The 54,205-nt window shown below is 68.9% G+C and carries 59 protein-coding genes, 3 tRNA genes and 1 pseudogene (2 of these 63 only partly in view); 34 read left to right on the forward strand and 29 right to left on the reverse strand.

Features of this window, described 5'->3' with window-relative positions; all coding sequences use genetic code 11:
* From ACFOSH_RS09310 to ACFOSH_RS09330, 5 genes are all read right to left on the reverse strand, one after another.
* Nucleotides 1-1,365: the 5' portion of an MFS transporter gene (locus ACFOSH_RS09310; RefSeq protein WP_378238327.1), read on the reverse strand. Its footprint begins 51 nt before the window's first position; only the first 1,365 of its 1,416 coding nucleotides appear in the window; the start codon lies at nucleotides 1,363-1,365; the stop codon falls past the left edge of the window.
* Between the two features lie 214 nt (nucleotides 1,366-1,579).
* Nucleotides 1,580-2,041 carry a hypothetical protein gene (locus tag ACFOSH_RS09315; protein WP_378238328.1) on the reverse strand — a complete coding sequence of 154 codons (462 nt, stop codon included), beginning with the start codon at nucleotides 2,039-2,041 and terminating at the stop codon, nucleotides 1,580-1,582.
* 4 nt (nucleotides 2,042-2,045) lie between these two features.
* Nucleotides 2,046-2,603 (reverse strand): SigE family RNA polymerase sigma factor, encoded by a 558-nt coding sequence (locus tag ACFOSH_RS09320; RefSeq protein ID WP_378238330.1) that lies wholly within the window; start codon nucleotides 2,601-2,603, stop codon nucleotides 2,046-2,048.
* Nucleotides 2,604-2,954 (reverse strand): hypothetical protein, encoded by a 351-nt coding sequence (locus ACFOSH_RS09325; protein ID WP_378238331.1) that lies wholly within the window; start codon nucleotides 2,952-2,954, stop codon nucleotides 2,604-2,606. It abuts the gene before it with no gap.
* Nucleotides 2,955-3,251: 297 nt separating this feature from the next.
* A complete protein-coding gene (locus ACFOSH_RS09330) occupies nucleotides 3,252-4,493 on the reverse strand; it encodes a L,D-transpeptidase (protein ID WP_378238332.1) in 1,242 nt (413 codons plus the stop codon).
* Between the two features lie 421 nt (nucleotides 4,494-4,914).
* Between ACFOSH_RS09330 and ACFOSH_RS09335 the strand changes: the two genes are divergently transcribed.
* Nucleotides 4,915-5,118 (forward strand): cold-shock protein, encoded by a 204-nt coding sequence (locus ACFOSH_RS09335; protein WP_003097368.1) that lies wholly within the window; start codon nucleotides 4,915-4,917, stop codon nucleotides 5,116-5,118.
* A 117-nt stretch (nucleotides 5,119-5,235) separates the two neighbouring features.
* Here ACFOSH_RS09335 and ACFOSH_RS09340 read toward each other — a convergent pair whose 3' ends face one another.
* Nucleotides 5,236-5,658: a hypothetical protein gene (locus ACFOSH_RS09340; RefSeq protein ID WP_378238333.1), complete on the reverse strand. Its 423-nt coding sequence runs from the start codon at nucleotides 5,656-5,658 to the stop codon at nucleotides 5,236-5,238.
* A gap of 537 nt (nucleotides 5,659-6,195) precedes the next feature.
* On the opposite strand from ACFOSH_RS09340, the gene ACFOSH_RS09345 reads away from it, so the two are divergent.
* The 11 genes from ACFOSH_RS09345 to ACFOSH_RS09395 all read left to right on the forward strand — a co-directional run bounded on the left by ACFOSH_RS09345 (nucleotide 6,196) and on the right by ACFOSH_RS09395 (nucleotide 13,027).
* Nucleotides 6,196-6,456 (forward strand): hypothetical protein, encoded by a 261-nt coding sequence (locus ACFOSH_RS09345; protein ID WP_378238334.1) that lies wholly within the window; start codon nucleotides 6,196-6,198, stop codon nucleotides 6,454-6,456.
* A gap of 125 nt (nucleotides 6,457-6,581) precedes the next feature.
* Nucleotides 6,582-7,361, forward strand: coding sequence for an SCO6745 family protein (locus ACFOSH_RS09350; protein ID WP_378238335.1), 780 nt, complete (start codon nucleotides 6,582-6,584; stop codon nucleotides 7,359-7,361).
* A 145-nt stretch (nucleotides 7,362-7,506) separates the two neighbouring features.
* Nucleotides 7,507-7,579: transfer RNA gene (locus tag ACFOSH_RS09355), tRNA-Glu, on the forward strand.
* 28 nt (nucleotides 7,580-7,607) lie between these two features.
* Nucleotides 7,608-7,681: transfer RNA gene (locus ACFOSH_RS09360), tRNA-Asp, on the forward strand.
* A 31-nt stretch (nucleotides 7,682-7,712) separates the two neighbouring features.
* Nucleotides 7,713-7,786: transfer RNA gene (locus tag ACFOSH_RS09365), tRNA-Phe, on the forward strand.
* 80 nt (nucleotides 7,787-7,866) lie between these two features.
* A complete protein-coding gene (locus ACFOSH_RS09370) occupies nucleotides 7,867-8,385 on the forward strand; it encodes a hypothetical protein (protein WP_378238336.1) in 519 nt (172 codons plus the stop codon).
* Nucleotides 8,386-8,521: 136 nt separating this feature from the next.
* On the forward strand, nucleotides 8,522-9,751 hold the full coding sequence (locus ACFOSH_RS09375) for an efflux RND transporter periplasmic adaptor subunit (RefSeq protein WP_378238337.1): 1,230 nt from the start codon (nucleotides 8,522-8,524) through the stop codon (nucleotides 9,749-9,751).
* A complete protein-coding gene (locus ACFOSH_RS09380) occupies nucleotides 9,748-10,452 on the forward strand; it encodes an ABC transporter ATP-binding protein (protein WP_378238338.1) in 705 nt (234 codons plus the stop codon). The genes ACFOSH_RS09375 and ACFOSH_RS09380 overlap by 4 nt, the downstream gene beginning before the upstream one ends.
* Complete coding sequence (locus ACFOSH_RS09385; protein WP_378238339.1) at nucleotides 10,449-11,651, forward strand: ABC transporter permease; 1,203 nt, start codon at nucleotides 10,449-10,451, stop codon at nucleotides 11,649-11,651. Before ACFOSH_RS09380 ends, ACFOSH_RS09385 begins: the two co-directional genes overlap by 4 nt.
* An 8-nt stretch (nucleotides 11,652-11,659) precedes the next feature.
* Nucleotides 11,660-12,166: a hypothetical protein gene (locus ACFOSH_RS09390; RefSeq protein ID WP_378238341.1), complete on the forward strand. Its 507-nt coding sequence runs from the start codon at nucleotides 11,660-11,662 to the stop codon at nucleotides 12,164-12,166.
* A 39-nt stretch (nucleotides 12,167-12,205) separates the two neighbouring features.
* Entirely contained in the window at nucleotides 12,206-13,027 is an 822-nt protein-coding gene (locus ACFOSH_RS09395) for an arylamine N-acetyltransferase family protein (RefSeq protein ID WP_378238342.1), read from the forward strand.
* Nucleotides 13,028-13,031: 4 nt separating this feature from the next.
* Here the strand turns inward: ACFOSH_RS09395 and ACFOSH_RS09400 are convergent, their stop codons facing one another.
* Nucleotides 13,032-13,331 (reverse strand): GNAT family N-acetyltransferase, encoded by a 300-nt coding sequence (locus ACFOSH_RS09400; protein WP_378238343.1) that lies wholly within the window; start codon nucleotides 13,329-13,331, stop codon nucleotides 13,032-13,034.
* Entirely contained in the window at nucleotides 13,328-16,105 is a 2,778-nt protein-coding gene (locus ACFOSH_RS09405) for a sensor domain-containing protein (RefSeq protein WP_378238344.1), read from the reverse strand. The genes ACFOSH_RS09400 and ACFOSH_RS09405 overlap by 4 nt, the downstream gene beginning before the upstream one ends.
* Before the next feature lie 246 nt (nucleotides 16,106-16,351).
* Between ACFOSH_RS09405 and ACFOSH_RS09410 the strand changes: the two genes are divergently transcribed.
* Nucleotides 16,352-16,876, forward strand: a complete 525-nt coding sequence (locus ACFOSH_RS09410; protein WP_378238345.1) for a serine/threonine protein kinase — start codon at nucleotides 16,352-16,354, stop codon at nucleotides 16,874-16,876.
* On the opposite strand, the gene ACFOSH_RS09415 is transcribed toward ACFOSH_RS09410, so the two are convergent.
* The gene (locus ACFOSH_RS09415; protein ID WP_378238346.1) at nucleotides 16,873-18,222 is read right to left on the reverse strand and encodes a nucleobase:cation symporter-2 family protein; all 1,350 of its coding nucleotides are present in this window, start codon (nucleotides 18,220-18,222) and stop codon (nucleotides 16,873-16,875) included. The two genes, ACFOSH_RS09410 and ACFOSH_RS09415, sit on opposite strands and share 4 nt — an antisense overlap.
* A 136-nt stretch (nucleotides 18,223-18,358) precedes the next feature.
* On the opposite strand from ACFOSH_RS09415, the gene ACFOSH_RS09420 reads away from it, so the two are divergent.
* Together ACFOSH_RS09420 and ACFOSH_RS09425 are read left to right on the forward strand one after the other, a co-directional pair.
* On the forward strand, nucleotides 18,359-19,573 hold the full coding sequence (locus ACFOSH_RS09420; RefSeq protein ID WP_378238347.1) for an NAD(P)/FAD-dependent oxidoreductase: 1,215 nt from the start codon (nucleotides 18,359-18,361) through the stop codon (nucleotides 19,571-19,573).
* Between the two features lie 32 nt (nucleotides 19,574-19,605).
* The gene (locus ACFOSH_RS09425; RefSeq protein ID WP_378238348.1) at nucleotides 19,606-20,325 is read left to right on the forward strand and encodes a Clp protease N-terminal domain-containing protein; all 720 of its coding nucleotides are present in this window, start codon (nucleotides 19,606-19,608) and stop codon (nucleotides 20,323-20,325) included.
* Nucleotides 20,326-20,431: 106 nt separating this feature from the next.
* On the opposite strand, the gene gndA is transcribed toward ACFOSH_RS09425, so the two are convergent.
* Both gndA and ACFOSH_RS09435 read right to left on the reverse strand, forming a co-directional pair.
* Nucleotides 20,432-21,871: an NADP-dependent phosphogluconate dehydrogenase gene (gene gndA / locus ACFOSH_RS09430; protein WP_378238349.1), complete on the reverse strand. Its 1,440-nt coding sequence runs from the start codon at nucleotides 21,869-21,871 to the stop codon at nucleotides 20,432-20,434.
* Between the two features lie 344 nt (nucleotides 21,872-22,215).
* Nucleotides 22,216-23,124, reverse strand: a complete 909-nt coding sequence (locus tag ACFOSH_RS09435; RefSeq protein WP_378238350.1) for an MBL fold metallo-hydrolase — start codon at nucleotides 23,122-23,124, stop codon at nucleotides 22,216-22,218.
* A gap of 220 nt (nucleotides 23,125-23,344) precedes the next feature.
* On the opposite strand from ACFOSH_RS09435, the gene ACFOSH_RS09440 reads away from it, so the two are divergent.
* The 3 genes from ACFOSH_RS09440 to ACFOSH_RS09450 all read left to right on the forward strand — a co-directional run bounded on the left by ACFOSH_RS09440 (nucleotide 23,345) and on the right by ACFOSH_RS09450 (nucleotide 25,955).
* Nucleotides 23,345-24,202, forward strand: coding sequence for a helix-turn-helix domain-containing protein (locus ACFOSH_RS09440; protein WP_005163455.1), 858 nt, complete (start codon nucleotides 23,345-23,347; stop codon nucleotides 24,200-24,202).
* Nucleotides 24,203-24,267: 65 nt separating this feature from the next.
* A complete protein-coding gene (locus tag ACFOSH_RS09445) occupies nucleotides 24,268-25,083 on the forward strand; it encodes an SAM-dependent methyltransferase (RefSeq protein WP_378238351.1) in 816 nt (271 codons plus the stop codon).
* Between the two features lie 14 nt (nucleotides 25,084-25,097).
* On the forward strand, nucleotides 25,098-25,955 hold the full coding sequence (locus tag ACFOSH_RS09450) for an SAM-dependent methyltransferase (protein WP_378238352.1): 858 nt from the start codon (nucleotides 25,098-25,100) through the stop codon (nucleotides 25,953-25,955).
* A gap of 4 nt (nucleotides 25,956-25,959) precedes the next feature.
* On the opposite strand, the gene ACFOSH_RS09455 is transcribed toward ACFOSH_RS09450, so the two are convergent.
* Nucleotides 25,960-26,226: a hypothetical protein gene (locus tag ACFOSH_RS09455; RefSeq protein ID WP_378238353.1), complete on the reverse strand. Its 267-nt coding sequence runs from the start codon at nucleotides 26,224-26,226 to the stop codon at nucleotides 25,960-25,962.
* A gap of 5 nt (nucleotides 26,227-26,231) precedes the next feature.
* Nucleotides 26,232-26,504 (reverse strand): hypothetical protein, encoded by a 273-nt coding sequence (locus tag ACFOSH_RS09460; protein ID WP_101611959.1) that lies wholly within the window; start codon nucleotides 26,502-26,504, stop codon nucleotides 26,232-26,234.
* Nucleotides 26,505-26,854: 350 nt separating this feature from the next.
* Here ACFOSH_RS09460 and ACFOSH_RS09465 point away from each other — a divergent pair, with 350 nt between their 5' ends.
* Entirely contained in the window at nucleotides 26,855-27,109 is a 255-nt protein-coding gene (locus ACFOSH_RS09465) for a DUF397 domain-containing protein (RefSeq protein WP_378238354.1), read from the forward strand.
* A gap of 59 nt (nucleotides 27,110-27,168) precedes the next feature.
* Here the strand turns inward: ACFOSH_RS09465 and ACFOSH_RS09470 are convergent, their stop codons facing one another.
* The 7 genes from ACFOSH_RS09470 to ACFOSH_RS09500 form a co-directional block, all read right to left on the reverse strand.
* Complete coding sequence (locus ACFOSH_RS09470; protein WP_378238355.1) at nucleotides 27,169-27,717, reverse strand: hypothetical protein; 549 nt, start codon at nucleotides 27,715-27,717, stop codon at nucleotides 27,169-27,171.
* Nucleotides 27,710-28,843, reverse strand: coding sequence for a hypothetical protein (locus ACFOSH_RS09475; protein ID WP_378238356.1), 1,134 nt, complete (start codon nucleotides 28,841-28,843; stop codon nucleotides 27,710-27,712). Before ACFOSH_RS09475 ends, ACFOSH_RS09470 begins: the two co-directional genes overlap by 8 nt.
* Nucleotides 28,844-28,863: 20 nt before the next feature.
* A complete protein-coding gene (locus ACFOSH_RS09480) occupies nucleotides 28,864-29,286 on the reverse strand; it encodes a FixH family protein (protein WP_378238357.1) in 423 nt (140 codons plus the stop codon).
* Complete coding sequence (locus tag ACFOSH_RS09485; protein ID WP_378238358.1) at nucleotides 29,283-30,731, reverse strand: hypothetical protein; 1,449 nt, start codon at nucleotides 30,729-30,731, stop codon at nucleotides 29,283-29,285. The genes ACFOSH_RS09480 and ACFOSH_RS09485 overlap by 4 nt, the downstream gene beginning before the upstream one ends.
* Before the next feature lie 328 nt (nucleotides 30,732-31,059).
* Nucleotides 31,060-31,902, reverse strand: a complete 843-nt coding sequence (locus tag ACFOSH_RS09490) for an oxygenase MpaB family protein (protein ID WP_378238359.1) — start codon at nucleotides 31,900-31,902, stop codon at nucleotides 31,060-31,062.
* On the reverse strand, nucleotides 31,899-32,447 hold the full coding sequence (locus tag ACFOSH_RS09495; RefSeq protein ID WP_378238815.1) for a TetR/AcrR family transcriptional regulator: 549 nt from the start codon (nucleotides 32,445-32,447) through the stop codon (nucleotides 31,899-31,901). The genes ACFOSH_RS09490 and ACFOSH_RS09495 overlap by 4 nt, the downstream gene beginning before the upstream one ends.
* Entirely contained in the window at nucleotides 32,444-33,826 is a 1,383-nt protein-coding gene (locus ACFOSH_RS09500) for an amidase (RefSeq protein ID WP_378238360.1), read from the reverse strand. The genes ACFOSH_RS09495 and ACFOSH_RS09500 overlap by 4 nt, the downstream gene beginning before the upstream one ends.
* A gap of 88 nt (nucleotides 33,827-33,914) precedes the next feature.
* Between ACFOSH_RS09500 and ACFOSH_RS09505 the strand changes: the two genes are divergently transcribed.
* Complete coding sequence (locus tag ACFOSH_RS09505; RefSeq protein ID WP_378238361.1) at nucleotides 33,915-34,919, forward strand: D-cysteine desulfhydrase family protein; 1,005 nt, start codon at nucleotides 33,915-33,917, stop codon at nucleotides 34,917-34,919.
* A gap of 78 nt (nucleotides 34,920-34,997) precedes the next feature.
* On the opposite strand, the pseudogene ACFOSH_RS09510 reads toward ACFOSH_RS09505, so the two are convergent.
* Nucleotides 34,998-35,549, reverse strand: a pseudogene (locus tag ACFOSH_RS09510) (DUF998 domain-containing protein); the annotation flags it as partial.
* Nucleotides 35,550-35,602: 53 nt separating this feature from the next.
* Nucleotides 35,603-36,376, reverse strand: coding sequence for a protein phosphatase 2C domain-containing protein (locus ACFOSH_RS09515; protein WP_378238362.1), 774 nt, complete (start codon nucleotides 36,374-36,376; stop codon nucleotides 35,603-35,605).
* 61 nt (nucleotides 36,377-36,437) lie between these two features.
* Here ACFOSH_RS09515 and ACFOSH_RS09520 point away from each other — a divergent pair, with 61 nt between their 5' ends.
* Entirely contained in the window at nucleotides 36,438-36,647 is a 210-nt protein-coding gene (locus ACFOSH_RS09520; protein ID WP_378238363.1) for a sigma factor-like helix-turn-helix DNA-binding protein, read from the forward strand.
* A complete protein-coding gene (locus ACFOSH_RS09525; protein WP_378238365.1) occupies nucleotides 36,647-37,171 on the forward strand; it encodes a Clp protease N-terminal domain-containing protein in 525 nt (174 codons plus the stop codon). Before ACFOSH_RS09520 ends, ACFOSH_RS09525 begins: the two co-directional genes overlap by 1 nt.
* Nucleotides 37,172-37,436: 265 nt before the next feature.
* Here the strand turns inward: ACFOSH_RS09525 and yczE are convergent, their stop codons facing one another.
* Entirely contained in the window at nucleotides 37,437-38,060 is a 624-nt protein-coding gene (yczE, locus tag ACFOSH_RS09530; RefSeq protein WP_378238366.1) for a membrane protein YczE, read from the reverse strand.
* A 61-nt stretch (nucleotides 38,061-38,121) separates the two neighbouring features.
* Between yczE and yczR the strand changes: the two genes are divergently transcribed.
* Nucleotides 38,122-39,576, forward strand: a complete 1,455-nt coding sequence (gene yczR / locus ACFOSH_RS09535; RefSeq protein WP_378238367.1) for a MocR-like transcription factor YczR — start codon at nucleotides 38,122-38,124, stop codon at nucleotides 39,574-39,576.
* A 441-nt stretch (nucleotides 39,577-40,017) separates the two neighbouring features.
* On the opposite strand, the gene ACFOSH_RS09540 is transcribed toward yczR, so the two are convergent.
* Nucleotides 40,018-41,154 carry a hypothetical protein gene (locus tag ACFOSH_RS09540; protein ID WP_378238368.1) on the reverse strand — a complete coding sequence of 379 codons (1,137 nt, stop codon included), beginning with the start codon at nucleotides 41,152-41,154 and terminating at the stop codon, nucleotides 40,018-40,020.
* A 365-nt stretch (nucleotides 41,155-41,519) separates the two neighbouring features.
* Here ACFOSH_RS09540 and ACFOSH_RS09545 point away from each other — a divergent pair, with 365 nt between their 5' ends.
* Nucleotides 41,520-42,011, forward strand: a complete 492-nt coding sequence (locus ACFOSH_RS09545) for an RNA polymerase sigma factor (RefSeq protein WP_378238369.1) — start codon at nucleotides 41,520-41,522, stop codon at nucleotides 42,009-42,011.
* 15 nt (nucleotides 42,012-42,026) lie between these two features.
* Here the strand turns inward: ACFOSH_RS09545 and ACFOSH_RS09550 are convergent, their stop codons facing one another.
* Nucleotides 42,027-43,190 (reverse strand): pyridoxal phosphate-dependent aminotransferase, encoded by a 1,164-nt coding sequence (locus tag ACFOSH_RS09550; RefSeq protein ID WP_378238370.1) that lies wholly within the window; start codon nucleotides 43,188-43,190, stop codon nucleotides 42,027-42,029.
* Nucleotides 43,191-43,219: 29 nt separating this feature from the next.
* Here ACFOSH_RS09550 and ACFOSH_RS09555 point away from each other — a divergent pair, with 29 nt between their 5' ends.
* Nucleotides 43,220-44,518, forward strand: a complete 1,299-nt coding sequence (locus tag ACFOSH_RS09555; RefSeq protein WP_378238371.1) for a DUF445 domain-containing protein — start codon at nucleotides 43,220-43,222, stop codon at nucleotides 44,516-44,518.
* 284 nt (nucleotides 44,519-44,802) lie between these two features.
* On the opposite strand, the gene ACFOSH_RS09560 is transcribed toward ACFOSH_RS09555, so the two are convergent.
* On the reverse strand, nucleotides 44,803-45,303 hold the full coding sequence (locus ACFOSH_RS09560) for a CGNR zinc finger domain-containing protein (RefSeq protein ID WP_378238372.1): 501 nt from the start codon (nucleotides 45,301-45,303) through the stop codon (nucleotides 44,803-44,805).
* Between the two features lie 60 nt (nucleotides 45,304-45,363).
* Here ACFOSH_RS09560 and ACFOSH_RS09565 point away from each other — a divergent pair, with 60 nt between their 5' ends.
* The 3 genes from ACFOSH_RS09565 to ACFOSH_RS09575 are packed head-to-tail and all read left to right on the forward strand — an operon-like array spanning nucleotide 45,364 to nucleotide 46,808.
* A complete protein-coding gene (locus ACFOSH_RS09565; protein WP_378238373.1) occupies nucleotides 45,364-45,732 on the forward strand; it encodes a VOC family protein in 369 nt (122 codons plus the stop codon).
* 33 nt (nucleotides 45,733-45,765) lie between these two features.
* Nucleotides 45,766-46,149 carry a TFIIB-type zinc ribbon-containing protein gene (locus ACFOSH_RS09570; protein WP_378238374.1) on the forward strand — a complete coding sequence of 128 codons (384 nt, stop codon included), beginning with the start codon at nucleotides 45,766-45,768 and terminating at the stop codon, nucleotides 46,147-46,149.
* A 2-nt stretch (nucleotides 46,150-46,151) separates the two neighbouring features.
* A complete protein-coding gene (locus tag ACFOSH_RS09575) occupies nucleotides 46,152-46,808 on the forward strand; it encodes an AAA family ATPase (protein WP_378238375.1) in 657 nt (218 codons plus the stop codon).
* Here ACFOSH_RS09575 and ACFOSH_RS09580 read toward each other — a convergent pair.
* Nucleotides 46,773-47,903: a methyltransferase domain-containing protein gene (locus tag ACFOSH_RS09580; protein ID WP_378238376.1), complete on the reverse strand. Its 1,131-nt coding sequence runs from the start codon at nucleotides 47,901-47,903 to the stop codon at nucleotides 46,773-46,775. The two genes, ACFOSH_RS09575 and ACFOSH_RS09580, sit on opposite strands and share 36 nt — an antisense overlap.
* Nucleotides 47,904-48,054: 151 nt before the next feature.
* Between ACFOSH_RS09580 and ACFOSH_RS09585 the strand changes: the two genes are divergently transcribed.
* From ACFOSH_RS09585 to ACFOSH_RS09610, 6 genes are all read left to right on the forward strand, one after another.
* Nucleotides 48,055-48,486, forward strand: coding sequence for a helix-turn-helix domain-containing protein (locus ACFOSH_RS09585; RefSeq protein WP_378238816.1), 432 nt, complete (start codon nucleotides 48,055-48,057; stop codon nucleotides 48,484-48,486).
* On the forward strand, nucleotides 48,483-49,169 hold the full coding sequence (locus tag ACFOSH_RS09590; RefSeq protein ID WP_378238377.1) for a hypothetical protein: 687 nt from the start codon (nucleotides 48,483-48,485) through the stop codon (nucleotides 49,167-49,169). The genes ACFOSH_RS09585 and ACFOSH_RS09590 overlap by 4 nt, the downstream gene beginning before the upstream one ends.
* Before the next feature lie 83 nt (nucleotides 49,170-49,252).
* The gene (locus ACFOSH_RS09595) at nucleotides 49,253-49,546 is read left to right on the forward strand and encodes a DUF2516 family protein (RefSeq protein WP_378238378.1); all 294 of its coding nucleotides are present in this window, start codon (nucleotides 49,253-49,255) and stop codon (nucleotides 49,544-49,546) included.
* Nucleotides 49,547-49,562: 16 nt separating this feature from the next.
* Nucleotides 49,563-50,117, forward strand: coding sequence for a YbaK/EbsC family protein (locus ACFOSH_RS09600; RefSeq protein ID WP_378238379.1), 555 nt, complete (start codon nucleotides 49,563-49,565; stop codon nucleotides 50,115-50,117).
* Nucleotides 50,114-51,535 carry an aromatic amino acid lyase gene (locus ACFOSH_RS09605; RefSeq protein WP_378238380.1) on the forward strand — a complete coding sequence of 474 codons (1,422 nt, stop codon included), beginning with the start codon at nucleotides 50,114-50,116 and terminating at the stop codon, nucleotides 51,533-51,535. Before ACFOSH_RS09600 ends, ACFOSH_RS09605 begins: the two co-directional genes overlap by 4 nt.
* A 373-nt stretch (nucleotides 51,536-51,908) precedes the next feature.
* Entirely contained in the window at nucleotides 51,909-52,835 is a 927-nt protein-coding gene (locus ACFOSH_RS09610; protein ID WP_378238381.1) for a transporter, read from the forward strand.
* Nucleotides 52,836-52,843: 8 nt separating this feature from the next.
* Here the strand turns inward: ACFOSH_RS09610 and ACFOSH_RS09615 are convergent, their stop codons facing one another.
* Nucleotides 52,844-53,560, reverse strand: a complete 717-nt coding sequence (locus ACFOSH_RS09615; RefSeq protein WP_378238382.1) for an ABC transporter permease — start codon at nucleotides 53,558-53,560, stop codon at nucleotides 52,844-52,846.
* Nucleotides 53,557-54,205, reverse strand: the 3' portion of a protein-coding gene (locus ACFOSH_RS09620) for an ABC transporter permease (protein WP_378238817.1). The gene runs 38 nt beyond the window's last position; 649 of the gene's 687 nt are visible here — the last part of the coding sequence; its start codon lies off the right edge, out of view; it ends in the stop codon at nucleotides 53,557-53,559. Before ACFOSH_RS09620 ends, ACFOSH_RS09615 begins: the two co-directional genes overlap by 4 nt.

The following is a 54,205-nucleotide window of genomic DNA, read 5'->3' on the forward strand; positions in this document are numbered from 1 at the left end:
CCGGCGCCGCGCGATCCGCGAGTTCACGATGCCCCGCAGCGAAACCCCGGCCGTCTCCGGCAGCAGCAGGATCGGGATGGCCGCGATCGCCGCCGCGCCCATCAGGTAGTACGCGGGCCACAGGTTGTCGCCGGTCGAAGTCACCAGGCTGCCGATGACGTACGACGCCGTCCCGCCGAAGAGCGCGGTGGAAACGCTGTACCCGATGGAGAAGCCGCCGTAGCGCTCCTGCGTCGGGAACATCGCCGGCAGCGTCGCCGCGAGCACGGCGAGGATCAGCACCAGCGGGACCGCGATCATCACCAGGCCGAGCATGAGCTGCAAGGCGTTCTGGTCGTCCGCGGCCGCGCCCATCAGCGAGAACGCCGGGATCGGCAACACCAGGAAGCTCGCGCAACTCGCGATCAGGATGGGTTTTCGCCCGATGCGGTCGGACAGGATGCCGACCGGGACGATCAAGATCAGCATCAGCGCGATGGTCGCCAGGATGATCAGCAACGGTGTGTGCCCGCCGAAACCGACCACGTCCTTGAGATAGGTCTCCAGGTACGTGATCACGATGTAGTCGGCGACGTTCAGCATCACCACGATGCCGATCAGGTGCAGGATCGACGTCCAGTGCTTCTTGAGCAGCGCCTTCAGCGGCGACTTCTCGACCTGGTCCTTCTTCTCGATCTCCTGGAACAGCGGAGTGTCCTCCAGCTTGTTCCGCAGGTAGAGACCGACGATGCCGAGCGGACCGGCGATCAGGAACGGCAGGCGCCAGCCCCATTCGCGCATGGCGTCGTCGCCGAGGACGACGGTGAAGATCGTGACGAACCCGGCGCCCATCGCGAAGCCGACGAGCGTGCCGAACTCCAGCCAGCTGCCCCAGAAACCCCGGCGCCGGGCGGGCGCGTACTCGGCGATGAACGTCGCCGCGCCGCCGTACTCACCGCCCGCCGAGAAGCCTTGGATGGTCCGCAACAAGATCAAGAGGACCGCCGCGGCCGGACCGATCGTCGCGTAGGACGGCAGCAGGCCGATGATGAACGTCGATCCCGACATCAGGATGATCGTCAGCGCGAGAACCTTCTGGCGCCCGATCTTGTCGCCCAGCGGACCGAACACGAAGCTGCCGAACGGCCGCACGATGAAGGTGATCGCCAAGACCGCGAAGGTCGCCAGCGCGCCTTCGGAAGTGCTGGAAGCGTTGAAGAAAACCTGCCCCAGGATGGCGGGCATGAAGCCGAAAACACCGAAGTCGTACCACTCGATGCAGTTACCCATCGCCGCTCCGGCGACGGCCTTTCTGATCTGTTCAGGTGGGGCCTCCGCGGGTTCCCCTTTTTCCTGATCCGACGCACTCAGCGCCTCTTCGGCCATGGGTTTGACCTCCCGACCCACCCGTTTACTTACCCATCGACGAGGGTTTGTTCCCTCGACCGTAGGTGTTCAAACGTCCGGGCTCAGCGTTTTGGCCCGATCTCCCAGGCGTCGTTCCCCCAAAACGGTGATGAACCACCAGGTGAAGTCGATGTCGGGGAATTTCTGATTACTTTGGGTGACATCTTGAGAATCGGACGTTCCGGACGGCGGATCACCGCGTCGTGGTCGCGACCGGCGGTTCGCTCGGCTCCTTGGTCGGAGTGGGCGCGCTGCGGGGAGGGACGATCGTCGCCGTGCGCCCTGGCTGAGAGGTCTTGGGCACCGCGCGCGTCTGACCGGGCTTCGCGGAAGTCTCCGGATCGGGCGGCTTCCCGGGAGTGACTTCCGGCTGCGGGGTCGACTCGGCAGGTGACGACGGGGCCGGTATCGGGGCGATGGTCGACAGGCCAGGGCCCGCGGGTCGCACCGGCGCGGGTCCCTCACCGCCGCGTCCGCCGACCGCGATCGCGCCGAGCACGATCACCGCGACCGTCGCCAGCGAACTCCCCGCCACGGCCAGCCGCTTGCGTCGTCGCCGGATCCGGCCACCCCGCTCGATGATGTCCGCCGCCCGGATGCCCAGCGGGGGACCACTCGCACCGTGCGAAAGCACGCCTTTGATGTCCTCGTCCATCTCCTCACCTCCCATCGTCGTGCGCTCCGCTCAAGGCCAGTTCGCTGAAATGCGGTCCGAGCCGCTTGCGCAGGGTCGCCAGGCCCCGCGCGCCCTGACTCTTCACGTTCCCCGTGCTGCAGCCCAGCGCCGCGGCCGTCTCGTCGACGCTGAGGTCTTCGAAGTAGCGCAGCACCAGTACGGCCCGCTGCTTCGGGGCGATGCCGGACAGGGCGTGCCTGACCAGCATCGCCTGTTCCGTACCGGCCGTTTCGCTCGGGAGTTCGGGAAGGGAGTCGGCGAGCTTCTCCCGTTTGCGCCAGACGCGCCGGTGCTCGGAGAGGAACGTCCGCAGCACGATCTTGCGCGCGTAGCCGTCGAGCGCGTCGTGCCGGGAGAGCCTCGGCCAAGCCAGATACAGCTTCAGCAGCGCGGCCTGGGTGATGTCCTCGGCCTGGTGCCAGTCCCCGCACAGGAGGTACGCGGTGGCGCGCAGGCTGTGAGCGCGCTCGTCGAAGTACCGGGCGAACTCGCCGTCCCACGGCGAGCCCGTCCCGGTCTTCGACGAGCGGCTCAACGACACCTAGTTACCGGCTCCTTCGACGATGGCGGGGAGGTTCAGGTCCCCGGTCGGCCCGGCCGGGACGGCCTTGGGCACGCGGTGCTCGCCCGGGGCGGCGACCGCCGGGGTCTTCTGGACGGGCCGCGGGTCGCGCGCCGGCGCGGTGGTGGCGCGGGGCGGCTCGACAGGCTTCGCGGTGGTGGGAGCCTGGGTCGGCTGGGGCGCCGGGGTGACCGTCGACGACGGAGCGCTCTGGTCGGCCGACGCCAGCGACGTGGTCGCGAAGGCTGCGCCGCCCGCCAGCAGCAGCGCGCCGAGGGAAAGAGCGATACGAGTACGCAAGGGAGTCTCCTCGATCCGGGCGCCGCTCATTGGCCGCGGCGCCTCACGTCGTTAGACATGCGCCTTGCCCCGCATCGGGTTGCATCGAGTTTTGAAGTCTCACAACGCGGTCTCCCCAAGGGCGCTCCGCGCCCGACGGAGACTTCACCCCGTGCGCCCTCTTTGGGCCGGAGGCCCACTGGAACCTTTTGCGGGGTGCCCTATAGGGACAGCTGAGCTCGATCGCGGTGCCGCGCCCCGCGGAAGGTTCCAGTCAGCGCACGGCAACCAAGCACGAACGGCCGGAGACCACAGGGGTCTCCGGCCGCCCGGTTCCATGGAAGTACTTCAGCTCGCGAGAGCGGAAAGCTTGGACCACTCGGCCCAGTCGTAGGTCCAGTCGCTGTAGTCGCGCGCCCGGTTGATCTTCTGGGTGCTGCCCTCGATCTCGACGGGGTCCCCGACCAAGGCGCCGTCCATGTACGCCTTGGCGTTCGCCGGCGCCAGGTTCACGCAGCCGTGCGAGATGTTCTTCTTGCCCTGCGCCCAGATCGACGGCCCGTACCCGTGGATGAACTCGCCGTTGGTGGAGAACCGCACCGCGGACGGGACGACGATGTTCTCGTAGTTGTAGCGCTCGTTGGTCATCGAGTACGTGTCGTGCTTGGACATCACCACGTGCGTGCCGCTCGGCGTGACACGGCCCGGGTCGGCGTCGAGGCCGTAGCTGGCCGGGTAGTCCGCGATCTGCTGACCGTCACGGACCACCAGGAGCCGGTGGGTCTGGGTGTTGCCCTTGACGATCTGCGAACGGCCGATCGTGAAGCTCGCCGAGCGGTCTTCCTTGCCGTACACGCCTTCGCCGATCTTGACGCCGTAGATCTTGGCGTTGAACTTCACCGTGGTGCCGGGCTGCCAGTAGGCCTTCGGCCGCCAGTGCACCGAAGTGTCGTCGTGGACCCAGGCCCAGGACCCCTCGGTCTTCGGCGTGGTCTCGACCGACAGCGCCTTCTCGACCGAGGCCTTGTCGGTGACCTTGCTCGGGAACGTCAGCGTGATCGGCATGGCGATCCCGTAGGTCTGCCCGTCGAAGACGTTGATGTTCGCGCCGACCTGCTTGCGCGGCTTGACCGTGGTGAAGGCCCCGCCGATCTCGACGGGCTTGCCGTCGGTGCCGGTGGCCTTGCCGGACCACGTGTAGCCCTTGCCGTAGCCGAGCTGTTCGGTGGTGGCCCAGCTCTTCTTGTCTTCGGACGGCTGGCCCGCGACCTGCTTGCCGTCCGGATTGGTCAGTACGACCTGGTCGAGCGTGCCGTCGGCGACGCTGACCTTGATGGGCTGGCCCGGCGCGACGTCCTGCGCGCCAGCGGCGGGCTCGTAGGACAGTTTGGCGGGCGCGGCCGCCTTGTCGCCGGTCTCGCCGCTCATCTGGCCGCCGCCGTCCGGCCCGCTGGCCGACACCGTCGGCTCGCTGCTGCACGCCCCCAGCGTCAGAACGGCCACCAGCCCCAGTGCCGCGAGTGCCGTCCGGCGGCGCGCGGTTTCCGTGAACCTCAAAGCTTCCCCTTTGCTCCCCTGTACACCGACCATGACGTCCGGACCGCCCGGTAAGTTGATCCGTCCGGGAGTGATGCGAGTCACAATCGGGTGGATCATAGTTCACGATCGGGGCATGACCGACTTCGGTCCGTGTCCGACGATGAGCTGAGGTCGGCGTGCGGCGACAGGGTAGCGAGCGGGTCCGACAGAAGACGGATCGGTATACGACGTTCCGGTGACCTTGGTACTTGGGGGTGCCCAGAGTCCGATCACGGGCTTCAAATATGGCCAGATCCCGGTACGCTGCCATCAGGCCGTCGTTTTGCGTGTTCGTGGCTTCACACTCGCGGAACTTCTGACGCGAGCCATGAGCCGGTGACGCGCTCTTTGCTCGACTCGTTGGAACCGCCCGGGACGGTCTGGGTGTCGCTTCGGAGGCACTCGAAGCGGATGTGCAACGAGGAGTAAAGCGGTGGCGCAAGGCACTGTGAAGTGGTTCAACGCGGAGAAGGGCTTCGGCTTCATCGCGCAGGATGGCGGCGAGGGCGACGTCTTCGTTCACTACTCGGAGATCGAGGGACGCGGTTTCCGCACTCTCGAGGAGAATCAGCGAGTGGAGTTCGAAGTCGGTCAGGGCCAGAAGGGCCCGCAGGCCCAAAAGGTCCGCGCGATCTGAGTCCGCCCTTCGGCGTTGCTCAGACTGAACAGAAAAGCCCCCGGCGTTCTCGTCGGGGGCTTTTCTCTGCTTCGAAAACTTCTTTTGGTGTGCTGTTCCGTTCCGGGCGCGACGGGGTCAGCGGGGGACGGGCTGCTGCTCCCACGCGCCCGCGTCGAAGCGGAATTCGTCGGTGTGGGCTTCTTCGTGGCGGCGCTGCTGGGCCGAGTTGGCCTGCGACTCCCACGAGAGGCGCTCGAGGATCCATTCCTGCGCCAGCGCCTGCGGCGACAGGTTGCGCTCGGCGGCGGCGTCCTTGAGCTGTTCGCAGGCGATGAGGTTCATTCGCAGCTGGAACACCTGGGCTTCGCCGAAGCGCTTGCCGGTGCCGGTGCTTTCCGGGTCGTTGTCCGGGGCCAGGGCGCGAAGGTAGCTGGTGAGCTCCGTGTCTTCGACGACCGCTTCGGCCTCCTTGGAGGAGGAGTTGCGGTGACGACCCGGGTTGACCGGCTTCAAGTTCGTGCGGCTGCCGTTACGACGGCTCAGGGAAGGAAGGGGCACCGGGCCACGATAACGGTTCGGTCTCGGCAAACCAACCACAGTGAGCCACGACACACCCACTTTTCTGTCCCATTTGGCCCAACCCCGACAAGAAACCGATTTCCCATGATCACAAACCGCGACAACCGCAACCATTCGCGCCAGCGTCGCTAACTCCCCGACCGCACCGGCCCGGGCTCGCCAACCGCCGCCGACCGGACCCTGGGGGTTTGGGGGGTGGCCTCCCAAAACACGGAGCGACCCCCGCGCCAGGGGGAGGAACGCGGGGGTCGGAGGGGATCTCCACAGGCGCTGACCGGGGGTGTGTCAGCAAATCGATTGTTGCACGGTTTGCTGAGAAGGGCGAGTGGGCGCGGGCAGAATTCCGGTCCTCGCGCCACCTGTGGTTCGCCTGTGGTTCATGTGGTGCCGGAGTGCGCGTGATTGCTCTGCGTTGTGCGGAGCGTGTCGACAGTTTCACTCTCCGGGGGGCTGTGTGTCGCGGCCGGCTCTGGCTAGCCTCGCGGCCAAGCTGTTCGTTGGCCGTCTGGAGGAACCATGGGTGGGTCTGTGGAAGTGCGACAGTTCCTCCTTCGGTACGAAGGTGCCGATGGGGGAAGCTCGACGACGTTGGCGGGTGGTCTGCCGGCGCAGCGCACGGGTCAGGGGGATGCCCAGCAGCGGGTGTCCGACGACCAGGTGCGGCGTGCCCGGCTGGCGGTGGCCAATGGGGCGCTGGGTGTCGATGACTGTGTCCAGTTGCTGGACATGCTGGGGTTGACGCTGGATGAGGACGGGCAGGCGCCCGTTCAGCGCTGAGTTCGTTCACGAAAGCCCGGTCGTGCGGTGTTCGCCGCTCGGCCGGGCTTTCGTTTGCCCTTGACGAGGGGGCCGCCAGTTGTGTAACACTGTTATTATTCAACTGGCGGGAAGGTGCGGACGACATGGGTGACGAAGCGGCTGTCGAGGTGGCGCGGGAGATCCGAGGCGCGGTGCAGGTGCTGGGCGGGAAGTTCATGACCTCCCCGGAGCTCGCCGAGGTCGAGGCGGAGGTCGGTCTGCCGCCGCGGACGCTGTACCTGCGAGGGCGTTCTGCGGTGCTCGGCGACCCGCCGCCGAAGGTGGTCGCGGAGCTGTTCGGGATCTTCCCGTCGTGGCTCTTCGAGTTCGCCTTGCCACCCGCGATGGCGGCCCTCGACGCGGCCTCCGCGGTCCGTGCCTACGCGCGGTCATCGGCGAAGTGGGCGCACGTCAGCCTTTCGGGTGCCGACGATCCCGGCCGTCTGGCGGATCTGCTCTTCCGTCTCGTGGACGCCGCGGACGCGAGTGGTCTCGCGTTGTTCGCCGGATGGCAACTCGCCGATCGCCCGGAAGACGATGTCGAGCGGCTGGCTTTCGCGCTCATGGTCTTCCGCGAGTTCCGCGGCGGCGTTCACTTCGCGGCCCTTCGCGCCGTGGGCCTGACGGTGTCCGAGGCCGTCGTCGCGGACCCGGAAGGCGGACCAGGGCGCCTCCTGCGCACCGCGTGGTCCGAGGAGGCGGCCGGCGAGCTGATCGCGACGGCGGAGGCGAAGGGTGACCTGCGGGAGCGGTGGCGGTACGCCGAGCACCTGACCGATCAGCGCGTGGCCGAGCTCCTCGCCGTCACTCTTACGGACGACGAGCAAGGAGAGCTTCAGTGGCGTCTCGCCGCCCTGCGGGACGTGTCGGCCCTGATATCCTGAACTCGCCGCGTTCTCGCAGGTCCCAGCCCTGTGAACAACTAGAGGACCCCCTGTGCGGGAGCTGAAAAGGGCGTGTCCTATAGTTATGTTCGCTCCCGGGGACACCGGAGAGCGCGGGTCGATCGGTTCGCCGAAACCGAACCGGGCTCCCATCGTCCAGCGGCCTAGGACTCCGCCCTTTCAAGGCGGCAACGCGGGTTCGAATCCCGTTGGGAGTACGCAGTACAGTTACAAAGCAGTATGCAAGGCCCTGTGGCGCAGTTGGTTAGCGCGTCGCCCTGTCACGGCGAAGGTCGCGGGTTCGAGTCCCGTCAGGGTCGCAAGATCGTTCGGCTCCTGGCCGGCGTTCCCGGCCAGGTAGCTCAGTTGGTACGAGCGTCCGCCTGAAAAGCGGAAGGTCGCCGGTTCGACCCCGGCCCTGGCCACCGCTTCCTGAACCGTCTTGACCCAGGTCAAGGCGGTTTTTTCATGCCCACGGCCGGGAACCAGTGGAAGACTCGTGCCCGTGAACGTCGCAGTGAGCGTGATCACACCGGTAGTCGCCCTGATCGGCGTCTTCCTCGGCGGCTGGCTGTCGTACCGCAATCAGGATCGGCTGTGGTGGCGCGACCACGAGCGGCAGTGGCGCGATCAGCGCCTGTCGATCTATCAAGAGTTCCTGGCCGCTTCGCGGGAGTACATCGCCTTCGCCCTCGAACCGACCGCCAAGATCGTGGCTCGGCCGCATCCGAGACTGCGGGGGCACCTGATGCCCTACTTCGACGAGGCGGGCCGTCCGTACAAGGAACACCTCGAGGCAGGCATGGTCGCGGTCTGTCTCGTCGCCGACACCGCGAAAGCGGTCGAGACGTCCCCCGAGCTCGTCCGGTCCGTCCGGCAGATCGCCGCCTGGCGTGCCGACCACGAGGCGGGGGATCGCGGGGACGAACTCTTCGACGCGTTCTGGGCGGCGGAGGCGGCTTTCGTCGCCGCGGCACGCGACGAACTGGGCCTCACTCCGGGGCCCCGGGCGGCTTCCCCGTGAAAGGACCGCCTCGACCGAAGCCGAGGCGGTCCTCGTGGCGGTGGCCAGGCTGGGATCACAGGGGCGCCCCTGGATACACAGCGGGCTCACAGGCAATCAACAGGTCATTGCCAAGCAACGGCAGCAGGGTCACCGCATGACGCGAGCTCGCCCCTTCAAGGCTTGGGTGCTCAACGGTGTCCTGGTCGTGCTCCTGGCCGGAGCAGGTTTCGGGATATATCAGGCATTCAGTCCCGAACAGAACACCGCGCAGGCCCAGACCCGCAGTACGCCGGTCCGCCGGGCCACGGTCACCGAGACCGTCTCCGCCGCCGGGACGCTCGCCAGCGGCTACACCGGCACCGCGAACTTCGCCACGGCCGGCAAGGTCGCGTCGATCGACGTGAAGGTCGGCGACGTCGTGTCGGTGGGCCAGAAACTCGCGACCATTGACAGTGCTCAGGCCGCGAAGGAGCTTCAGGTCGCGAAGGCGAACCTCGTGGTCGCGGGGGACAACCTCGACACCGCCGAGACGGCGGAGGCCACCCCCGCCACCGGCCAGAACTCCCCAAGCGCCCAGAACAGCGTCGCTTCGGCTCAGGCCAAGGTGGACCAGGCCGAGCTCGACGTCCAGAACGCGCGGACCGCGCTCGACAACACCACGCTCCACGCACCCGGCGCGGGGACGGTCACGGCGATCAGCGGCACCGTCGGACAGCAGTCCTCCAGCGGCTCTTCCGGCAGTTCCCAGCCGTCCACATCGAGCGGGAACCAGGGGAACTCCAACGCCGCGACGTCGTCTTCGTCCAGTGGCGGCAGCGGGTTCGTCACCATCACGAACATGGCCGACCTGGTCGTCGACACCTCGATCGCCGAAATTGACGTCAGCAAGGTCAAAGCGGGCCAGAAGGCGACGGTGACGCTGAACTCGTCGCCGGACAAGCCGGTCCAGGCGACCGTCTCCAGCGTCGACCTGACGCCGACCACGAGCGGCAGCGTCGTCTCCTACCGCACGAAGCTGGCGTTGACCGGCGCGCCGGAAGGCCTGCGGCCCGGCCAATCCGCGAGCGTCGTGGTCACCGTCGCCGAGGCGCGGAACGCGCTGAGCGTCCCCGCCGCCGCGGTGCGGACCACCGGCGGCACGAACACCGTCACCGTGCAGGAGAACGGCCAGAGCGTCCAGCGCCAGGTGCAGGTCGGGATCCGCGGCGAGTCGACGGTGCAGATCACCTCGGGGCTGACCGAGGGGGAGAACGTCGTGCTGACCGCGGCAGCGGCCACCGGCACCGGGCGGACGGGGGGAACGGGAGGCTTCCCCGGCGATGGGACCGGCGGTTTCCCCGGCGGTGGCCAGCGCGGCACCGGCACCGGAGGCGGTCGGGGATGAACCCGGTGATCGCGGTCTCCGGGCTGCGCAAGACTTATGGGGAAGGGGAGACCGCCGTGCACGCGTTGCGCGGGGTCGATCTCGCCATCCTGCCCGGCGAGTACGTCGCGATCATGGGCGCGTCCGGTTCGGGCAAGTCGACGCTGCTGAACATGCTGGGCTGCCTGGACGTGCCGACCTCGGGGGAGTACCTGCTCGACGGATTCGGCGTCGGCGAGCTCAACGAGCGTCAGCTGGCGTTGCTGCGCAACCGCAAGATCGGTTTCGTGTTCCAGTCCTTCAACCTGGTTCCCCGAACCTCTGCAGTGTCCAATGTGGAGCTTCCACTTGTCTACGGTGGACTTCGGCGGTCGGTGCGGCGCGAACGCGCGCTCGCCGCGCTGGAGATGGTCGGCCTTTCCGACCGGGCCAAGCATCTGCCGAGCGAGCTGTCCGGCGGGCAGATCCAGCGCGTGGCCGTGGCGCGGGCGCTGGTCACCGGGCCCGCGATGCTGCTGGCCGACGAGCCCACCGGGAACCTCGACAGGCGCAGCACCGCGGACGTCCTCGGCGTCTTCGACAGGCTGAACCGGCTCGGTCGCACCATCGTGGTGATCACGCACGAGGACGAGGTCGCCGCGCATGCCCGCCGGGTGGTCCGCGTCGAGGACGGGCTGATCGTCTCCGACGAGCCTGCCCGCGCAGTGGGAGTGGCGTCGTGAACTTCCTGGAGATCCTGCGGTTCGCGATCCGCGGGCTCACCGCGAACAAGCTGCGGTCGGCGCTCACCACGCTCGGCATCACCATCGGCGTCGCGGCGGTGATCTTGCTCGTGGCGGTGGGGAACGGCGCCTCCGCCGCCATCGCGGCGAGCATCCAGGGGCTCGGCACCAACGTCGTCAACGTCTCCCCGGCGCGCGGCGGCGGCCAGAGCGCGACGGCGCGCCCGCTGACGGTGCAGGACGCGCACGCGCTCGTCGACCCGATCGGCGCGCCGGACGTCAAGGCGGCGTCCCCCGTGGTGACCACGACGGCCACCGCGACCCGCGGCCAGACGTCGTACGACATCCCGAGCGTCGTGGGCACCGAACCCGCCTACTTCACCACGACCAACAAGGAGATCGCCGACGGCGCGCTGTTCACCGCCGAGGACGTCACAGCCGCGCGGAAGGTCGTCGTCCTCGGCGCGACGACGGCCCAGTCGATCTTCGGCACGGCCGAGCCGGTCGGCGGGAACGTACTGCTCAACGGCATCCAGTTCACCGTCGCGGGAGTGCTGAAGGCCCAGGGGAGCACCGGGCCGCAGAACGCCGACGACGTCGCGATCGCGCCGATCTCGGCGGTGCAGAACTCCTTGGCGGGCTACGGAAGCCTGAGCCAGATCGCCGTTCAGGCGACAGGCGCGGATTCGGTTTCCCTCGCCCAGGCCGAAATCACCGCGATCCTCGACGCGCGGCACGGCATCCGCGCCGGCGGCACCGCCGACTACCAGATCCAGAACTCCGAACAACTGCTCGCGACCCGCACTTCGGCCACCGAGACGTTCACCGTGCTGCTCGCCGCCGTCGCGGCGATCTCGCTGCTGGTCGGCGGGATCGGCGTCACCAACATCATGCTGGTGACGGTGACCGAGCGGATCCGCGAGATCGGCATCCGCAAGGCCGTCGGGGCACCGCGTTCGGCCATCCTGGGCCAGTTCCTCGCCGAAGCGACCATGCTCAGCCTGTTCGGCGGGCTGCTCGGCGTCGCGATCGGGCTGATCGGCAGCCGGTTCACGATCTCCGGGATTCAGCCGGTCGTGGTGCCGTCCTCGATCTTCCTCGCCTTCGCGGTTTCCGCCCTGATCGGGCTGTTCTTCGGGGTCTTCCCAGCGAACCGGGCCGCGAAGCTGCGGCCGATCGACGCCTTGCGTCACGAATAGGAGTCTCGATGCCGTCTACTGAACCGACCGCGGAGGAGATCGTCGCCGGTCCGGCGGTGACCGGTGATCTCCACGGCGAGATGCGCCGCGCCGCGCGGTCGTTCTCCCGGACCACGCGGGTGCTGGCCGGTCTGGTCGCGCTGGCGGCCGTGTTCGCCCTCGGTGCCTGGACGCATGCCGCGTTCGGCTCGGCCTCGACCCCGGCGCCCGCCCGCCAGGCCGCGGCGCCGGGCGGCCAAGGACAGCCGGGCGCCCAGGGACAGGGCGGCACCCGCGGCGCGGCCGGGCGCGGCACCACGGGCACGATCGACCGCGTCGACGGGACCAAGGTGTACGTCAAGAACGCGCAGGGCGGCGAGATCACGGTGTCCACAACGGACGACACGACCGTCGGTGTGACACAGGCGGGCAAGCTCACCGACCTCAAACCGGGCTCGACGGTCGTCGTCCAGGGACAGACCGGTGACGACGGGACGGTGGCCGCGCGGTCCATCACCCAGGAAACAGGCCGCTGATCTTGACCTCCAGTCAGGTGGAGGTGTCAGGCTCGGGGCATGACACTCGCACCTGAGCAGGTCGACGAATGGACTGTCGACACCCTCGACCTCGACGCGTACCTCGGCCGGATCGGCCAGGACCGGGCGAAGCCGTCCGCCGCCGCGCTGCGTGAGCTGGCGAAGGCCCACATCCTGGCCGTTCCGTTCGAGAACGTCGACGTCGTGTTGGGACAGCACAAGGGGATCTCCCTCGACGACGTGATCGGCAAGCTCGTCCACCGCCATCGCGGCGGCTACTGCTACGAGCACGGAAGCCTCTTCGCCGCGGCCGCCGAGCAGCTCGGCTACCCCGTCAGCCGCCTCGTCGCGCGGGTGCAGCCGCAGAAGAACGGCCCGTACACGCATATGACGCTCACCATCGAGGCCGACGGAGTCCAGCACCTGGTGGACGTCGGGTTCGGCGCCGGGATGCTGGTGCCGATGCCGCTGGTCGACGGCGCCGTGGTGGACCAGGCGGGCTGGCCGCACCGGCTCGTCGCGGACGGCGACTGGTGGCGTTTGCAGAAGCTGGAGGGCGACGACTGGACCGACCTGCACGCCTTCACGCTCACGCCGATGCACCGGATCGACTACGAGGTCTACCACCACTACACGTCGACGCATCCGCGCTCGCCGTTCACCGGGCAGCTGGTGATCATGCGGCTGGAGGAAGGGCTCAGCCGCAAGCTGGTCGGCACCGAGTTCATCGTCGAACGTCCGGACGGGACGAAGGAGACCACCACGATCCCGCCCGAGCGGCTCGACGCGACCCTGCGCGAGCTGGACGTCGTCCTCACCGAGGACGAACTCACGAAGCTACTGAAGATCTACCCGGGCTGAGGGCTCAGAGTTCGAACTCGGCGCGCTTGTCCTCGGGGACGAGGTCCTCGTACTCGCGGTGCTTCGCGATGTACGAGCGCACGTACGGGCAGTAGGGCAGGACGGACCTGCCCTGCGACCGGACGTCGTCGAGCGCGGCGGACACGAGCTTGCCCGCCAGGCCCTGGCCCGCGAAGTCGTCGGAGATCTCGGTGTGCAGGAACAGGATCGCGTCCGGACGCGTGCGGGTTTCCAGGAACCCGGCGGGTTTCCCGTCCACGGCGATGTCGTAGCGGTCTGTCCCGGAAGTGATCTCGACACTCATTCAGCGGCTCCGAAAAGTTCGTCAGGGGGCACGGGGCGGCCCAGGTGGAAGCCCTGTGCCTGGTCACAGTTCAGCTCACGCAGGACGGTGAGCTGCTCTTCGTCTTCGACACCTTCGGCGACGACGATCAGGTCGACGGCGTGCGCCATCGCGATGATGCTCTTGACGATCGCGGCCGCGTCGCGTGATTCCGCGATGCCGGTGACGAAGGTGCGGTCGATCTTGAGCGTGTCCAGCGGGAGCCGTTGCAGCTGCGCGAGCGACGAATAACCGGTGCCGAAGTCGTCGATCGCCAGCGAGACACCGAGATCGCGCAACGACGTCAGGACTTCGGCGGCCGCGGCCTGGTCCCGCATCAGCGCGCTCTCGGTGACCTCCAGGGTCAGCGCGTGCGGCGGCAGCCCGGTCGTCTTCATCGCGTCCTGCACGGTGGGTACCAGATGCGGGTCGTCCAGCTGCCGGGCCGACAGGTTGACCTTGAGGTTCAGGTCGATGCCGAGCTGTTCGCGCCGTTTGGCGATCTCGCGCGTGGTCGTGCGGAGGACGTACTTGCCGATCAGGTTGATCAGGTCGCTTTCCTCGGCCAGCGGGATGAACTCGGCGGGCGAGATCGTGCCGTGCGCCGGATGTTTCCAGCGCAGCAACGCCTCCACCGCGACCATCTCGCCGGATTCGATGTCCACGACAGGCTGGTACGCCGTCCAGAGTTCCTCGTTCTGCAGTGCGTCGCGCAGGTCCTGCTCCATGCGGAGCCGCCGCTGCATCCGCTCGCGCAGCTCGACGTCGAAGAACTCGTAACGCGCGCGGCCGAGCGTTTTCGCCTGGTACATCGCGACATCCGCGTCCCGCAGCAGGTCTTCGGCGGTCCGGGTGTCGTCGTTGGCCGCGGTGACGATGCCGATGCTGGCGTCGATGTGCAGCTGTCTGCCGTTGACCGTGATCGGTTCGGTCAGCGCCTCGCGCAGCTGCCCGGCCAGCGCCTTGATCTCGTCCGGTTCGGTGATCTCCGCGGTGACGACGACGAATTCGTCGCCGCCGAGCCTGCCGACGAGGTCGTTCTCGCCGATCCCCCGGCGCAGCCGTTCGCCCGCGATGCGGAGCACCTTGTCGCCGACGGAATGCCCGAGGGAATCGTTGATCACCTTGAACTTGTCGAGGTCGATGAACAGCAGCGTGGTCAGCTCGGCGCGGCCGGAGCCGGACAGCGCCTCGGCGAGGCTGTCGAGCACCAGCGTCCGGTTCGCGAGTTCGGTGAGCGGGTCGTGCGTCGCCTCGTGGGCGAGCCGCTCGCCGATGGCGCGGCGTTCGGTGATGTCGGTGAACGAGGTGACCACCGCCATGGCCGACGGGTCTTCCGGGGTCAGCAGCCGCGAGGTCAGCGAGATCCAGACGTCGCCGCCGTCGGGCCGCCGCAGCCGCAGCACGAGCCCGGTCTGTGTGACCCGGGTGCGCCGGGTCACCACCGACGGCATCCGCGCGGGCGGGAGGCGGCCCTGGTCGTCGTACAGCTCCAGCGTCACGCACGGGATGCCGATGAGGTCGTCGTGGTCGACGCCGAAGATCCGGCACGCCGCGGGGTTCGCCGATTCGATGAGGCCGCCGGGGCCGATCACGACCACGCCTTCGTCGAGCGAGGCGACCACGGTGCTGTAGCGCCGCTCGGCGCGCCGCCGGGCCGTTTCGTCGGCGCAGACCAGCACGAAACCGTCGTTCATCTCCGCGGCCGAGATGCGGATGGCCAGGGTCGAGCCGTTGCGGTGGCGGTGGGTCGTCTGCAGGACACCGCCCTTGCGCAGGACCGCTTCCGGGTCGAGCGGCGCGCCGACGAGGTCGCTCACCGTGCCGCCGATCGCCTCGCCCGCCGTCCAGCCGTAGACGTTCTCCGCGGCGGGGTTCCAGCTGGTCACCATGCCGGTGCCGCTGGTCGCGATGATCGCGTCGCTGACATGGCTGATCAGCGCGGCCTGGTAGCGCAGCGTCGCTTCGGCGGCCTTCTGCGCGCTGATGTCGCGCATGATGACCTGGAACGCGGGCCTGCCCTCCCAGGTCGTCCGCACCGAAATGCTCTGGACCAGGTACTTCGTGCCGTCGAGACGGAGCATGACGGCGTCGGTGGGGTCGGTCGACGCGCCCTGGCGGTGCAGCGACGCGATCCTGTCCAGCAGGGCCGGGAGCGATTCGTCGGCGACGAGGTCCATGATCGGCCGTCCGATCAGTTCGGCGGTCGAGGACGCTCCGAGCGCGGTGACGGCGGCCCGGTTCACGTAGGTGACGACGCCGGCTTCGTGGACGCAGACCGCGTCGGGGCTCAGCTCCACCAAGAGCCGGTAACGGTCGGTGAGATCTTCGAGGGCTTGCCGATTCTCGCGGACGTCGGTCACGTCGGTGGCGATCCCGAGCAGTCCCGAGGAGAGGGTGCCGTCACCGATGGTGCGGGCACGCAGGCGGATCCAGCGGATCTCGCCCGCCGGATTCCGGATCGACTGTTCGAGTTCGAACTCGCGCCAAGGCGGGGAAGTGCGGGTGCCCGACGTCAGCGGGGCGACCAGATCGGCGAGCCGTGCTTCGATCACGGCCTCGGTGAGACCGGCTCCACCCAGCAGGTTCTCCAGTCCGGGCAGCCAGGACAGCGTCTCGGCTTCGAAGTCGTACGACCAGATGGCGGCGTGGTCGCCCGCGAGGCCGAGATCGCCGACCGGCTCGTTTCCGAGCGGTGCGCCTGTCGGATGACCGGAATTTCCGGCCCCCGGCACGGCGAGGGCGTCAGCCTCCATGATCCGTCCGAACCCCCTTTTCCGGTGCTGGCACCGTCGATTACACCACCCGCGGAGGGCGCTGTATACGCGAACCGAAGGTCGGCCACCGCAGATATGCGCGAAAGCATATGAATACACGCTGTGTGACTGGCATACGCTAACGTGTTCCATCGGGTGAATAATTTTTGGTTAACTTCACCCATTCAGCGGTGAGTTGCGGTAAAACTACTGTTCGCTCGATCCCGGTGCGGAAGGTCTCAACTAGTGGATGACGACGACGTTTCGGTCGCCGACCTGCTCATTCGCGAGGGCTGGGATGACCACGAGGAGTCACGGGCAAAGTCACGCTGGAGAGTGATCGCGGTGGTGATAGCCGTGGTCGTCGCCTGTGGCGCGGCCGGTGTTCTCGTCGGGTTCGATTCGGATCCCGAGCAGAATGCGCAGCCGAACAACATCAGCGTCATCGAGATGCCGAAGCGGCCTTCGGAGAACAGGGGAGCCGACGCGACGTCGGCGGTCCCGTCCACCGAGACGGTCGAGACCGGCGATGGTGAGACTTCGTCGAAGCCCAGCAAGACGACGTCGAGCCGTCGCACGTCGAGTTCGGCCGCCTCGTCGTCCGACTCCCCGGACACTCCGACGACTCCGACCTCGTCGCACGCGCCCGCCGACCCGCCGAAGCCGACGGGATCGACGGTCCCTCCTCAGCCGCCCAACCAGACCCCGCCGCCGCCCTCCACGACACCCACCGAAGAGTGCAACCTGTGGCCGAAGTGGCTGTGGTGTTAAGGCGCCTGCAATAAGTCCGGCTCCCGGCGCTTGCCGAGGTGGTTGAACAGCAGGTTGAGAGTGAAGGCGACGATCGCGGCGACCGTGATCGGGCTGCCGCAGATGGTCTGCAGCCACGCCGGGAAGTGCTGGAAGAAGATCGAGTTCCCGAACTGGTTCGTGGAGAACGCCGGCAGCAGGCCGACGCCGAACGACACCGCGACGATGAACGTGTTGTGGTTGCCGGAGAACTCCACCTTCTTCAGGTTCTGCACGCCGACCGCGGCGACCATCGCGAACATGACCACCGCTACGGCGCCGATCACCGGCTCCGGCACGGCCGCGACGAAGGCGCCGACCTTCGGCACCAGGCCCATCAGCACGAGCAGGCCGCCCGCCATCGCGACCACCCAGCGGCTGCGCACCCCGGTCATCTGCACGAGCCCGACGTTCTGCGCGAAAGCCGTGTCCGGGAAAGAGTTCATCGCGCCGCCGAGGATGGCCGACAGACCGTCGGTGGCGAGACCGCGCGCGAGGTCCGAATCAGTCGTCGGCCGTCCGGTGATCTCGCCGACCGCGACCAGGTCCGCGGTGGATTCGGTGTAGGTCACCAGCATCACGACGCACATCGACAGCACGGCCGCGATCGGGAAGGTCGGCGGGCCGAAGTGGAACGGTGACGCGAGACCGAACCAGTCGGCGGCGGCGATGGTCTTGAAGCTCACCAGCCCCATCGGGACGGCCGCGGCCAGGCCGAGCAGCAGGGCCAATAGCGGGCCGATCTGGTTCGCGAATCCGCGCAGGACGCGGGTGATCACCGCGATCACCGCGATCACGCCGAACGCGAGCGCGATGTTGGCGGGCTTCGCGTAGTCCGGCGACGTGGTGTCGTGGCCGGCGATCAGGCCGACGCCGGGGCCGATGAGCGAGATGCCGATGACGACGAGCAGCGTGCCCGAGACCAGTGGCGGGAAGAAGCGGATCATCTTCGCGAAAGGTTTCGCGATGAGCAGGCCGAACACCCCCGACGCGATCATCGCGCCGTAGACGGCCTGCATGCCGTACTGGCACGCGATCATGATCATCGGGTTGACCACGGTGAACGTCGCGCCGGCCACCACCGGCAGGCGGATGCCGAAGATGCGTCCGATCCCGATCGCCTGAATCAGCGTCGCGATCCCCGCGACCAGCAGATCCGCGTTGACCAGCAACGCGATCGTCGCCGCGTCCAGCTTCAGCGCGCTGCCCACGACGAGCGGGACGGCCACCGAGCCCGCGTACATGATCGTCATGTGCTGCAGGCCGAGCAAGGTCAGCTTCGGCAGCGGCGGGCGGGCGTCGACCGGATGGATCTCGGGCCGGGTCATGCGACCCCCTCCTGACGTGCGGGAACACCAGTGGACTCGTCGAGCATGACGGTAACGCGTCTTCCGCGTGAGGATCACGTGTCGAAAGGGCCGGAGCTGTGTTGAATGGGGAGCGGGCACAACGGAAGGAGCGCCGATGGAGACCGTCCTCGTCGTAGGGGCCGGGCAGAGCGGGTTCGGAGTCGCGACCTCGCTGCGGGACAAGGGGTTCGACGGGCGGGTGGTGCTCATCGGCGACGAGCCCGGACTGCCGTATCAACGGCCTCCGTTGTCGAAGGGCTATCTCGCCGGGACGGCGGGCGACGCCCAGTTGCGCTTGCGGCCCGAGGACTTCTTCGCGGAGAAGGGCATCGAACTGATCCCGGGCCGGGTCGCGTCGGTGGATCGGGACGGCGCGAAGGTGGTGCTCGACGACGGGAGCGCCCACGAGTACGACCATCTCGTGCTGGCGACGGGAGCGGTCAACCGGGTGCTGCCGGTGCCGGGGTCCACTTTGGACGGTGTGTTCACCTTGCGCACCAAGGACGACGCCGACGTCCTGCGTGCCGCCCTGGAAAGCGCGGAGAACGTGGTCGTGGTCGGGGGCGGGTTCATCGGGCTGGAGTTCGCCGCGCACGCCGGGCGGCCCGTGACGATCGTGGAGGCGCAGGACAGGCTCATGGCGCGCGTCGCGACTCCGGAGGTTTCGGCGTTCTTCGCTGCTTTGCACGAGGGGGCGGGGCACACGATCCTGCTCGGCGAAGGTGTCGCCGCGCTGCGCGGCGAGGGTCGGGTGACCGAGGTGGAACTGGGCGACGGCAGCCTGCTGCCCGCCGATCTGGTGCTGGTCGGGGTCGGCGTGGAGCCGCGGACACGGCTCGCGGAGGAGGCCGGGCTCGCCGTGGCGAACGGTGTCGTCGTCGACGAACACCTGCGCACGAGCGACCCGAAGATCTCGGCGGTCGGGGACTGCGCGAACTTCCCGTGTGTCCAGGCGGGGACGGCGACGCGCCTGGAGTCGGTGCAGAACGCCGTCGACCAGGCACGGGCGGCGGCCGCCGTCATCACCGGCGAACCCGCGCCCTACGACAGCCTGCCCTGGTTCTGGACCGATCAGCTCGGCGCGAAACTGCAGATCGCCGGGATCCTGACCGGGGCGGAAAAGACCGTGGTGACCGGGGATCGGGAGAGCGGGAAGTTCTCGGTGCTGTCGTTCCGGGACGGCGTGCTCGTCGGGGTCGAGTCGGTGAACCGGCCGCCGGACCACATCGCGGCGCGACGGCTTTTCGCCGCGGATCCGGCGCCGCGGTTCGAGACGCTGGAGGCCAACGGCTTCGATCTGAAGGCGACCTTTGCGTCAACCCGCGGTTGACGATTGAACCGCGTCAACCTAAAGTTGACGGCATGACGAATCCAGTCCGGCTCGACGACCTCATCTCCCACATCAAGCAGCAGCATCCCGACGGCGACGTGCTCGGCCAGCTGTCCGACGCGGTCTTCCTCGGCGAGCACCTCGGCGAAGTGGCCGACCACCTGATCGGCCACTTCGTCGACCAGGCGCGGCGTTCCGGCGCGTCCTGGACCGAGATCGGCAAGAACATGGGGGTGTCCAAGCAGGCCGCCCAGAAACGCTTTGTCGACTCCAGCGGCTCTTCGCTCGAAGACCTGGTGAAGGTGTTCAGCCGCTACACCGACCGCGCGCGGCACGTCGTCGTTGTTTCGCGGGACGCGGCTGTCGAGGCGAAGAGCCCGCAGATCGAGCCCGCGCACCTGATCCTCGGCCTGCTCGCCGAACCCGCCGCGCTCGCCGCCGGGGCGATCGTGGCGCAGAAGGTGACCTTGGAAGCAGTCCGTGAGGCCGCGATGGCCGCGTTGCCGGAACCCGCCGAAGAACCGGCGGAGGCGGCGAAGATGGCTTTCGGGGCGCAGGCCAAGAAGACGCTGGAGCTGACGATGCGGGAGTCGCTGCGGCTCGGGCACAACTACATCGGCACCGAGCACATCCTGCTGGCCCTGTTCGAGCTCGAAAGCGCTTTGCTGACCGGACTCGGGCTCACGAAAGAGAAGACCGAGGCGACGATCCTGCGGTCCCTGGCGGAAATCGTCGCGGCACGCGGGGAATGACGCGGATCGCGCTCACTGTCCTGGTGTTCGTCGCCCTCGTCCTGTTGGCCGCCTGTGCGTGATGGCCCCTTTCCTCATGGTCGGGGGCCATCACGGCAGACAGCTGTCAGGCGGAGGACTCGGGACGGCCGTCGGCGGCCCAAGCGGTGTGGAACGAACCTTCCCGGTCGACCCGGCGATACGTGTGGGCACCGAAGTAGTCCCGCTGCCCCTGCACCAGTGCGGCGGGGAGCCGCTCCGCGCGCAGACCGTCGTAGTAGGCCAGCGCGGTCGAGAAGCCCGGGGTCGGTATCCCGAGCCGCACGGCCGTGGAGATCACCGAACGCCAGGAGTCCTGGGCGTCCTCGACGGCCTTGCGGAAGCCGCCGGAGGTCAGGAGCGTCGGCAAGCCGGGCTCTTCGGCGTACGCCGCGGTGATGTCGTTCAGGAACTTCGCGCGGATGATGCAGCCGCCGCGCCAGATGGACGCGACCTTGCCGAGGTCGATGTCCCAGCCGTATTCGGCGCCGCCCGCCTGGATCTGGTTGAAGCCCTGGGCGTACGCCACCACCTTCGACGCGTACAGCGCTTGCTCCACGTCGTCCGCGAAGGTGTCCAAAGCGGACCCTGTCAGCGGAGCGCGCGAAGGACCGCCGAGACCGCGCGAGGCCTCACGCAGGTTCGACGAACCGGACAGCGAGCGCGCGAAGACGGCTTCGGCGATCCCGCTGATCGGCACGCCCAGATCCAGTCCGATTTGGACGGTCCAGCGGCCGGTGCCCTTCTGCTCCGCCTGGTCCGCCACGATGTCGACGAACGGCTTGCCGGAAGCGGCGTCGGTGTGGGCCAGCACCTGCTGGGTGATCTCGATCAGGTACGAGTCCAGCCGTCCGGAGTTCCAGGTCTGGAAGACCTGCGCGATCTCGGCGGGGGAGTAGCCGCCCGCGCCGCGCAACAGGTCGAACGATTCGGCGATCAACTGCATGTCGGCGTACTCGATGCCGTTGTGCACCATCTTCACGAAATGCCCGGCGCCGTCCGCGCCCACGTGCGTGCAGCACGGTTCGCCGTCGACCTTCGCCGAGATGTCCTCGAACAGCGGCCCGAGCGACTGGTACGACTCCTTGGACCCGCCCGGCATGATGCTCGGCCCGTGCAGCGCGCCCTCCTCGCCGCCGGACACACCGGTGCCGACGAAGTGGATGCCCTTCTCGCGCAGCGCCGCCTCGCGCCGCCGGGTGTCCGCGAAGTGCGCGTTGCCCGCGTCGACGATCACGTCACCCTTCTCGAGGAGCGGGACGAACTCGTCGATCACAGCATCCGTCGGCGCACCGGCCTTGACCATGATCACGACCTGACGCGGCCGCTCCAGCGCGTCGACGAACGCCTGCGCCGAATACGCCGGGATGAAGTCGCCTTCGTCGCCGAACTGCTCGACCAGTTCCTTCGTCCGCTGCTCGGAGCGGTTGTGCAGGGCCACCGTGTGCCCGTGCCTCGCCAGGTTCCTGGCCAGGTTGCGGCCCATGACCGCCAGGCCCGTGACCCCGATGCTCGCCTTCTTGCTCATCCGCACCCTTCCGCTTCGATTCCCGTGCCGAGCCTATCCCCGTTGAGGGATACGGCGCCGGGGCGAGAAGGGATCAACCGGGAGCTGTCCACAACCGGGACGGCCTGTGGACAACTCGGCTCGACACCGGACCGGCGGGGAGACGAGGGGGTGTGTGGAAACAGGGACGTTGAACGTCCCTGTTTCCACACAGCAATCACCCTGAGTGATACCTCGCGCTCTCGTCGACGCGGCACCTGGGCTTATCGCTCAAGCGAGCACGACTTGCCACTCACGACCACTTCGAGCAGGCAGGCACCCGAAGCCGGGCCGGGGCCAGCGAGCGAACCCGCCACTCGCGAGCGTCAGGAGAAGCAGCGGATCGGAGCGCCGTTGAAGGCGACCATGTCCGCGATGGCGGCCCCCAGATCGATCGGCGCGCCCCACTCCAGGCCGTCCAGCTCGGCATAGGCCCGGTGCAGGTTCGCGGGCAGCCGTTCCTGTTCGGACAGTGCCTCGTAAGGCCCGAGATCCGCTTCCCGGGCGGCCTGGAGAGGCGTCAGCCCCGCGGCCTTCCCCCGCTCGGCGAGCTTCTGCAGGAAGCCCAGGTAGCCGTCGACGACGTCGATCGCCTCGGGCCCGCACACCGGGCCGTGTCCCGGCACGATCGTCTCCGGCTCCAGCGCGCGGACCAGGTCCAGCGCCCGCCGCCAGCCGGCGGGCGAGCCCATCAGCGCGAACGGGCTGCCACCGTTGAAGATCAGGTCGCCGACGAACAGCACCCGCCGCTCCGGCAGCCAGACCAGCACGTCGTTGGTGGTGTGCGCGGCGTGCCCCGGATGGATCAGCTCCAGCCGGACGTCGCCGGCGTGCACGGTCAGCCGGTCGTCGAACACCACTTCGGGCGGCCTCAGCTCCAGATGACCCCAGTCGTTCCCGGTGAACGCGTTCTCGTAGGTGTTGATCCCGGTCGCGACCATCACTTCACGCGTCTTCCGGTGCCCGACGATCGTCGCGCCCGCCGCCAGGTAGTTGCCGTTCGTGTGATCGCCGTGGTGATGCGTGTTGACCACGGTGGTCACCGGCGCGCCGCCGGTCGAGGCTGCCGTCGCCAGCAGGGCACGCGTGCGCCGTTCGGTGGAGCAGGTGTCGATGACGACGGTGTGATCGCCCGCGGCGACGAATCCGCAGTTGTTGATCCACCAGGAGCCGTCGGGTTGCACGTAGCCGAAGACGTCGTCGGAGACTCGCCGGGCGAAGGGGGATTGGTCCACTCGGTCACTATGCCCGGCGAACGTGCCCGAAATGTGACGAGATCGTTCCGCCACCAGGGTGACGTACCAGGTGACTGGTGTTTTCGGCCGTTTCCTGGAACGCTGCGCAATGTCATCATCGAACCCCGCAAGGTGAAGTACCCTGGGTGGGTTCGAGTATTCGCGCGCAGGACGGCGGGAAGCCGCGGTCCTGGCTATGTGGTCCGGGAGAGCAAGGCTGATGGCCAGCACCGTCACCTCGCGCCGGAAGCAGCTCGGGAACGAGCTCCGGCATGCCCGCAACGCCGCGCGGATGACACAGCAGCAGGTCGCCGAAGTTCTCGGCTGCACCCAGGGCAAGGTCAACAAGATCGAGTCCGGTGCCGTCGGGGTCAAGCTCGGGGATGTGCGATCGATGCTGAACGCGTTCGGGATCAACGGCGACGAGGCCGACACGCTGATGAACCTGGCCCGCGCCGCGGCCGGGCAGCGCGGCCACTGGTCCGGTTATCGATCCGTGGTGCCGCACTGGTTCCGCACCTTCACCGACCTCGAACCCGCGGCCGCGGAGATCCTCACCTGGCACGGTGAGCGCATCCCCGGCCCGCTGCAGTCCGAGCACTACATGCTCAAGCAGTTCACCGAAGCCGGCGCCACGGACGTCACCTCGTTGGTACGCAACCGGCTGGACCGCAAGGCCGTCTTCGAACAACAGCAGCCGCCCTACTACCGGTTCATCATCAGCGAAGGCGCCCTGCGCCGCGCTCCCGGCGGCTCCGCCCCGGCGGTGATGCTCGACCAGGTCGAACATCTGCTGGCCCTGGACAAGCATCCGCGCGTGTATGTGCACGTGTTGCCGTTCGGCGCGCGGCTCGCCGCGGTGCCCAACGACTTCACCATCATGCGTTTTCCCGATCGCACCAGGGATTTCGTCTACATCGAGCATTCCGCGGGCGGGTTGTACCTCGACGACGTCAAGGACTTCAACATTTTCGTCGACTCCTGGGACAGGTTGCGCGGCGCCGCGCTGGAACGCCAGGAGACCCGGCAGTTCCTCAAGGAACTCGCCGAGCTGTACCGCAATCAGATGCAATCCTGAGAGCTCGCCGCCTCCCTTCGGTAGGGTTACCGGTATCGGCGCGGTCGAGTGGACAGGGGCTGGACGTGGACCCGCAGTTCCTTCCCGAAGGCGTGGATCTCGAGCGTCCCAACGCCGCCCGGATCTACGACTGGGCACTCGGGGGGACCGCGAACTGGGCGGTGGACCGGGAATTCGGCGAGCAGCTGGTCAAGGCCTTCCCGCTCATCCGTTCCGTCGCCAGGGCCAACCGGGCCTTCCTCGGCCGCGCGGTGCGGCACTGCGCCGAGCACGGCGTGAACCAGTTCCTCGACCTCGGTTCCGGTGTGCCGACAGTCGGCAACGTCCACGAGATCGCCGGTGAGGTCGACGACGACAGCCGGTGCGTGTACGTCGACAACGAACCGGTCGCCGTGGCGCACGCCAGGATCCTGCTGGAGAGAGGCGGCGACCCCGGCAGGCACGCGGTCATCGGCGGCGACCTGCGCGACGCGGACGACATCTGGGAGCGCGCCTTCGACACCGGCGTGCTCGACCCGGCCCGGCCGGTGGCCCTGCTCACCGTCGCCGTCCTGCATTTCGTACCGGGTCCCGAACTCGCCGCCGTCATCGCGCGGTACCGGAAACTGCTGCCTGCCGGTTCGTTCTACGTGCTTTCCCACGTCACGATGTCCGGAGTGGAAGGTGACGAGCTGGAGCAGATCCAGCGCGTCGTGGAGCAGTACGAGCAGTCGAGCACACCCGCGGCCTTCCGCGGCAAGGAAGAGCTCCTCGGTTTCTTCGGGGATTTCGACCTCGTGGCGCCGGGGCTGGTCCCGGTCGGTGCATGGCGGCTGGACGACTCCCGCTCGCCTACGCTTAACTGCGCCATCGGCGGGGTCGCCCGCAAACCCGGTTTCTGACGAGGTGTGACGGTATGACGACGCAGCAGGACCCCAGAGACCCTGAAGCCCCCGAAGGTGTCGATCTCGAACGACCCAACGTGGCCAGGGTGTACGACTGGTTCCTCGGGGGCTCCGCCAACTGGGCCATCGACCGCGAGTTCGGCTCGCAGGTGCTGAAGCAGTTCCCGGAGGTCAAGACCTTCGCCAGGGTCGGCCGCGATTTCCTCGGCCGCGGCGTGGGATACCTGGCGCGCCAAGGGGTCACCCAGTTCCTCGACATCGGCTCCGGCGTGCCCACCGTCGGCAACGTCCACCAGATCGCGAGCGCCGTCAACCCGGACAGCCGCGTCGTCTACGTCGACATCGAGCCGGTCGCCGTCGCGCATTCCCAGCTGCTGCTGGAACGGGAAGGCCTGCTAGGGCGGCACGCGGTCCTGCAGGGCGATGTGCGCGATCCCGCCGACATCTGGAAGCGCGCCCTCGAAACCGGCGTGCTCGACCCCCGGCAGCCGATCGGGCTGGTCCTGGTCGGCCTGCTGTACTTCCTCGGCCCGGACGAACCCGTCCACGAGATGGTCCAGCGCTACGTCGACCTGCTGCCGTCCGGTTCGTACTTCCTGTCCTCGCATCTGACCGAAGACGGCGTCACCCGCAAGGAAGGCGACAACCGGGAGAACGTCCAGGAGCTCTACAAGAAGACCAGCGCGCCGTTCCACCTGCGGTCCCGCGCGGAGTTCACCGCGTTCTTCGACGGCCTGGAACTGGTGGAGCCGGGTATCGACTGGATGGCCACCTGGCATCTGGACGAGGCGGCTTCCCGGGCGAGCAACCGGTTCGCGGACGACCCGACCTTCACCGGCGGGCTCGGCGGCCTGGGCCGCAAGCCCTGATCCCTCAGGCCCGGCCGGTCAGATGCCCGATCAGGGGTGTCAGCTCGAAGTGACCTTCGAGCGGCCGGCCGGTTCTGATCAGGTCCCGGTGCGCGCCGCGCCGGACGGGGAAATCGACTTCGGAGTTCCACAGCGGCTGCTTGCGCAGCGGGGCCTGGATGAGGCTGAACCCGAACCGCTGACGCAGTTCGAGCCCGATGTTGCGGTGCTTCGCCGAGGTCTGGCGTTCGTCCTCACGGCGGAACAGCAGCGTGGTGAGGCGGACGGCCATGGCGGTCACACCCCCCGGCTCGGCCGCGGCAACCGCGTCTGGTCGGCCGAACCGGCCAGGCCGAGACAACGCTCACACGGCATCCCCGAACCGACGGGGATCCATTCCAGGTGGTCGTAAGGCATCGCCGCGCCACAACGGGCGTGCAGGAATTCGGGGTGCGAACCCCCGGAGTGCAGGTCGAAAAGGTGTGCCGAGCGGCGGCTTTCGCCCGCTGTCCCGGCCATGAGCCTGCCGACGGCGAGTACCGTCGCAGGCATCGTGTCCTGAATGATCACGCTGATCCTCCCCCACGAGGTCGGCGGTGGGTGGTCATGCGCCGCGGGGTCGTGTCCCGGCCGGTCACCTGCCGTCGGTGGCCTGCTGGAACGGTGAAACTCCCTGGTGAACGCCCCCGGTGACAACTGTCGCCGAGTTCTTTGCATACTGCGAGCGATTCACCAACAACCGAGCCCCGGCCGCTGCGATTAATCCTACTCCTGGAATAATCTTCATGTCGAGGGTGGGCAGAGTTGATCACCCACTTGGCCGTGCGGGATAGTCCCGTTGAGGCAGGGAGAAGCCGGGGCCGTGACGGTTCGCGCAGGTCGCGACCCGCATCCCCGACCGACGTTCGGAGGTACGACCAATGGCCGATTATCCGTCGGCGGCGGATTACGATCCGACCACGGCCGTGTCGCTGTTCGACGACTCCGCTTGGGAGAAGTCCTTCGCGAGCGAACCCAACGGCGGGAACTGTGTCGAGGTCAACCTCGCCCACGAAGGCCTGGTCGGGGTGCGTGACACCAAACTGGCCGAGAGTCCCGTCTTCGTCTTCGATTCCGGTGAGTGGAACGCCTTCCTCAAGGCGGTCAAGGCCGGACAGTTCGATTTGAGCCCATGACGAACGGCTCGCGTGCCCCGTCAGGACACGCGAGCCATCCGATCTTCGGCCACTCCGAGTCATACCGTCGCCGGGAGCACGTTCCCGCGCAGCCTGGACTTCGTGCGCCTCCAGGCGATGGTGATCAGGACGGCGAGGACGATCAGCGGGATCAGGCTGATCGACCAGCTGACCGCCATCGGCGGTCCCGGCTGTTCGAGCACCGCCAGATCGCGGAGTTCGCCCGCGCCCTTGCCGGCGGGTCCGTCGATCTCGAACCGGAACGTCCACGAGCCCTGCGTCTGCAGCGCCCGGATGTCCAGTCCCCACACCTCCAGTTTCCGCGGATGCTTCGCCAGCGGCTGGCCACGGCCCAGCCGCCCGGTCTCCGGGTTGAGGAACGCGAGCGTGCCCGACTTCCCGGCGATCCCGTCGTCGGGGATGAACGTGAAGTCCAGCGATTGCATGGCGCGCAACGGCCACGTGCTGAAGCCGACCGTCATCCCGTACGGGCCGACCTGCACCCGTTCGGTATGGACGATGTTCACCGGTTCGTAGGCGTTCGCCGCGGGCGTGGTCGCGGACAGCAACCCGATCGCCGCTGCCAGGGCCAGCAGTGTCTTACGCATGCGCGTCGTCCCCCTTCGCCGGGGCCAGCAGCCTCAGCATCCCGCCGAACCGCCACCCGGCGAACCCGCCGAGCAGCCCGAACACCCCGCCGACGGCGGCCGTCACGATGACGAGCGGCCAATCGACCCTGGCCATCCCGTAGACGAACACGTTCTGGATCGGCATGCTCGCCCCGATCAGGAATCCGCCGATCCCGCCCGCCAGCACCGAAACCCGGCCGGTGGACCAGCCGCGCCGCGAAAGCAGGTAGACCGCTTCGAGCACGGCCGCGATCGGCAGCAACGCCATCGGCATCATCGCGGGCATCGCGGGCACGCCGTCGATGTAGTCCCGCATCGGCAGGCCGACGGCGCTCGCGTAGGCCTCCGCCGCCCATGGCGAGAACCACCAGGTGATCGCCTGGATGACCGCCAGCGCCGCGGCGACCCGGACCGCGCCGCCCGGCCGCCGCCAGAATCCGGCGCCCGCCGAGACCAGCAGCACCGAAAGCAGCGCGATGCCCACGGAGATGACGTCGACCAGGTCGACGTCGATCTGCTGCAGCCCCAGCACGGTGACCGTGCTGAACGCGATCAGCACGCCGAGGCTGCCGACCACGCCGAGGGTGCCCCAGCGGTGCTCTCGCGCGGCCGCGAACACCATGACCGTGCCGATGATGCTCAGCGTGATCGACAGCAGCAGCCCGATGTGCGGCGGCGAGTCGATCACCGCGTCGAAGCCGTACAGGCCGTGCCACCACTGGTCCCACAGGCCGTACAGCAGGAACATCGCCGCGCCGGTCCCGGTCACCAGGTAGCCGGCCGGTGCGGCGAAGACCTTGCCGAAGACGTTGATCGCCCGGCCGCCGACCCGGGCGTCGACTTCGCGGCCCGCCCGGCGCGCGGCCGTGGTCATCAGCACGATCACGAGGCTCGCGAGCCCGGAGATCGCGCTGCCCGAATACAGGAACAGATGCGGCAGTGTGAAGAACGTGTCCGGGCCGACGTCGCCGTGCCACTGGATGTCCCAGGTCAGCCCGACCAGTGAGATCACCGATCCGGCCAGCACCGTGCCCGCCGGTACGAGACCGGTGCGTTCACTTCGTGCCACCGAGGCGACCCTCGCCCCTCCCGCGGTGAGATCCATACCCCCTCGACCTCCCTCTCTTACTTGACCAGCAAAGGAAAAACGTGCTGCGTGGCGCCGGACGGCCCGCGCAGTGAAACGGTGATCTCCCATTGGCCCGACATCGGCAGCAGGACGTCGCCGGTGCGGAACCGGCCCGGTGCCTCCGCGATCGCGGGCGACGGGGCGAGCGCGTGCCCCATCTGCGGCATCACCGGTTCGACGGTGACGACGTCCGGCGTGGCGCCGGTGACGGTCAGGGCGAAGACATTGCCGCCCTGGTGCGGATCCGCGACCGACAGCTGAACCGTGTACGGGCCCTGGGTCGAGCGCTGTACCTGTTCCCCGCCGCCGCTCGGCCACACCAGCCAGGCCACGATCGCCGCCACGAGCACGGCGACCACGGAGATGAGCAGGGCTGGTTTACGTCTCTGAGTGTCCACTGTGGACGTCTCGGTGGTCATTGCGGCGCCCCTTCCGGCGGGACTTCGAGCTGCATGGGCACGGTCAGCACGGTGTAGTCGCGTTCGGCCTGCAGCCAGATCCGGTACTTGCCCGGTGCGGCGAAGGTGTAGGTGAACGGGATGTCGGGGCCGTACGCGGCGACGGTCTCATCGGGCTTTCCCGGCATACCGGGCGATTGCGGGATCATCGAGTGGACATGTGCCCAGGTCGGCGCGGCAGCGGCATCCGCGCCGACCCGGGTGTCGCCGGTTATCGGGCCGACGACGATCAGGTGGCCGAGCATGCCCAGCCAGGGTTGGAGATCCGCTTTGCCGAACCGCGCGGTGATCGTGGTCGGCTTGCCCGGTTTGACCTCGACGTCGACCGGGTTCCCGTCGACGACCCGCGCGCCCGCCCCCGCGGGCACGGGTTCGGCGGGGGAGTCGGTGCCCGCCGCGACCGGCAGCGTGGTGCGCACCAGTTGCACGCCGCCGCCTCGCCGGGCGACTTCGGCGGCGACGGCGTAGGTCCCGGCCTCGGGCGGCGTGAACTTCACCCGGTAGTCGCCGGGGCCGACGCGCACCGGATGCAGATGCCAGAGCCTGCCCGTCGGCGAGATGACGACGAGATGCACCAAGGCGTTGTCGTGCACCAAAAGGTCGTCGACCGGGCGGCCGGTCGAGCCGTCCGCGAAGGCGAGCCGGACCTCGGCGAGGCCGCCCGATCGCGCGTTCGGGGAGTGTACGGCCAGGTTCACCGGCGGCCGCGAGAAGTCCACAGTGGACATCTGCGCGTTCGCGTACGGGTCTTGGATGTTGTCGATCGTCGGGTCCAGCGCCGCGCCGGGGGCGGGCGGCGCCGGTGTCGACGCCGAAAGCATCGCGCCGGTGACCGCGACCGCGAGCGCGGCGACCATCCCGCCGGCGGGGATCAGCGCGAGCTGCGGCCGCCGGACGCGCATCGCGACGACGAGACCGATCACCAGGAACACGCCCGCGCCGACGAACCCGCCGAAAGTGGCCTTCTCCCAAGGGGGAATGACCCTGGCCGGCACGAGGAACGGGATCGACGCGGTGTCCGTCCCGTCGTCGAGGCCGAGCTCCCACGGCCCCGGCTGGTCGACCCGCAGCAGCGCCGGATGGGCGCCGGGTTTCCCGTCCAGCCGCACCGTGGTTTCGGAAAACGTCGTCCCGGCTGTCGACGCGCGCAGTTTCAGCGTTCCCGGCGCGCTTCCGGCATGCGTGACGACGTCGACGTGCAGCGGTCCGGGCGCGATGTCCATCCGCCGCAGCACGATCGTCAGATCGCGGGTGCCGAGCGTCTGCGCGACCTGGACGTCCGCTCCGCTCGACACGCCGTCAGCCTGGGCTGTGCCGCCCAACAGCGAAGACGCCAGCGCACAGAGCACGAGTACGCGGACGATGACCAACGGCGCCGTGCGCCGCCCCCTCGGTGAATTCCCCATCCCGCCTGAAGTTAACGACGACGGTCAGGGAAAGCGTCACGGCGCGGGGTGAACCTGGGTCCCCCGTGAAGGGGATGTAGGCCCTTACTCCAGTAGGGGAAAGCATCCAGAGGACTTATTGACAGGTAAGGCAAAGGTGTCTTGTCGGTCGGGGTGAAGGGGTCTTTCGTCGCATCGCATGCGGGGAAGGTTCCGGCGCCCTGAGCCGCGCCGCGGAATGTCCTGAAGGCCCCCTTCGCGACGTTCAACGTCCTGAAAGGGCCCTTCAGGACACGACATCGAGTCACCGAACCCCAGAGTGTCCCCAATGCCACCTTCGGCGCACACCTCAACCGCCGAGGAAGCGGTACGCGCGTGGATGCGCCCGGAACCAGACGTTCAGTCGCCCGATCCGGCGCATGAGCGAGGACCGCAACGTCGTCGGCACGAGCCCGACAGCCACCCTCACCACGGTCCGGAACCGATCGAACCGGCGCTGGTCCTGCTCTGTCCACTGTAGACCGAGTCGCTCGCGCAGCGCGGGCGGAAGGGTGCCGCGGATGACGAACAGCTGCCCCTGCCGCAGCTTCGCCCAGCTTTCGCCGGGCAGCCATCGCCACGGTTTCTTCACCGTCCGGAGCGTCTCGAACAGCGTCGAGATCGTCTCGTTGGGGCCGAAGCCGTCGAGCGTTTCCGCGTAGTACCGCTCGAATTCCGGCCAGGTCGAAGGCAGATCTTGTTCGCGCAGGCCGAGCAGCCGTCCGACGTCGCACATCTGCGCGTAGTACTCGTCCAGTTCGGACGCGGTCATCGGTTCGCCGTAGAACCGTTGCGTGTCAACGGGAGCCATGACGAGCGTGGCGTGCACCCAGGCGTACGCGTGCGGGTTCAGCGCGCTGTAGCGGCGCCCGTCGGCGTAGACCCCGGTGAACTCGCGATGCAGCGCGCGCAACCGGTCCGCTTCGTACCGCGCGCCTTCCGGACCGCCGTAGACGTAGATCGACAGCGACGCGGCCGTGCGCATCAGCCGCGTCCACGGATCCTCGACGTAGTCCGAATGATCCCGCACCCCGGCCGCGACGACCGGATGCGCGACCTGCAGCACCAGCACCTGACCCGCCAGCAGCCCGGCCCGGAAGTCGCCGAAGTACCGCCACGCCGCCGTCCCCTTGACGATCGGCGGACCGCTCACGACGCGCCGCGGACGAGCATCATCAACGACTGGGCCACGCCGACGCCGTCATCGCCGGTGGCGAGCCTGCGCAACTGCAGTCCGGCGATCAGCGCGACGACCGGGCCGGTCAGCCGTTCCGGCGAAGGCACGCCGAGCGTCTTCAAGATCACCAGCGCCAGTTCGTCGTAGGCGGCGAAACACCGCGCGGCCGCGTCCTGGAGCCCGGGGTCGCGCGCGGCCTGCAGGTACAGCTCGTGCGCGCCGAGTTCGTCGGTGCCGAACGGAAGCTGCGAGATGACCTGCTCGACCACCGACGCGGCCTGCTCGACACTCAACCCCTGCTCGCGGTAGGCGTCCACGAACCCGGTCAGCTTCGTGGTCTCTTCCTCGACGAACAGCAGCATCGCCTCGCGCAGCAACGCCGTCTGGCTGGGGAAGTGATACGTCAGCGTGCCGAGCGAGACCTCGGCCTGCCGCGCGATCCGGCGGTTGGTCAGCCCGCCGACTCCCTGTTCCCCGACCACCTTGAGCGCGGCGTGGAGGATCGTCTCGCGGGTGTTCACCAAGCGGTCTCGGGCTTGCGGTCCTGCCACCGTTCGACCTCTTCCAGTTGCGCGGCCAGCGAGATCAGCCGTTCCTCCGCGTGCGAGGGGCCGAGCAGCTGCCCACCGAGCGGCAGGCCCTCGGGGCTCAGCCCGGCGGGGACGTTGACCCCCGGCCAGCCCAGCACGTTCCACGGCCAAGCGTAGGGGCACGCGGCGATCATGGCCTGGTCGGTCTGCCAGCCGGTGAGCTTGTCGAAGGTGCCGATCCGCGGCGGCGGGGTCGCGGTGGTCGGCGTGAGCACCACGTCCACCCGGCCGAACACCGAGCCGATCTGGCGCTGCAGCAACGGTTCCGTGGCCCTGGCGAGCCGCAGCGCCGGTCCGGCCAGCGCCGAGCCCTGCCGCGCGTTGGCCCGCGTGCGCGGGTCGAGCCGTGCCTGGTCCGGGACGCGACGGGACCAGTCACGCACGCCGACGAGCGAACGCGGCAGGAAGGTCAGGCCGATCAGCCGATAGTCGGGTTCGATCTCGACGATCTCGTGGCCGAGTTCGGCGAACCGCTCCGCGAGCCGGACGACGGCCGCGTGCGCCTGCGGGTCGAGCCGGGTTTTCGTGGCCGTGAAAGGGATCCGGGTGGACAGTCCGATCCGCATCCGGCCCGGTTCGCGGCGGGCGGCGGACTGGAACGCCGTGCCGGTGCCGGCGGCGACGTCGAGCAGCAGGGCCGCGTCGGCGACGGTGCGCGCGAGCGGGCCGACCACGGTCAGGCCGTGGAAGAGCTCCCGGTCGGTCGGGACGCGGCCGCGCTGCGGTTTGATTCCGACCAGATCGGTCCACGCGGCCGGGATCCGGATCGACCCCGCCCCGTCGGACCCCAGCGCGGCGGCGATCACCCCCGACGCGATGGCCGCCGCCGCGCCGCCCGAGGAACCGCCGGGAGTGCGTTCGGTGTCCCACGGATTGCGGGTCGCGCCGAACGCGGGGCCCTCGGTGAAGGGCCACTGGCCGAGTTCCGGGGTGTTGGTCTTGCCGATGAGGACCGCGCCCGCCCCGCGCAGCGCGGCGACGGGCGGGGAATCCGTTGTGGCGAGGGAAAAGTCGCCTTCGCAGCCGAACGCTGTCGGCAGTCCGATGACGTCGAGGTCGTCCTTGATCGCGGTGGGGACGCCGAGCAGGGGAGCGGTCTCTCCGGCGGCGAGGCGCCTGTCGGCCTCCTCGGCTTCGCGAAGGGCTTCTTCGGTGCGAAGGCTCTTGAAGGCGTTGAGAGTCGGCTGACTGGCCTCGGCCTTTTCGAGCGCCAGGCGAGTGAGCTCGACCGACGTCGTGGCTCCACTCGCGAGCATCGAGGCCTGTTCGGCCAGGCCCGTGAATCCGAGCTCTGGTTTCGACATGGTCATGGCTCCCCCTGCCGCTCTCGTTCGTTCAAACGAACGATACCACCGGGTAACCTCGATCGTGCGTCTTCGGTGTGGTTACGTGACCTGCATGGACCTCGATCGCTTCCCCCGCGTCGACCTCGGCGGCTACCCGACCCCGCTGCATCCGGCACCCCGGCTGGGCGAGGCTCTCGGCTTGCCGAACCTGCTGCTCAAACGGGACGACGTGCATCCGCTCGGCGTGGGCGGCAACAAGCTGCGCAAACTCGAGTTCCTGCTCGGCGCGGCGATCGAGGCCGGCGCCGACACGGTGATCACCTTCGGCGCGCTGCAGACCAACCACGGCCGCCAGACCGCCGCGGCGTGCGCGAAGCTCGGGTTGCGGTGCGAGCTCGTGCTCACGGCGAAGGTCTCTCGCGACGGCGACGCGTACGAACGGTCCGGCAACGTCTCCCTCGACCACCTCTTCGGCGCGAACGTGCACGTCTGCCGCGACGGCGAGGAGACCGGCAAGACCTACGACCGGCTGATCACCGAGGCCGCGGCCGAGGGCCGCAAGGTGGCCACGTTCCCGGTCGGCGGCTCCGACGGCGTCGGAGCGCTCGGGTACGTGGCTGCCGCGCGGGAGCTCGCCGCGCAGCTCACCGGGCTGGGCGTCACCAAGGCGCGGCTGGTCGCCCCGCACGCCAGCGGCGGGACGTCCGCCGGGCTCGTCGTCGGCACGGCGGACCTCGACTGGCTGACGCTGGACATCGCCTGCGTCAGCCATCCGGTCGACGAGGCTTTGGACAACCTCGCCGACCTCACCATCGCGGCCTCCGTGCTGCTGGGATGCGAGCCGCCGTCACTCGACGGTCTGCATCTCGACGACCGCACGATCGGCCCCGGCTACGGGATCCCGACCGCCGAAACGTGGGACGCGGTGCGGCTTTTCGGTCGCACGGAAGGGATCGCGCTCGATCCCGTGTACACCGGCAAGGTGGGCGCCGCGCTGGTCGAGTGGGCTGCCGAAGGCCGGTTCGCGGCCGACGAGCACGTGGTCTTCCTGCACACGGGCGGGCTGCCCGGCCTCTACGGCTACGCCCCCGAATTCACTGACGCGGTGAGCCGCTGACGCGACCTTCAGCATCCCGGCGATCAGGATCACGTGTGCCACCAGGGAAAGCCGCTGCGTGACCCCGACCGGCACGATGTCGGTCAGCGTCTTGAAGAACGGGATGTCGGCCAGGCGCACGAAGATGAAGCTGAGCCCGAAGACGACCAGACCGGCCGCGCTGCCCCAGGCCAGGCGGCCGACCTGCCTGGCCGCCGGGGTGCCGCGCAGGTTGTCGCGCAGGGTGAAGCCGGCGGCGGGCAGGCTGAGGAACGCGATGAGGCACGCGTACAGGTGGATCTCGCCGCTGACCGGGTCCGGGAATTCGGGGTAGCTCGCCGGGAAGACCGCGGCCGCCGCCAGCCCGAGCGACCACAGCACGAACAGCAGTTTCGTGGTGCGGCTGAGCGGGATCCCGGCCGCGGCCAGCGCGCCGAGCGCGGTGAGCGAGCCGATGGACAGGGAGAGCACGCTGGCGCCGAGCATGCCCGTGCCGCGGTTGACGTAGGCGTAGCTGGACAGCGTGTCGAACACCGGATCGCGTGAGCTGATCAGGTGGAGCACGACCATGGTGAACAGCGCCCACCCGATGGCCGCGCCCGACGCGATCAGCCAAGGTCTCACGCGTGACTTCTCCCCAGGGAACATCATGCGTCCAGCGTGCTCGCGCGGGCACGGTTTTCCGATCCGGGATGCCCCCGGTTTTACCCTGGGGCTAACCCCAGTTCGACCACTACCAGTAGCTGGTCATCGTGCCTTTTCGCGCGGGGCCAGCGGTCGCCGTCCGGGTCCTGTTTCTCCGCCGTGCGCACCGCGTCGAGGACCGCGTCCGGACCGCGTTCCCGGCTGAGGGCGAGCACTTCCGGCCAGCCGAACAGGCCGTAGTCGTCGACCCCGATCGCGACACCGTCCGTCGCCAGGAGCAGGGCTTCGACCTCCGGGCGCGGCCAGCTCCGGCGCACGGCTTCGGCGGCCGCCTTCGGGTCCGCCTCGGCGACCCAGAAGCCGTCCGGCGCGTTGCGTTTCGCGCGGACGTCGGCGCCGGTGCGGAGCTGACCGCTGTCGCGCAGCGAGACCAGCCTGTCGTCGGTGAGCGCATCCGCGCCGGAGGGACCGAAGGCGATGATCGGGCTGTCGGCGAGTACCAGCGCGTCGACGGTTTCGTCCGTCCAGCGCGCGATCGCGACCGTGCTCGACGGTGATCGTCCCGGCTCGAGCCCTTCCCGGCGCGCGACGTCGGCGATCGCCTCGGCCAGCAGGACCGCGAGATCCGCCTCGGGCTCCGCGGTCAGCGCTCGCGACAGGCTGCGCACGAGCAGCCCCGCGTACCAGCCGCCGGACGGCAGATCCGGTCGCGGAGCGGTCGCCCCGTCGAGTACCACCACGGCGTTGCCGAGCACGGCGACGTGGTCTTCGGTCGGGCGCGATGCTCCGTCCGCGCCTACTCCGTCCCTTTCCGCCACTACGATTTCGACCATGGCCAGACCCTAACTGTCAACCGAGGTTGACGAGAGCGGCTTGTCAACGTAGGTTGACATCATGACCGAAGCGACTGATCTGGCCGCACGAGCCGGTGACCACGATCCCCGGGTGGGATTGCGCGCCGTCGCCGCCTTGCGACGGTTGGTGGAACAACTCGAAGCCGTGCAGGTCCGCAGCGCGCGGGTGCACGGCTGGTCCTGGCAGGAGATCGCGGCCGAGCTGGGGGTCAGCAGGCAAGCGGTGCACAAGAAGTACGGGAGGCACTGATGTTCGAGCGATTCACCACCGAACTCCGCGAGGTCGTCATGGGCGCCCAGCGCGTCGCGTCGGACGAGGCGGCCACGAACGTCGACCCGCTGCACCTGCTGACGTCACTCGCCCAGCGCACCGGCGTGCTCGCCGCGCTGGGCTGCCCGACGGACGAACTGGCCGACGACCTCCGCCGCGTCCGCCGCCGCGGCGGGATGAGTGATGCCGACGTCGAAGCCCTGAGCGGGTTCGGCATCGACGTCGAGCACATCGTCGAGCGGGTCGAAGAGACCCACGGGCCTGGCGCGCTGATCGGGGGGCAGCGCGGCAAGCGCGGCCATCGGCCCTTCACGCCGGAGTCGAAGAAGGTGCTGGAGCAGTGCCTTCGCGAAGCCGTCGACGTCGGCAGCAAGCGTATCGAAGGCGAGCACCTGCTGCTCGCGCTCACGGCGCTCCCGGGTGTCGCGGCCGATGTCCTCGCGCAGCGGGGCATCGACTACCTCGCCGTCCGCCGCCTGCTGGAGCAACGTGCGGCCAGTTGATCGTCGGCCCAGGTGGTCGTGAGTGGCGATTCGGGTCAGGGCCAAGCGTGCCTTAGGTACCCGCAGTCTGGCGGTTTCGCGTGATTGGAGGGGCAACACACGTGACTGGGTGGGCGACTCGCGATGAGACCCTGGCCGCGCGGTGTGGCCCGTCCAATCACGCGTGTCGCCCGTCCAATCACGCGAAGCACCGACTCGGGCCCAGGTGGTCGTGAGTGACGATTCGGGTTAGAACCCGAATCGCCACTCACGACCCACGCGACTCCTAGCGCTCCCGCCACACGACGTAGGGCAGGAACGCCTGCGTCAGCGGCCCGATGGCGAGCGCGTAGAGGACCGTGCCGACACCGACGGTGCCGCCGAGCAGCCAGCCGGCGGCGAGGACGGTGATCTCGATGAGGGTCCGGACGAGGCGGATCGACTTGCCCGTCCGGGCCGCGAAACCGGTCATCAGCCCGTCGCGAGGGCCAGGCCCGAGCCGCGCGCCGACGTAGATCGCGGCGGCGAGACCGTTGAGCACGACACCGGCGACCAGGTTGAGGATCTGCCAGCCGAGGACGTGCTGGTCGGGCAGGAAGAGCCGGACCAGGTCGACGGTGAGCGAGATGACCACGATGTTGGCGAGCGTGCCGATCCCGGGCCGCTGCCGCAGGGGGATCCACAGCAGGAGCACCAGGACCGAAGCGATCGCGGTGACCGTCCCGAACGAGAGGCCGGTGATCTTCATCAGGCCTTCGTGCAGCACGTCCCACGGGTCGAGGCCGAGTCCCGACCTGGTCAGCATGGCCATGCTGGCGCCGTAGAGGGCGAGCCCGCCGACGAGCTGGATCGAGCGTCGGGCGGTGTCCTGGGAGATGCCGATGGGTTTGAGGTCGAGTTTAAGTGCCACGAGTGCACCATCAGGGGTAAGTGGCTACCTTGACCATGGCCAATCTGGAACAATTGGCCTTATGGAACCGCTGATCCCGCTGACTGGACGCGTTTCAGGCCCGAAATTGGCCATTTTGCTGGGAGGGTGGCGGCAGAGTGGTTCTCGACACGGTGCCGCCGATCTCGCGGCGGCGGTCGAGCTCCTGGTCCTCGACGGCAGACTGCCGCTCGGCACGAAACTCCCCGCCGAACGGGAGCTCGCCGACGCGCTGGAGGTCAGCCGCACGCTGATCGGCGCCGCGCTGGACAAACTGCGGGCCGACGGGTTGGTCGCCAGCCGTCGCGGAGCCGGGTCTTGGATCGCGTCTCCCGGCGGCCGGGGCAGGGAGACGATCCTGCCGTCCGGGGAGGACCTCATCGACCTCGCCCAGGCCTGCCCGCCCGCCATCCCCGGCCTGGTCGCGGGCGTCGACGCCGCGCGGAAGTCGCTGGTGGACCACCTCGGCGAGAACGGCTATCACGTCCGCGGCCTGCGGATCCTGCGTGAGCGGATCGCCCGCCGCTACACCGAACGCGGGCTGCCGACCAATGCCGACCAGGTGATGGTCACCAACGGCGCGCACCACGCGTTCGTGCAGGTCCTGCGGATGCTGGCCGGTCCCGGCGACCGGGTGCTGGTCGAGCAGCCGACGTACCCGAACTCGCTCGAAGCCATCGGCGCCGCGCACGCCATCCCGGTCCCGGTGCCGCTGGACCCGGCCACCGGCTGGGACATCGTCGGGATCGAGGCCGCGCTCAGGCAGTCCGCGCCGAGGCTCGCGTACTTCGTCGCGGACTTCCAGAACCCGACGGGCCTGCGCCTGGACGCCGTCGGCAGGGAGCGGCTCGCGGCCGCGCTGAGCCGCGCGCGGACGCCCGCGATCATCGACGAGACGCTGGTCGAACTGGACCTCGAAGGCGATCCTGTCGACGGGCCGCCGCCGCTGGGCGCGTTCGCGGGCGATCTCGGCATCACGATCGGCTCCGCGGCGAAGTCGCACTGGGCCGGGCTGCGGCTCGGCTGGATCCGCGCTTCCGAGGACGTCATCGGCAGGCTGATCGCGGCCAGGTTCGCCGTCGACCTGGGGTCGCCGGTCTTCGAGCAGCTCGTCCTGGCCGAACTGCTCGACGACGGCGGGGCCGCGCTGGCGCACCGTCGCGAGGAGACGCTGGCCCTGCGCGACGCGCTGACCGGGGCGCTGAACTGGTACTGCCCGGAGTGGACGTTCACCCTGCCGTCCGGCGGGCTTTCGCTGTGGTGCCGTCTGCCGGAGCCGATGAGCACGCGTCTGGCGGTCGCGGCGGCGGGGCACGGGGTGCAGGTGGCGCCGGGCTCGCGGTTCGGTGTCCACGGCGGACTCGAGCGCTGGCTGCGGCTGCCGTACGCGCTTCCGGCCGACAGGCTCTTCGAGGCCGTGCGGCGGCTGGGCGCGGCCGCCGCCTCGGTGGGCGCGACCCCCGCCACGGTCGCCCCGGTGGCCGTCCAGGTCACCTGAAACGGAAATAGCCGGTGCGCCGGCGGGGCGGCCGATGCTCCAGGGAGGGCATCGGCGCCGCACGACCAGCGCACCGGCTATCCGGCCCGCCTGCGAGACCGAATCTCGCAGGCGGGCACCGCGGCGGTTACCCGGCACAGCCCCTCGACGTGCCGGGAACCGCCCGCGGTTCAGGCGGACTTCGAGCTTGGCCGGCTCCTGCTCGGCGCGGTGAGCAGAAGCCCCCGGAGTCCACCCGGTGCTGGTCCCGGCGCCGCAAGAGGCAGCGCGGCGCCGGGGCCGGGATCCGAACCGGCCGGGCGCGGTCGGCCGTTCGGGAAGACAGAGGGATGCCTGAAAGAGGGCAGGCGAAAACGCGACTGATTACCGAGGACTCAGCAGACGTCGGAAACCGAAGTTGATCTTGGTTTGGACGTGGTTCTCCCCGGCGACCCGGTCAGGTCAGTCGGGGGAAGTGGTGGGAAGCGCGGCTTCCCTGCCGGTGCGCTCGCCTTCGTGGTCGCAGCCGGTTCCGAGGAGCTTCAGCTGCGTGGCGGGGATTCCGGCGTCGAGCACGGCGAGCGGCCCGCGGCCGCCGCCGGAGTGGTCGTGCCCGGGCTGGGCGCTCGTCGTGGGCGCGACAGGGGCGACAGGGGTGCTCGGCAGGCCACCGCCGCCGCCCGAGCCGCCGCCGTCCCGGGACGCGTGCGTGTCGGACGTGGCGAGCGTGGCCGGAGCGGCCTGGGCATCGGCCTTGACCTGGACGGGCAGGGTGACGCGGTGGTTCTGCTGGGTGGCCGCCGCCGGAGCGGGGGTCCCGGCGGGAACGAACGGACGCGGGTCCGGCGTGTTCGGCGCGGGCGCGGCCGGCGTGGCCGTCTTGGCCGGGACGGCGATGGTGACCGAGCCACCCGCCGACTGCCCCGAGCCGCCGCCGAAGACGGGGTCGAGCACGCCGCCGGTGCCCGGCAGGATCACCGGATTGCTCGATCCGCAGCACGGACCGGGTTTGACGATCGGCTCGACGACGTGTTCGCCGATTCCGCCGACGACCCCGCCGACGGTTTCGACGACTCCGCCGACCGTGTTCGCGACGAGGTCCAGCACGCCGCCGAGGAGGCCGCCCAGCAAACCGTTGGACGCCTGGGGCTTCGCGGTTTTCTTCGACGGCTCCGGAGAAGAAGTCTTCTCGACGGAACTCGCGTTCGAAACGGCCTTTTCCTCGACGGCGCTTTCGGAAGATGTGGGGCTCTCGGAAGACGTGGCCTCGGGCTCCTGGCTCGAAACGGGAGCGGGCTCTTCCTTCGGGGCCTCGGTCTTCGGGGTTTCGGTGGCCTCAGCGGGTTTCGTGGCCTCGACCGCGCCGGAGTCCGAAGTGGACTCTTTTGGAGTAGTCGTTTTCCCGGATCCCGCGTCGTTCGCGGGCTGGACCACAGAGGTCTCCGGCGTCACGGGGGTCTGTTCTTCGGCCGAAGCCGGAGTGGACAGGACGGCGCCGAGAAGCCAACCGGTGAGCGCGAGCCCGCCCGCGAAAAGAATTCGCAAGCCGGTCTTCGGGGAGGTGAGGCCGTGACGGGACACGACTGCCGCACCGCTCACAGCAATCACCACCGTCCGCGCCGGAAACCCACGTTCTCCGCGTGAGTTCGATCTTGCTTGGGGTCTCTTCCGGTCAGGTCGCAGGTCCCCCGGGGCTGCGCCAGTTTTAGCACCGGAGGGGAGTGTTTCACTTCAGCCGCCGCTGATCCAGCCCGTTAGGCGGAACGACGCAATCGGCTCCGGTGCATGGAGTACCGAAGTTGATCACTCTCGGTGTGTGCCCGGCGGCCATCCGGGTCCGGGTGGAACTACTCAAATCCTCGGTGACCTGACCTTTTCTGGATCCCTGCTGCGGTGCGTGCCGTCGAAGTCGCGTTCGGTGATCGACGTGGCGGACGCGAGCCGCCGGGAGAGGAGAGTCCGGGATGTGGGACGTGAAAGCGGTTTCGGCCGTGGTGCTCGGCGCGTTGAAGACCTATCGCCTGACCGAATCCGACGCCAGGGACGTCTGTCAGGAAGCCTGGCTGGAACTGCTTCGCGCGCCCGGCGCGCTACGCGACGAAGCGAAGCTCGGGGCGTGGCTGACGACCACCGCGCGGCGCCGCGCGCTCCGGATGATCACCAGGAACAGGCGGGAAACGCCGCGCCTGCTCCCGGATGCCGGGATGGCTCCGGACAGCGAGCCGACCCCGGAGGCGGAGGTCGTCCGCGCCGAACGCGACCGCGCGCTCTGGGCGGCTGTCGATCGCCTGCCGGACGTGCACCGGCGGCTGATGTGGCTGCTCGCACACCGGCCGGAGCTGTCCTACGCCCAGCTCGCGGGGGAGCTGGGGATCAGCCCGGCCAGTGTGGGCAGGGTGCGAAGACGGTGCCTGGACCGGCTCGGACGGTCCCTCGACAAGGGCGGCTGGGCGTGAAGGACATCGGACGAGTCACCGGAGTTTGCGCAATCGGGTGACCGCTTCGTCGATGACCTCGTTGCGCTTGCAGAACGCGAAACGCAGCAGATGTTTCCACTCGTCCGGGTGATCGGTGAACACCTTTACGGGCACGGCCGCCACGCCCACCCGTTCGGGGAGCTCCCAGGCCAGTTCCGCGGCGTCCTCGAAGCCGAGCGGGCGGACGTCGACGCAGACGAAATACGTCCCGGCGGTCGGCCGCACCGCGAACCCCGCCTCCGCGAGGCCGGCCGCGAGCCGGTCCCGTTTGCCCTGCAGGCTCGTGCGCAGGTCCTCGGCCCACGGCAGTTCGTGGTCCAGCGCGTGGGCGATGGCCGGCTGGAACGGGCCGCCCGAGACGAAGGTGATGAACTGCTTCGCCGCCTTCACCGCCGCGACCAGCTCCGGGCTCGCACAGACCCAGCCGATCTTCCAGCCGGTGCAGTTGAACGTCTTGCCCGCGCTGGAGATCGACACGGTGCGGTCGCGCATGCCGGGGAAGGTCGCCAGCGGGAGGTGCTCGGCGTCGTCGAAGACCAGGTGCTCGTACACCTCGTCGGTGATCGCGATCAGGTCGTGCTCCACGCAGAGCGCGGCGACGGCTTCCAGCTCGGCGCGCGTGAACACGGTGCCGGTCGGGTTGTGCGGCGAGTTGATCAGGATCGCCCTGGTCCTGCCGGTCACCGCGGCCCGCAGGCCGTCGAGGTCCAGCGCGAACCGGCCGTCACGTTCCACCAGGCCGACGACCCGCCGCTCCGCGCCCGCCATGGCGACAGCGGCCGCGTACGAGTCGTAGTACGGCTCGATGACGATGACCTCGTCGCCCGCCTGCGTCAGCGCGATCAGCGACGCCGCGATGGCCTCGGTGGCACCGGCGGTGACCAGGATCTCGGTGGCGGGGTCGTACTCGACGCCGTAGCGGAGCCGATGGCGTGCGATCGCCGCGCGCAGCTCGGGGCGCCCCGGGCCCGGTGGGTACTGGTTCGCACCCCCGAACAGCGCGTTCTTGGCGGCGTCGAGCATTCCGGCGGGTCCGTCGGTGTCGGGAAAACCCTGGCCGAGGTTGACGGCTTCGTGGCGGACGGCCAGTGCCGTCATCTCCGCGAAGATGGTCGACGTGAAGGGCTGGAGGCGGGGTACGAGGACAGGTTCGCGCACGATCAGCCATCCTCACGGACAATGGCCGTGTGGAGCAACTGACGCCCGCCAAGGTGACCCCAGCCGATCCGCCAGGTGGAAGCGCCGCCGAGGAGGAGAAGCGCCGCGGCCTGCGCAAGATGAAGATGGTCGCGCTGTCGTTCCTGCTCGGCGCCACGGTGATCTTCCTGCTGACCAGCTGGGCCGAAGCCGCGGGCTGGCCGGGCTGGGTCGGCTACGTCCGTGCCGCCGCCGAAGCGGGGATGGTCGGCGCGCTCGCCGACTGGTTCGCGGTGACGGCGCTGTTCCGGCATCCGCTGGGGATCAAGATCCCGCACACCGCGATCATCCCGAACAAGAAGGACGCGCTGGGCAGCAGCCTCGGTGACTTCGTCGGCTCGAACTTCCTGTCCGAGTCCGTGGTCCGGGAGAAGCTGGGCCGGGTCGAGGTCTCGAAGCGGCTCGGTGGCTGGCTCTCAGAGCCGCGGAACGCCGAACGCGTGACGTCCGAACTGGCGACGGTCGTGCGGGCCGCGGTCAAGGTGCTCCGCGACGAAGACGTCCAGGCGATCATGGAACAGGCCGTGGTCAAGCGGATCGTGGACAAGCCGTGGGGCCCGCCGCTCGGCAAGATCCTGGAAGGCGTGTTCGCCGACGGGGCGCACCACAAACTGGTGGACCTGATGTGCGACCGCGCCTACGAATGGGTGCGGGACAACCACACGACGATGCTGCGCGTGGTCTCGGACCGGGCGCCGAGCTGGTCGCCGAAGTTCGTCGACGGGATGCTCGCGGACAAGGTCTACGGCGAGGTGCTGTCCTTCGTGTGGGCGGTGAAGACCGACATCAACCACCCGATGCGGCTGGCGCTGGACAAGTTCCTCGGCGAATTCGCCCTCGACCTGCAGACCAACCCCGAGGTGATGGCGCGCGCCGAGCAGGTCAAGGCCCAGATGCTGGGGCACGACGAGGTGCAGAAGCTGATCGGTTCGGCGTGGGCGACGGCGAAGGACATGCTGCTCAACGCCGCCGAGGACCCGTCGAGCGAGCTGCGGCGCCGGGTGCGCACCGGCCTCGAAACCCTGGGCGGGCGCCTGGTCTCCGACGACCAGATCCGGTCCAAGGTGGACAACTGGGTGGAGGGTGCGGCGGCCTACCTGGTCACCCACTACTCCCAGGAGATCACCACGATCATCACCGACACCGTGGAGCGCTGGGACGCCGAGGAGACCTCGCGCAAGATCGAGCTCCAGGTGGGCCGGGACCTGCAGTTCATCCGGATCAACGGCACGGTGGTCGGCGCGCTCGCCGGGGTGGTCATCTACGCGGTCGCGCAGCTGCTCTTCTGAGTCTTCGGCGTATACCACACTCCGGAGGCCTCGCCGGGAGTTGTCCACAGGAAGTGGAGTCATCCCCAGGGTTATCCACAGCTTTTCACGTCTTTGGCCTAACGGTGTGCACAACCCCTGGGGGTAACTCGGGGGTGGGTGACCCCAGAAGTTGTGGTCGCGGCGTCCCGGCGGGTCGTGACGCCCGCCGGATCTCGCGTGCTTGAAGCCGTGACGTCCCCAAACACGCGAGTTCCGCGTGTCTCACTGCCGCAAGCAGTCGACTAAGTGCGGGGGCGGGGGCGTCAGGTCGAGACGTCCGCCGTCCGCGCCCGCCACGCCCGCGCCTTCTCCCGGTTCCCGCACGCCCGCATCGAGCACCACGTCCTCGACCGGTTGCGCGATTCGTCGTAGAACGCCCAAAGGCAGTCGTCCGCCGGGCAGATCTTGAGCCGGATCCAGTCGCCGAGCACGGTCAGCCGGGTCGAGGCCGCCATCACCGCTTCGCTGACCGTCTCTGAGACCAGGACCGGGCCTTCCGGGCCGAGGACGATCTCCGCCGGGGCGCGCAGGCCGAGCCGCGGCAGTCGCGGGTCGCCGATCGCCGCCCGCAGCGCGTCCCGGGTTTCGCGCGCGGCCGCGGGGGTATCCGCGCGCAGCCGGTGGTCCCGGGCCCAGTTTTGCCAGGTCTCCAGATCGTCCAGGAGGTCGGCGCCGCGTTCGACGTTCACCGTGTTCAAAAACTCGACCACCAGGGACGCGTCGGTGTTCACCTCGCCCAGTGTACGGGCGAGACCTGTTGTCATCGGCTCCGATAACCCGCATACTCGCTTTAATGGTTACTCGATCATCTGGGAGGCTGAACCATGGGTGCGGTACCGACCTTCGGCGCGGTGGCGCTCGACTGCCCGGACCCGGTCGCGCTGGCGGAGTTCTACCGCGAGCTGCTCGACTGGAAGGCGGCCGAAGTCGCCGAAGACGGCCATTGGGTGACCCTGCGGAACCCGGAAGGCGGCGCGCGGTTCTCGTTCCAGCGCGTGCCGGACTACCGGCCGCCCGCGTGGCCGTCCGCCGAGAACCCGCAGCAGGCGCATGTCGATCTCGACGTCACCGACATCGAGGCCGCTCACGAGCGCGCGCTGGCCATCGGTGCGAAGCTGCTCGACGACTCCCCGAAGACGTTCCGGGTGTACGCGGATCCGGCCGGGCACCCGTTCTGCTTGTGCGCCTGCTGACCTCGGACGCGAAAAATGCGTAATCTCTGATACGTGATTTGTCCGAAGTGTCAGAACGTCATGAAGACCGTCGACAAGAACGGCGTCCACATCGACCAGTGCCAGGGATGCCGCGGCATCTTCCTGGACAGGGGCGAACTGGAAGCCATCGCCGGCGCCGAGAACTCGTACTACGGCGGGCACCAGCCCCCGCCGTACCAGGGAGGTGGCGGGCACGCGCCGGCGCCGCACTACGGCCGTCCGGACTCCCCGCGACCGCATCGCGGCGGGTACGCCGACTCCCCGAAGGGCTACCGGGGCGGTCACGCCGACTCGCCCAAGGGTTACCGCGGTGGCGGCTACGCGGACTCCCCGCACGGGTACGGCCACCACGGCAAACGTCGTAAGGGCGGTTTCCTCGAGGGCCTCTTCGACTGACCGTGGTCCTCGATCTCAAGATCTGCCCGGCCTGCGGCGATCGCGCCGAACGGCCACAAGTCGAGAGCGGGCTGCTGGTGTGCGCGGAATGCGCGCACCGGTGGCCGTTCCGGCGGCTCCCCCTGTTCGCGCTGACCGGGCCGAGCGGGGCGGGCAAGTCGACGGTCGGGCCGCTCCTGGCACGACGGCTCGGCGATCTCGCGCTCGTGGTCGAGCAGGACGTGTTGTGGACCGGGGCGTTGCGCGACGACGTCCCCGGCCATCCCGCGTTCCGCTCCACCTGGCTGCGGATGGCGGCGATGCTGCACCAGAACGGGCGCCCGGTCGTGCTCTGCGGCACCGTCGCGCCGCCCGAGTTCGAGCGGTTGCCCGAGCGCGTCTTCTTCTCCGGCATCCACTACCTGGCGCTCGTCAGTGAGCCCGACGCGCTGCGCAAGCGTTTGCTGGCGCGGCCCGCCTGGCGCGAGTGGGACGAGGAGCGGGTCGAGGAGATGCTGGAGTTCAACGAGTGGCTGCAACGGGAAGCGCCGTCGCTCGACCCGCCGGTCGAGGTGTTCGACACCACCCGCATCCCGGTGGACGCCGCTGTCGACCACGTCGAGGCGTGGGTGCGGGGCCTGCTTTCAGGGACACAAGGGCCAAACGCGGCCCTCGGGTGAGTCCAGCCAGATCACCTGGTCCTCGCCGTCGAGGCTGAGCCCGAACCGGTCCCGCCACGGCTGACCGAGTCCGAGCCAGTCCTCATACGCGCTTTCGATGTCTTCCCATAACCGCCGCGGGCCGCCTTCGGCCACTTCGAACCGGCCGTCCGCATGCCGATGCCGTACCCATGAGCCGTCCGGATGGACCAGCGCCGTGCGCGGGCCTTCCCGCAAGGCAGTCACGCCAGGGAGCTGAAGCCCGGCGAAGAACTCGAAGCGGCTGCGGACTTCGGTGATCACTCCCATCGGCAGCGGCGTCGGCCGCCAGACGACGTCGCCGTCCGGCACCCTCGACGGCTTGAACCGATGCGCGCGCAACGGCATGAAGCGACCGTCGCGCGCCAGCACCCGCCCCTGGCCCGTCGCGCCTTCGCCCGCGACGATCCGGACGAGCCCACCGCCGATCGGCCGGTTCAGCGTCGTGACGATCAGCCCGCCCGGCACGGTCTGTTCCAGCCACGCGGGCGGGATCGACGACACCGAGCAGGTGCAGATCACCCGGTCGTAGAGGACGCCCGCCGGGAAGCCGTCGGCACCGTCGGCCGCGGCGCACGACGGCGCGTACCCGGCCTCCGCGAGCCGCTCGCGCGCGGCGTCGACCAGTTCCGGGGCGATGTCCACTGTGTACACGAGGCCGGAACCGAGCCGCTGGCAGAGCAGGGCGGCGTTGTAGCCGGTGCCCGTGCCGATCTCCAGGACGCGATGTCCGTCGGCGACCCGGAGCTCTTCGAGCATGATCGCCATGATCGCCGGCTGGCTGGACGAACTCGTCGGCGTCCCCGGCTGCGCGCCCAGATAGCGCGCCCGTTCCCAGAGCCCGGAATCGTCGTCGAGCTGGATGACCAGCACTTCGGGCGAGTAGGCGCGGCGGAGCCACTCGTCGTCGCCGTGCTCCATCGCGGCCCAGCCGCTCGCCGCCGGGACGAAGAACCGCGGCAGGAAGACGTGCCTCGGCACGGTGCGGAACGCGGTCATCCAGCGCGCGTCGTGCAGCACGCCCTCGGCGAGCAGATGCTCGACGAGGCGCCGCCGCAGCCGCGTCGCGTTCGACATCCCTCCACGGTAGCCGGGTGAGCACCGACACACCCGATGGTTGCAAGCAGAGTGCTTGCAATAGCTAGCACTCGCGCGTAGCGTTGAAGCCGTCGCGAGGAGGTGACCGATGGCAGACACCAACCGGGATCAGCCCACGTCGGGCGGACCGATGGAGAAGGTCGCGGACATCGCTTCCGACATCGGCGAGTACATCCGACTGCAGCGCAGCAACGCGAAGATCTCCTTGCGGCAGCTGTCGAAACTCGCCGGCGTGTCCAATCCGTACCTGAGCCAGATCGAGCGCGGGGTCCGCAAACCCAGCGCGGAGATCCTGCAGCAGATCGCCAAGGGCCTGCGAATCTCGGCCGAGGCGCTCTACGTGCAAGCGGGAATCCTCGATCTGCCCACGGGCGGCCCGGTCGGCAACGCGATCCGCGCCGACACCGAGCTGACCGAACGGCAGAAGCAGGTCCTGCTCGACGTCTACGAATCGTTCCGCCGCGAGAACGCCGCCGCGAAGCCAGAGCAGGCGGCGCAGGCGAAGAACGAAGACGCAGCGTCACCGAAAACAGAAGCCGCCGAATCCAAGGAGTCAGCATGACCACGGCCACGACCACCAAGACCGACCGCAAGCACACCGCCCTCGACCAGGTCCGCACCCCGCTGCTGGCCGCGCTGGGCGCCGGCAACCTGGCGGGCCAGGCCGTCGTCGACGCCGTGGCGAAGGCCAAGGAGCGCGTCGTCGAGAGCGGCGAGACCGCCCGCAAGAACATCGAGGAGCTCCCGCACGACGTCGAGGGCATCCGCGAGAAGCTGGACCCGGCCGAGCTGCGCAAGGTCATCGACGAGTACACCGAAGCCGCGCTGAAGCTGTACAACAAGCTGGCCGAGTCCGGCGAGCAGGCGTGGGACAAGATCGCCGCGCAGCCGCAGGTCAAGAAGGCCATCGAGCAGCTCGAAGACGCGCTGAGCACCGCGCAGGACCGCGTCGAGGGTGCGACCACCGACGCCCGTGAGCGCCTCGACACCGTGCTCGGCAAGGTCACCAAGGGCACCCGCTCGGTGGGCGAGAAGACCGCCCGCAAGGTGACCGAGGTCGCGGGCGAGATCGCCGACGAGGTCGAGGAGCTCGGCGACGACCTGGCGCACGAGACCCGCTCCGCTTCGCGCAAGGTCGCCAACAAGACCGCGCCGAAGACCACCTCCCCGGCCGCGCGCCGCACCACCACCACCAGCCCGGCCGCCAAGAAGCCGGCCACCGCGCCGAAGACGACCGAGAAGTAAGGTCCGCGTGATCTCAGGGCCCCTGGTGCCGCTTCGGCGCCAGGGGCCCGGGTCATTCGCCCGGTTTGACGTAAGCTGACGTCGTGTTCGTTGCCAACTGGATCCTCATCATCATCCATTGGGGCGGGGCGTTGACGGGGCTGTTTGCTTTCGTGCACGCGCTGCGTCAGAGCTCGGACGCGTACTCGGCCGCGGATCGGAAGACCAAGCCCATCTGGATGCTCATCACCGGTGGGGCCACCGTCGTGATGACCTTCTTCCAGTTCTACGGCGGCGGCATGATCCTGTGGCTGCCCGCACTGGTCGCGGTCCTGGTCTACCTCGTGGACGTCCGCCCCAAGCTCATCGAGGTGCAACGCGGCGGCCGCAACTGGTGATTATTAGGGTGGCGACGTGACTACCTGGACCATCGCCGGAAGCCTCACCGTCGTCCCCGCCTCCTCGCGCACGGACCTGCTCGCCGAGCCCGTCGCCAAGGCACTCGCCGCCCTGTCCGATCCCGACGCCCTCGGTGTCGCCGAGATCGACGCCGAACTGGCCGACACCGCCGCCTTCTGCGAGGCGTACGGCTCTCCGCTTTCGGCGTCCGCGAACTGTGTGGTCGTCGCCGGCAAACGTGCCGGTGAGGTCCGCTTCGCCGCCGCTCTGATCCTCGCCACCACCCGCGCCGACGTGAACGGTGTGATCAAACGCCGTCTCGACGTCCGCAAAGCGTCCTTCGCCCCGATGGACGAGGCCGTCTCGATCACCGGCATGGAGCACGGCGGCATCACGCCCGTCGGCCTGCCCGACTCGTGGCCGATCCTGATCGACCGGCGCGTCGCCGACGAGCCCGAACTGATCATCGGGAGCGGGATCCGCGGCAGCAAGCTGCTGATCTCGGGCTCGGCGCTCGCCTCGCTTCCCGGTGCCGAGGTGATCGAAGACCTCGCGCGCCCCGTCGAGTGAGGCTGTCCACAAAGGACTTCGTACTGGCTTCGGCTTTCGAAGCCGGATTCCTGGAGCTCGATCCCGCGTTGCTGGCGAGGCTCGGCGAGAACCGCGCCCGCGTCCTCGACGCGCTGACCGATCGCCCCGTCTACGGCGTGAACACCGGCATGGGGCGGCTCGCGGGAGTCGCCTCGCCCGCGTCGGGCGCGCACCAGCGGAACCTGCTGATCGGTCGCGCCGTCGGCGGCCCGCCCTGGCTTTCGGCCGGGGAAGTGCGCTGGCTGCTGCTGGTGCGCCTGCGCGATCTGCTCGCCCCGGAGGCGGGTGCGAGCCCGGAGCTGGTGAAGTTCCTCGTCGACAGGCTGAACGAGGGGTTCACCCCCGCCGTGCCGAGGACGGGACTGGGCAGCGCCGGGGAGATCATCCCGCTGGCGCACGCCTTCCAGACCTTTCTCGGCGTCGGGACCGTGCTGGTGGACGGCGTCGAGACGCCCGCGTCCGAGGTGCTGGCGAAGCCGTACGAGCCGGGTCTCAAGGAGGGTGTGACGCTCATCCAGGGCTCGCCACTGGCCGAGACGCTGGCCGCCTTCGCGCTCACCGAGGTCCGGCGGCTCGTCGGCCTCCAGGCGCTGGCCGCGGCGATCGCGATCGACGTTCTCGGTGCGCCGCAAGCGGTCTACCGTCCGTCACTGGCGGGAGACGACAAGGTCCTCCGTTCGGTCCTGCTCGAAGTGAGCGAATTGATCCGCGGTGCCGTCGAACGGCCGGAGGTCGTGCAGGCGCCCGTCTCCGTCCGGGTCGCTCCGCGCGCGATCGCCCATCTGACGCGGGTCGCCGACGACCTGGGCGAGGTACTGCGACGCTCGATGCCGACCGACTCCCCGGCGTTCCTGGACGGCGAATTCGTATCCACGACGGGTTTCCACGCCGTCGAACTCGGGCTGCGGATGGACGCGGTGACCGCGGCGCTGGCGCATCTCGGCGAGGTGAGCGTGCAGCGGGCGCACCGGTTGCTGGACGAGCGGTTCAGCGGTCTGCCCGCGCAGTTGACGCCGGATCCGGGGCCGCGAGCCGGGCTGGTGCCGTTGCACAAACGCGCGGTGGGGGAGCTGCACGCGGTGCGGCGGCTGGCCACGCCCGCGACTTTGGGCTCTGTAGATACTTCCGCCGGACAGGAGGACGTGCAGGCGTTCGCGTGGGCGGCGGGGAATCAGCTCCGTGCCGCCTGCGCGCGGATGTCGGCCATCACGGCCTGCGAGCTGATCACGGGTTCGCAGGCGCGGTGGCTGGCCTCCGGGGAAGGGGCGCCCGGACTTCGGGCGGCGTACGCGCGGCTGCGGGAGTTGGTACCGCCGGTCGCCGAGGATCGGTCATTGGGGCCGGAAGTGACTGCTCTTGTCGCCGCTTTTTCCGCCGGAGGATTTGGGCCGTTCTGACGGCGAAATCGATGACGGCCTTCCCTTAGCCTGGGCGTCCACATTGTTTTCGAGAATGGGGACACCCGTGAATCGTCGAAGACCTGTTCGTGTCACGCTCATGATGTCCATGGTGGTCTTGCTCATCGCATCGATGACGAGTGTGACGCAAACCGCCGCTCTCGCAACATCTTTGGAGATACCGCAGGAGTCGCCACCGGCGGAGAATCTTCTTTCGCTCACCGACCGGAACATACCCGAGCCGGTCACTTTCGACGGATGTACTCTCAGTCGACCGAATCCGGCGGACGGGTACTTCAAAAACAGGTTTTCCACCTGTCAGCTCACGCAACTGCATTATCGGCGGTACGCCTGCCCCGAGCAGGGCTGTGAGATGACCGGCGAGGCGGTCGTATTCGTGGTCGTCACCCGGAACATGGAGCCTGCACAGCGGCGTGTCGTCATCGGCCATCGGATGCAGTTCTCCTCCGTACACGGCCTGCCCGACACCACCCGGTTCGGCGCCACCATGACGTGCGCCGCGAAGAACACCGACGGGACCGCGGACTGCGACGTGCCCGAAGCCAGGATCACGAAGAGCATCGCGGAATGGAAGGCCCAGCCCGTCGAGTACACGTCGTTCACCATGCGCGGCGAGGACCTCTCGGATCCCAAGGATCGTCCGGAGATCCAGGCCGAGAAGCGTACCTGGTACAAGCTGGGCCGGACGCTGTTCGTCGAGGGCGAGAACGGCAAGGTGTCGGACGCGCCGGTCCTCTCGACCGAAGCGCGATGCGACGAGGCCGACTACGTCCAGGGAAGCAAGTGTGTCTTCCAGAAGCCGGCCCTGTTCTTCGTGGATCTTCAAGACCCGGCGACCAGGGACTACGGGAGACTGGTGTCCCGGGCGATCCACGCTCCTGTCGACAAGTTGTACCCCGGGCGGGCGGAAGGCGACAACATCCCGGGGTGGCTCGGCGACATCTCGGCGTTGCGCACCTACCCGCTCACACGGACCCATCATCAGGCGGCTCAGGACGCCAGCAAGACGCGCTCCGAGTACTACTGCGCGAGGGGGTGGGGTCCGGACTGGCACACCGGTCCGAACGAGTTGAGAATGAAGTGCGCCGTGTATCCGTTCAACAGCACGAGGGACGGGGCGGGCCACCATCCCGGGCACGTGACCGGGATGAATCCTTCGTTCGCCGTCCTGCCGCTCCCCGAGAAGACCTTCTTGGCGATGGAGGACACCGTGAACGACTTCATCAGCCGGCACCACATCCTCGACGGTGACCAGTACTGGATCTGGCTGCTCGAATAGTCAGGGGATCAGGTTCGGGCGTCCGCGCGGGACTGGATCGCCAGCCCGCGCGGAGTCACCCAACGCGTGATGAGCGCGAATACGCCCTCGCACACCAAAGCCAGTACGACGACGGCGATACCGCCCGCCAGGATCTCGCCGTGGCCCGGATCCCCGAGCGCGAAACCGTCCACAATGTACCGGCCGAGGCCTCCGCCGTCGTTGACGATCGCGCCGATCGCGACGGTCGCCACCAGTTGCAGGAACGCGACGCGGGCCCCCGCGAGGATCACCGGCGACGCGAGCGGCAACTCCAGGCGCAGCATGATCTGCCACTCGCGGTAACCGGTTCCGCGCGCGGCGTCGACGGTTTCCTGTTCCAGCTGGATGACGCCCGCGTAGGTGTTGGTGAACATCGGCGGCAGCGCCAAGGCCACCAGCGCGAGCATCAGCGGCCAGAACGTCGTGTCGACTTCGAGCCGGGAAGCCAGGAACCAGAACAGGATCACGAGCCCGAAGCTGGGGATCGCGCGGCCGATGTTGACCGCGCTCGTCGCGAGGAACTGGGCGCGGCGGTAGTGCGCCAGCCACAGCGCGGGCGGGATCGTCAGCACGGCCGAGATCGCCAAGGCCAGCAAGGAGAACTGAAGATGCTCGACGGTCCGGTACGGCACGCCCGCCGAGTCCGTCCAGCTCCAGCGGTTCGGTTCGCCGAACCACTCGATGGTCTGGTCGATGATGCTCATCGCGACGCCGCCTTCCGCGACCAGGGCGCGAGCGCGCGCCCCCCGAGCCACAGCAGCAGGTCCACCACGACCGCGAGCACCACGGAAAGCCCGACACCGACGATGATCGACGTCGAGTTCGGCGTCGCGGTCTGGATCCCGTTGCGGATGAAGTACCCGAGCCCGCCCTTGCCGAGCATGGAAGTCACCGTCACGAGCCCGATCGTGGTCACCGCCGCGACGCGCAGGCCCGCGATCACCACCGGCAGCGCGAGCGGCAGTTCGACCTGCCACAGCAACCGCGCACGCGTGAAACCCATGCCTATCGCGGCTTCGCGGACTTCCTTGGGCACCTGCTCGACCCCGGTGACGATGTTGCGGATGAGGATCAGCAACGTGTATGTCGCCAACGGGATGACTGCCGTGGTGAAGGACGTCAGGCCGGTGAAGGGCACCAGTACGGCGAAGGCGCCAAGACTCGGGATGACGTACAGCGAACCGGCCGTGCCCAGCGCGAGCGCGTAGAACCACCGGCGACGCAGCGAAACCACGGAAACACCGATCGACACCACCAGCCCGATGGCCAGTGCCACCGCGGTGAGCGTCACGTGCTCGCCGAGCCGCTCGAAGATCTCGTCGAGGTGACGGTCCACCCACCGCCACTCG

The sequence above is a fragment of the Amycolatopsis speibonae genome (genome assembly GCF_042647925.1).
GTDB lineage: Bacteria > Actinomycetota > Actinomycetes > Mycobacteriales > Pseudonocardiaceae > Amycolatopsis > Amycolatopsis speibonae.

Excerpts from the sequence above, each read along its gene's own strand:
- ACFOSH_RS09315 (WP_378238328.1), bottom strand. The coding sequence starts at position 2,041 with ATGGACGAGGACATCAAAGGCGTGCTTTCGCACGGTGCGAGTGGTCCC.
- ACFOSH_RS09325 (WP_378238331.1), bottom strand. The coding sequence starts at position 2,954 with ATGAGCGGCGCCCGGATCGAGGAGACTCCCTTGCGTACTCGTATCGCT.
- ACFOSH_RS09330 (WP_378238332.1), bottom strand. The coding sequence starts at position 4,493 with ATGGTCGGTGTACAGGGGAGCAAAGGGGAAGCTTTGAGGTTCACGGAA.
- ACFOSH_RS09345 (WP_378238334.1), top strand. The coding sequence starts at position 6,196 with ATGGGTGGGTCTGTGGAAGTGCGACAGTTCCTCCTTCGGTACGAAGGT.
- ACFOSH_RS09350 (WP_378238335.1), top strand. The coding sequence starts at position 6,582 with ATGGGTGACGAAGCGGCTGTCGAGGTGGCGCGGGAGATCCGAGGCGCG.
- ACFOSH_RS09375 (WP_378238337.1), top strand. The coding sequence starts at position 8,522 with ATGACGCGAGCTCGCCCCTTCAAGGCTTGGGTGCTCAACGGTGTCCTG.
- ACFOSH_RS09380 (WP_378238338.1), top strand. The coding sequence starts at position 9,748 with ATGAACCCGGTGATCGCGGTCTCCGGGCTGCGCAAGACTTATGGGGAA.
- ACFOSH_RS09390 (WP_378238341.1), top strand. The coding sequence starts at position 11,660 with ATGCCGTCTACTGAACCGACCGCGGAGGAGATCGTCGCCGGTCCGGCG.
- ACFOSH_RS09395 (WP_378238342.1), top strand. The coding sequence starts at position 12,206 with ATGACACTCGCACCTGAGCAGGTCGACGAATGGACTGTCGACACCCTC.
- ACFOSH_RS09400 (WP_378238343.1), bottom strand. The coding sequence starts at position 13,331 with ATGAGTGTCGAGATCACTTCCGGGACAGACCGCTACGACATCGCCGTG.
- ACFOSH_RS09405 (WP_378238344.1), bottom strand. The coding sequence starts at position 16,105 with ATGGAGGCTGACGCCCTCGCCGTGCCGGGGGCCGGAAATTCCGGTCAT.
- ACFOSH_RS09415 (WP_378238346.1), bottom strand. The coding sequence starts at position 18,222 with ATGACCCGGCCCGAGATCCATCCGGTCGACGCCCGCCCGCCGCTGCCG.
- ACFOSH_RS09420 (WP_378238347.1), top strand. The coding sequence starts at position 18,359 with ATGGAGACCGTCCTCGTCGTAGGGGCCGGGCAGAGCGGGTTCGGAGTC.
- ACFOSH_RS09425 (WP_378238348.1), top strand. The coding sequence starts at position 19,606 with ATGACGAATCCAGTCCGGCTCGACGACCTCATCTCCCACATCAAGCAG.
- gndA (WP_378238349.1), bottom strand. The coding sequence starts at position 21,871 with ATGAGCAAGAAGGCGAGCATCGGGGTCACGGGCCTGGCGGTCATGGGC.
- ACFOSH_RS09440 (WP_005163455.1), top strand. The coding sequence starts at position 23,345 with ATGGCCAGCACCGTCACCTCGCGCCGGAAGCAGCTCGGGAACGAGCTC.
- ACFOSH_RS09450 (WP_378238352.1), top strand. The coding sequence starts at position 25,098 with ATGACGACGCAGCAGGACCCCAGAGACCCTGAAGCCCCCGAAGGTGTC.
- ACFOSH_RS09455 (WP_378238353.1), bottom strand. The coding sequence starts at position 26,226 with ATGGCCGTCCGCCTCACCACGCTGCTGTTCCGCCGTGAGGACGAACGC.
- ACFOSH_RS09465 (WP_378238354.1), top strand. The coding sequence starts at position 26,855 with ATGGCCGATTATCCGTCGGCGGCGGATTACGATCCGACCACGGCCGTG.
- ACFOSH_RS09470 (WP_378238355.1), bottom strand. The coding sequence starts at position 27,717 with ATGCGTAAGACACTGCTGGCCCTGGCAGCGGCGATCGGGTTGCTGTCC.
- ACFOSH_RS09475 (WP_378238356.1), bottom strand. The coding sequence starts at position 28,843 with ATGGATCTCACCGCGGGAGGGGCGAGGGTCGCCTCGGTGGCACGAAGT.
- ACFOSH_RS09480 (WP_378238357.1), bottom strand. The coding sequence starts at position 29,286 with ATGACCACCGAGACGTCCACAGTGGACACTCAGAGACGTAAACCAGCC.
- ACFOSH_RS09485 (WP_378238358.1), bottom strand. The coding sequence starts at position 30,731 with ATGGGGAATTCACCGAGGGGGCGGCGCACGGCGCCGTTGGTCATCGTC.
- ACFOSH_RS09500 (WP_378238360.1), bottom strand. The coding sequence starts at position 33,826 with ATGACCATGTCGAAACCAGAGCTCGGATTCACGGGCCTGGCCGAACAG.
- ACFOSH_RS09505 (WP_378238361.1), top strand. The coding sequence starts at position 33,915 with ATGGACCTCGATCGCTTCCCCCGCGTCGACCTCGGCGGCTACCCGACC.
- ACFOSH_RS09515 (WP_378238362.1), bottom strand. The coding sequence starts at position 36,376 with ATGGTCGAAATCGTAGTGGCGGAAAGGGACGGAGTAGGCGCGGACGGA.
- ACFOSH_RS09520 (WP_378238363.1), top strand. The coding sequence starts at position 36,438 with ATGACCGAAGCGACTGATCTGGCCGCACGAGCCGGTGACCACGATCCC.
- ACFOSH_RS09525 (WP_378238365.1), top strand. The coding sequence starts at position 36,647 with ATGTTCGAGCGATTCACCACCGAACTCCGCGAGGTCGTCATGGGCGCC.
- yczR (WP_378238367.1), top strand. The coding sequence starts at position 38,122 with ATGGAACCGCTGATCCCGCTGACTGGACGCGTTTCAGGCCCGAAATTG.
- ACFOSH_RS09545 (WP_378238369.1), top strand. The coding sequence starts at position 41,520 with ATGTGGGACGTGAAAGCGGTTTCGGCCGTGGTGCTCGGCGCGTTGAAG.
- ACFOSH_RS09560 (WP_378238372.1), bottom strand. The coding sequence starts at position 45,303 with ATGACAACAGGTCTCGCCCGTACACTGGGCGAGGTGAACACCGACGCG.
- ACFOSH_RS09565 (WP_378238373.1), top strand. The coding sequence starts at position 45,364 with ATGGGTGCGGTACCGACCTTCGGCGCGGTGGCGCTCGACTGCCCGGAC.
- ACFOSH_RS09580 (WP_378238376.1), bottom strand. The coding sequence starts at position 47,903 with ATGTCGAACGCGACGCGGCTGCGGCGGCGCCTCGTCGAGCATCTGCTC.
- ACFOSH_RS09585 (WP_378238816.1), top strand. The coding sequence starts at position 48,055 with ATGGAGAAGGTCGCGGACATCGCTTCCGACATCGGCGAGTACATCCGA.
- ACFOSH_RS09590 (WP_378238377.1), top strand. The coding sequence starts at position 48,483 with ATGACCACGGCCACGACCACCAAGACCGACCGCAAGCACACCGCCCTC.
- ACFOSH_RS09610 (WP_378238381.1), top strand. The coding sequence starts at position 51,909 with ATGACCGGCGAGGCGGTCGTATTCGTGGTCGTCACCCGGAACATGGAG.
- ACFOSH_RS09615 (WP_378238382.1), bottom strand. The coding sequence starts at position 53,560 with ATGAGCATCATCGACCAGACCATCGAGTGGTTCGGCGAACCGAACCGC.